This is a genomic window from Shewanella frigidimarina NCIMB 400 (assembly GCF_000014705.1).
Lineage (GTDB): Bacteria > Pseudomonadota > Gammaproteobacteria > Enterobacterales > Shewanellaceae > Shewanella > Shewanella frigidimarina.
Map to the genome: position 1 here is coordinate 3,690,682 of NC_008345.1, position 57,671 is coordinate 3,748,352.

Here is a 57,671-nt window from a genome sequence, read left to right on the forward strand (position 1 = left end):
CGTCAATCGGCTCTATTTTAGATGTGATCCGCGGGATTGCAGATCAAACTAACTTACTTGCCCTAAACGCTGCTATTGAAGCAGCTAGAGCTGGCGAACAAGGACGAGGCTTTGCCGTTGTTGCTGATGAAGTACGTAACTTAGCGTCACGCACCCAACACTCAACCAGTGAAATTCAGCAGATGATTGAAGTATTGCAACTTGGTACGCAAGAAGCCGTTGCGGTTATGGAATTAGGTCGTACTCAAGCAGAGAGCTGTGTTGAAAAGAACGAACAATCAAATCTAGCCTTAGAGACCATTAGTAAGTCAGTTCACCGAGCCTTTGATTCTGGTAACCATATTGCTCAAGCTGCTCAAGAGCAAAATATCGTTAGCCAGCAAGTTTCAGAGAAGCTCGAACATATTGCCTCTATTTCAGAAGAAACCTCGATAGGTGCAGATCAAACCGCACAATCAAGTCAGCAAGTCGCTATGCTTGCTGAAGAACTGCAAGCCTCGGTACGCGAGTTCAAGGTTTAATCTATACAATATAAGATAGTATTCACAAAAGGCCCTTCGGGGCCTTTTTATTGCCTGTATTATTTGATTACGAGTAACTTACACTCAGATGGTAAATGAAATAATCGATTTATACAGAGCAGAATATGATGCCTGAAGCAGAAGCAGAGCAGCCAACTGAGTGTGCTTTTAACTTCTGTTCGAAACGCGTATGTAAACCTTTACTGCAATAGATAGCTCAACCCAAAATGAAAAGTTTACTTCTAGATCAATAGAAAATGAATTTTAGACCGAAATAGATAAGCAGATGACAGATTACGAGTAAGCAAACTAAAAATTGAAACAAAAGAATAAATAGACATGTATAGGACTGATATTATAGTCATTGCTAATCAACATAATGAGTGAATTATCGACATAAAAAATGCCGATAATTACTTATCGGCATTTTTTATTTACATTGACTGACTCATACGATTACACATCGCCAGAATTAGCCACCAACGCGCTCTTTAATCGCGGTAGTAATCGGGCTACCATCATGACCATTGGCAGCAGCCCAGTCTAGAATGGTTTTACCATCAGCCTCTGGAGTTGCTAAGTCACTTGAAGGTAGACGTTTTGCGATAAATTCACCGACATCATTGGCATTTGAATTGTAGGCAGTACGCAATAAACTGCTGCCATCACAAGAAATACCTGAATAAACATTACGTAATTTAACACGACTTTCTTTCATCTTTTTACGTAAACGGCTTTTGTCGTCTGATTTTACATAATCACAAATATTTGCAACCAATTGATCTGTATCGGCAATAGCAGGGGCTGACACAAAAGATGCTGCAATCAGGGCTGCAATAGCTACAGGCAATAGACGCATCTGACACTCCTTTATATTTTATAGTTATATAGCTATGTATAGAGATCATGCTTTAGATCACGTCTACATATTAATTTCAGGGTTAAACCCGACTAATTTAACATTTTTTAACTAAAGTGTTAAAGCTATATTGCAATCCTTTGTCGTTTGTTGCAGTTACTGAGTTCTGTAAATCCCAAGAACCATCATCCCAAGCAGGAAATACTGTATCACCATCGACATCGACATCAATTAACGTTAGATATAATACGTCAGCTTGAGGCAATAGCTGTTGGTAAAGTTGACCGCCACCAATCACCACTATTTCTTCACAATCACCTGCTACGGTGATAGCTTCATCGAAACTTTTTACGCAGGTCACACCTTCAATACTCAACTGACTATTACGGCTAATCACTATATTGTGGCGCCCCGGTAATGGTCGACCAATTGACTCATAGGTTTTACGCCCCATAACAACAGGTTTTGACAAGGTCATCGCTTTAAAGTGGCGTAAATCTTCAGGTAAATGCCAAGGCATTTTATTGTCTTTACCTATAACTCTATTGTTGGCCATTGCGGCAATCATTGCGATACGCATTGAAGCTAAATCCTTATGGTTAAATAATCGGTCTGGTGCGGTAGTAAAGCAAACTTGGTAACGCTAACCCTACGGCCAGCGCGCCTAGAATAAATACTGTTTTTAAACCGTTGACGATGACCTGAGCTGTGAGTTCGGGACTAACCTGACTTTGTGCCGTGAGTTGAATTAATGCTATGACAGTATTGAATGCATACGTTCCTGGCACCATGGGAATAATGGCAGCTACAGCGTACATTAATGGTGGGGCAAGGTGACGTTTAGCAAACTGAATAGTAATCAAGCCAACAATAGCTGCTGCGATAAATGTCGCCCATTCAATTGGCATTGAAAAATGTAATAAAAATGTTCTTGAACTGTGGCCGATAGCACCTGCAATGGCACAATAAATTAAATAGCGTTTAGGGACATTAAACACCATCGCAAAACCAACCGCAGGTATCGCCGAAAAAAATGCATCATGCAGCAACAAACTTAGAAAGGATAACATTAAAAAATCCCTCCCATTTGCATCGCGATCGTAATGCCAATAACCGATGCTAAGGTTAATAGGGTTGCATGACCCCAACGGGAAATACCCACATTCATGTGGCCCTTAACCATATCAGAAATGGCATTAATAAGCGGAAACCCTGGTACTAGCATCAACACGCTTGCCGCCATTGCGGCTTGAGGTGTTTCAGAGAGAGAGCCAAGATAGCCGATTTGAGCAATAGCCGTGATCACAAATGCAGTCAGTGAGAAGTTAACCAATAAATTAAAATGTCGAGATGCCAGAAAAAGACGTACTATCATTCCAACCGATGAGGCAAAAAATGTGATTAAGCATGCCATCATGTCGCCATCAAATAAATGACAGAAACTTGCGCATGACAAACCTATCATAGGAACTACAGCAATTGCGGGATATGTTTTAGGAGAAATATGAGCGAGACGTCTTCGAACTTCATTGGCACCATAAATGCCCTTTTCGGCTAGTATACAGATTCGCTGAAGCTCACAAATCACCATCATATTAATGCCATGAGCACGAATACGACGGGTTGTGGTAATGCATCGACCGTGTACCAAGCTAGTTAATACTAATGCATTGGATGATATTGATAATTCAATGCTAGCAATACCGAGCGCTTTACCAAGGCGCTGACTAATCTCTTCAACAAGATCAGACTCAGCACCATATGCCAGTAATAGCTGCGCACAGCGCACTACAAGGCGGGTAATTTCATTTTGGCTATCTTCGTACACGATGTCCTCAAATGAGTTCTTTAACGCTGATATATAACTTCTACATCATAGTCATCATCATCAAAATCTTCGTCAAAGTCATCATCATAATTTTCATTAGCGTTTTCATCTTCAGCGCTATGATAATTATCCCATTTGAATTCAACATCAGCATCTGCGGTAATTTCTTCCACAATAGCTGGTAAACTTCTAATGTAGTCAAGCATCTTGATGCTTAACTCTTCAGTACCAGTTCGATTGTAAGCTGACATAGTATAAACATCACCTTGCCAATCTAACTCTTTGACAATACGATCAATTTTAGCTTGTATCTCTTCATCTAGCAGTAAATCGGTTTTATTAAATACTAACCAACGCGGTTTTGCCGCTAGCTTTGGAGAGTATTTCTCAAGTTCACCGACAATTGCACGAGCAGAATAAACTGGGTCTACGCCATCAATAGGTTCGATATCGATAATGTGTAACAACATACGGCAGCGTTCAAGATGCTTTAAGAAACGAATACCTAAGCCAGCACCTTCAGCAGCACCTTCAATTAGACCTGGAATATCGGCAATAACAAAGCTTTGGCCTGGACGCGGATTAACCACACCAAGGTTTGGCACCAAAGTCGTAAACGGATAATCAGCAACTTTAGGCGTAGCACGTGATACTGAACGGATAAAGGTTGATTTACCTGCGTTTGGCATCCCTAATAAACCCACATCAGCAAGTAACAATAACTCAAGTTTAATTGAGCGTACTTCACCTGGGGTACCTAATGTTTTTTGGCGCGGAGCACGGTTAGTACTACTTTTAAAACGGGTGTTACCTAAACCGTGGAAACCACCTTTAGCAACAAGAAGCTTTTGTCCATTTACAGTAAGATCGCCAAGTGACTCTTCTGTTTCTTGATCGATAGCACGAGTACCTACTGGTACTTGCAGAACCAAATCACTACCGCCATGCCCGGTACAATCACGACCACGGCCATTGGTGCCACGTTCAGCCATATGGAAACGAGTAAAACGATAATCAATCAGCGTGTTCAAGTTTTCGTTAGCTTGCAGGTATACACTGCCGCCATCTCCGCCGTCACCACCGTCTGGACCACCATCTGGTACATATTTTTCGCGTCTAAAACTAACGCAACCGCTTCCGCCGTCACCTGCTTCTACGCGAATATTCGCTTCATCAACAAACTTCATACTGACTCCTGACGCCACTTAATCTGTAATTATAATCCCAAATCACTGGAATTTGCAGGAAAGCGCTGAAGATAGCATTCATCACGATATCGCCTACTGCATATAAACAAAATCATCAAACTATCAACAACAGTTTAATGATATAAAAAACACAAAAGCCCCACCATAGGCAGGGCTTTCGAGATCTAGCTTAGAAAGAATTAAGCTTCGATGCTAATAAACTTACGGTTATTAGGACCTTTAACTTGAAACTTTACTTTACCGTCTGTTAATGCAAACAAAGTATGGTCACGACCAATACCTACGTTTACACCAGCGTGGAACTTAGTACCACGTTGACGAACGATAATGTTACCAGCTAGAACTGATTCACCACCAAAACGCTTAACACCAAGACGTTTACTTTCCGAATCGCGGCCGTTACGAGTACTACCGCCAGCTTTTTTATGTGCCATGAGTTAGACTCCTAAATTATGCGCTAATCGCAGTGATTTTAACTTCGGTGAACCACTGACGGTGGCCCATCTTCTTATCGTGATGCTTACGACGACGGAACTTGATAATAGTTACCTTTTCGCCGCGACCGTGGCCAACTACTTCAGCTACGACTTTACCGCCAGCAACTAAAGGAGCTCCAACGTGTACTGTTTCACCATCAGCGATCAATAAAACTTGATCGAATTCTACGGTTTCACCAGTAGCAACTTCTAATTTTTCTAAACGAACTGTATGACCTTCAGCAACACGGTGTTGCTTTCCGCCACTTTGAAAAACAGCATACATGGCTATTTTACTCCAAATGACTAACACACTAACTCATATTATTGACGAGACTAGGTGCTAAAAAACTTTTAATGACAATGGGCGCGGATTCTACGCGAAGAATTATCATCAGGCAAGTCTTAATTCACTATCAAATAAAAAAGACCTTATTACTGCACACTATTCATTAATAGCTAATGTGCCTTCTTTAAAATTTAGTTAACATGGCCATGTTCATTTATACCTAAGTTTTATAATTAAATTGGTCAGAATCCTACTAACTATCGTAAAATCAGGATTCTGTATGTTCAATTGTGGAAATACATACTTTGAAAAATAGCACTGATATCCTGTAAGATATGCGCTCTAATTCGATATGACTAATTAAGGGTGCAAGCCTGTCGCCCAACAACCAGAGACTATTATGGATTTAAACGCCATTCGTCAACTGGCTGACACTGATATGCAAGCAGTCAATCAGCTGATATACAAACAACTTGAATCTGATGTAGCCCTAATTAATCAATTAGGCTTTTACATTATCAATGGCGGTGGTAAGCGTTTACGTCCGTTATTATCAGTATTAGCCGCACGAACCGTTGACTATCAAGGCGAGCATCACCTTAAACTCGCGGCGATCATCGAGTTTATCCATACTGCGTCTTTGTTACATGATGATGTTGTTGATGAGTCGACATTGCGTCGCGGCCGTGAGACCGCCAATGCCTTATTTGGTAATAGCGCTAGCGTGCTCGTAGGTGACTTTTTATATACTCGTTCATTTCAAATGATGACCGAGCTCGAAAACATGAAAGTGCTGCAAGTCCTTGCTCATACCACTAACGTACTTGCAGAAGGTGAAGTGTTACAGCTAATGAACTGTAATGACCCTGATACCACTGAAGCTAACTACATGCGGGTTATCTACTGTAAAACTGCAAAATTGTTTGAAGCGGCAACTCAGTTAGCCGGCGTATTAGCCAATGTGAGCCCAGAGCAAGAGCAAGCATTAGCTGATTACGGTAAATATCTCGGCACAGCTTTTCAATTAACTGATGATTTACTGGATTACACAGCTAACGCTGACGAACTAGGCAAAAACATTGGTGATGACCTTGCTGAAGGCAAGCCAACATTACCGCTAATTTATGCCATGGAAAACGGTTCTGACACAGCTAAAAAACTGATTCGAGATGCTATTGAGCAAAGTGATGGCACCAAAGCGATTGATGAAATTCTAGTAGCATTAGAGGAGTCTGGTGCATTAGTTTATACTCAGGAGAAAGCTCAAGCAGAAGCACAGAAGGCCATCGATGCACTCACTGTTTTTCCTGACAGCGACTACAAGCAAGCACTCATTTCGTTAGCTCATCTGTCGGTTAATCGCAGCAGTTAATAGTAATGAGTAACAATCAGTTATTAACTGCATAATCCATCATGAATTCATTTTTTGATGTTGATGCATAAAAAGGTGTGAATACTAAATTCACACCTTTTTTTATGATCAAACTTGCCAATTTATGGCTAGGTTGCCTTGTTCAATTAATAATTGATTAATACTTGAAAAGTGACCGCAACCAAAAAAACCTCGGTAAGCAGATAATGGCGATGGATGCGGGCCGTTCAATACATGATGATGCGATGCCGTAATCAAACGACCTTTCTTGATAGCATGATTTCCCCAACACACAAATATAATCGGCGAAGGTTGTTGGTCTAATCGCAGCAATACATTATCAGTGAATGTCTCCCAGCCAGATTTAGCATGTGAATGAGCTAACCCCTGCTCTACCGTCAGTACCGTATTTAATAGTAAAACACCTTGCTCAGCCCAAGAGGTTAAATTGCCATGTTCGGGAGTCACAAAGCCTTCAATATCATTCGTTAATTCTTTATAGATATTCGCTAATGATGGAGGCGGTTTAATGCCTTTTTTAACCGAAAAAGAAAGCCCATGTGCTTGATTGGGCCCATGGTAAGGGTCTTGCCCCAGTATCACGACTTTAACCTCCGAAAGCGGCGTTAAATCAAAAGCAGTAAACACTTCATCATCAGGCGGATAAACGGTTTTATTATCGGCCCTTTGAGAGGCTATAAAGTGTTGCAAATGTTGATAATATTCCTGAGATTGTTGTTGCTCAAACAACTCTTGCCAATGAGAGGTCATTCAATGAATTCCTTAAAAGTAAGCGATAAATTAGTGAACGGCTCAGTCTTTAGTTACTATTAACAGATTAATCACCATTATGAATAATATGATGCCATTACGTAATAATAAAAGCACCGCTAAAAGTGGTTTTACCCTTATTGAACTCGTCGTTGTTATTATCATACTTGGGATCATCGCTGTTATCGCTTTACCGAAGTTCATCGATTTAGGCCAAGATGCTAAAATCGCCAATGTAAAAGCAACTGGCGGAGCATTTTCTTCAGCAATAACCTTGGCTCATTTGAAGTGGGCCGCGATGGGGTATTCTGGCCCAGCAGATAATTTAGCTATTTTCAGTCAAGCCGGAACCGATGGCGAACTGGATATGAACCAATGGGGCTATCCTGCACAGAATTATCCACCTTACGAAGCCTCTCCAAGACTGAATAACGTTAATGACTGCCTTTCCGTCTGGCCTACTCTGTTGCAGGATGGTCCAAGCGTTTCGAGTAGTGCAGATAAAGATTCATCTGATTACCAAGCGGAATATATCAATCCAGATCAATGCCGATATAACTACAACTCGCTATCACTTATGTCGATATATTATGACTCACGTAACGGCCAGGTCTTGGTAGATTCAGATCCCAATAGCTAATTTTTTACCTGATATTTTCCAATAAAAACGTTACACTCAATGGAAAATTAACTCACAAAAAGTGGATCTGATGTCTGAAGCCAAACCAGAATTAACAATGTATCAAATAGCTGACCAATTTATTGCCCTAGCCAATCAACTAAGCCAACAAGAAAATGATATTGGTAAAGTGGGAACAGCAATGAGATTTGCTTCAGCACGCTTTAATGCGTTCGAAGCCTCAATTAAATCAGCTGATCTTGCTGCTGAAAAAGATCATGCATTAGCTTGGTTCTCTGATGAATTTAAAGCCATGCTAAAAGAAAACTTAGAAGATCATATTGCTAATCCTCCTGTAGCGGCACCGCAACAAGAGCAAAAAAGCGATGATAGCGTGCAAATGTTTAAAGGTGCCTAGCATTCGCTAACAACGTCACTGATAATTAGCCGTTAATCAATAATCCCTACCAGAGATCTGGTGGGGATTACTTTTTTAAAATCAGCCACATTTAACACTCCCCATCACCACTTACTATTTTCTCTGTTCGCTTTAACAACTAAACCTATGCATAACCAGCATAATTAATCACAGTAACCCGATTAGACATCGGTGTTATAACAGCGTGTAAATAACCCTAATAGAAAGTAAAATCAATACAATACCTGAGAGTCTATCAATCAACTTTGCCTTTTCACGTAACTTAGGTAGTACAGCAGAATGTGATAACACAAATGCGATAACGGTATACCACAAGCCATCAATAATTAACGGGGTGAACACTATTAATCCTTGGCCTGTGGTCGTTTGTGCAGCCAAGACGAATTGACTAAATAAGGCTAGAAAAAACAATAATATCTTAGGATTAAACAGTGAAATAGCCAGCCCGTCACGAGCAGCAACCCATAAACTAGTGGCTTCCCCAGCAGCTAACTTTTGCTGCATCCCGCCTTTGGAACCCAGCGCTTGAATACCCATCCAAGCTAAGTAAATTGCTCCGATTATCGCTATGGCATTAAAAATTAATGGAGATGCTTTTAATATTGCAGCTAAGCCCAATAAAGTCACCAGCGCATACACGCCAATACCAATTGAATGCGCCCAAGCACACACTACACCGTGTAATCTTCCACCACTAAGTGTATGCCTCACTACCATGGCTAAACTAGGGCCTGGAGACATAGCACCCAAACAGCATATCGCTAACAATCCCAGCCAAGTACTTAACGTCATAACACCTCTTTAATTTACAGTTAGCCTATCAATCATCTTTGTACAAAAATAATTTTAACAACCAGTTAAGTATGCGCTGTTAATGTCGCGTCACTTATAAGTGATGAATATGATAACGTATTTACCGAGGAAACCTATGACCACATTAATGCTGATATTACTCTTGGTTATTTTTAGCGCTGTAGTGATATTGATTTGGGCTAAGATAAAAGGCAAATCGATTCCGACCTTAGTGATAGCCATGCTCATTTTCATGGGGATCTGTTTTGCGGGGATCATAGCATTTGTTAATAAAGGTGAAGACTATCAAGCATATCAAACATTGAATTGGCAGCCACTTGAACCTGAAAAAATTGCTACCTATGTTGAACAAGGCAATATTGTGTTTGTTGATATTACAGCCGACTGGTGTGTCCCCTGCCAAACCAATAAAGCCAACGTGCTTCATCGCGAACAAGTCGTAAATCAATTAAACCAACAACACATTATCCTCATGCAAGGTAATTGGACTCAAGCCGATACCGTTATTGAACAGTATATGGGACAGCAAGCGGCTGCTGGCACGCCGTTTAATAAAATCTACGGCTCATCCTACCCTGAGGGTATTGAGTTGCCTAAAGCGCTGATTATCGACGATGTGTATCGAGCATTGGCTTTGGTCGTCAAATAAAATACTTAATCTTCAAAAATATTTAGTCTTCAAGAAAAATTCTTAAAAAATGCTCTCAATAAAAAAGACTGCCGAAGCAGTCTTTTTAGTTTTTGATTGGTTTTTTGAATGTCGCTAACGCTTAGAACCGGTAATTAACACGGCCGTAGTAGAAACCACCGTTGTAATCAAATGGACCACTCTCGTAGTACACTGCACCTAATTCACCCAAAGTGCCATCTTTTAGCTTCTGCGCTTCTTGATCGAAGATATTGTTTGCGCCCACTGATACCGTTAGGTTATCAAGTACCGCATAGCTCACTTCAAGATCGATAGTCACTGCAGCGTCTGCCACTTCAGAACCCCAATCAGAGGTATCATCAGCGTGTGTAGCGTAATATTCACCATACATATTACCACGAACTGACATGCTTAAATCATCCCAGCTTTGGCCCCAAGTAAGGGTTGCACGGTGTGCAGGAATACCATCTTCTAAACGACGAACTTTACCTGCATCTGTTGTTTCAGGGTCATATTTATCAACACTGGTATCAGTCCAACCATAAGCTAAACTGAACTTAGCATCACCTGATAGCATTTCTGTAGTATAAGACGCTACAACATCAACACCTTGAGTCGTTGTATCAAAGTCATTAGTGTAGAAGGTTACCGCAGAGATCAACTCAGGGAATTCAACACCAGCAGCACGTAATGCATCATAGTCACTTGCTTCAACCGAGATTTGACTAGATTGTGCAATACGACCAGTAACTTCAATGTTGTAGTAATCAACAGTTAAGAACAAGTTATCATATTGGTAGACGAAACCTGCTGCAAAGCTAACAGACTCTTCAGGATTAAGAACTTCACCACCATAGAAAGCCGCTAATGGGTTTGTTGGTGGAGCAATGAAGGTTTGAATCAAGTCACCGTTAACAATCGATGTTTGAGTGTTAACTACGTTTTCTTGACCAACAGTTGGCGCACGGAAACCAGTACTGTGTGATGCACGGAATGATAATTCATCGGTTGCAACATACTGCGCGGTTAACTTGTAGTTTAGTGTGTCACCAAAAGTAGAGAAATCTTCATAACGAAGTGCAATACCTAATAAGAAATCTTCGGTTAAATACGCTTCAACGTCAGTATAAATACCAATGTTATTACGGTCGTTTTTACCGGCTGATTCAGGGCCAAAGCCTTTAAAGCCGTGTGAGCCAATATTGAATCCCTGATCGGCATAAGGGCCTGCAGTCCAAGAGGCGTCATCACCTTGACCAATTTCGAATGATTCTTCACGCCATTCAAAACCAGTAGCAAAACTAATATCTTCTAAGCTACCAATAGTAACGAAACGGCTAAAGTCGATATTAACAGTTGTTTCTACTTGCTCGTAAGAACCGGTATCAAAGTCAGTTGGCGTGTCTAAACCCAATGATGGGTTAAGAGAATTTTTTAAACCAAAGCTGGCTTTGTTGCTACCGGTACCCGCACTGGCATCATACATCCACTCGCCTAGCTCACCTTTAACACCAGCGAAGAAAGACATATCTTCAATTTTACCGGTAAATTGTGGTGTATACCCGCCTGGACGAATTTGGTTCATTGAGAAACAGTTAGGATCGGCAACCATTGCTTGATACTCAGGAGTATCAAGCACGTTTGGAACATTTGCTGGTACGACACCACAGGTTGATTGGTCGCCATTAACAGCGCCCACTAATAATGTTTCACCACCATCTACTGAATAAACGTTACCGCGGTTATGTGGATTACGATAATAGAAACCACCTGTTGCTTCACGTGATGACACGTTACCAAATGCATACAAGTGAGTGTTATCATTGATATCAAAACCAGAGTTTACGAATACAGTAAAATCATCATTGATCTCTGGATTACCCCAAGTTTGCGCAGGATTAAGAATTGAGGTATTACCAGCATCAGCAATGGCTGCTGCATCTGGACGCTGGACACTACGGCTAGTCGCATCTGCGGTTTTATATTGTGCACTGATATTAACAAAGCCATCATCAGTCAAAGGTAAACCAATGTTACCGTCAATTGTTGTTGCTGCGCCGTCACCTTCGTAGTATTCACCTTGGCTGACAGTGATAGAGCCACCTTCAGAGGCATCTTTTAATACAAAGTTCATCACACCAGCAATCGCATCCGAACCATACTGAGCTGCTGCACCGTCACGTAATACTTCAACTTGCTTTAATGCCACACCAGGAATAACCGAAATATCTGGCCCTTGTGCACCATCGTTAATGCCACCACCTTGGAAAGCAATAACTGACGCACGATGACGGCGTTTGCCGTTAACCAAAATAAGTGTACTGTCAGATGGTAAACCACGTAAGTTAACCGGACGAACTAACGTTGCTGCATCACTAATCGGTTGTGCACGAGAGTTAAAAGAAGGCACTGATGTCACTAACATGTCGATCATGTCAGTCGAACCGTTTTTCTTTAGGTCATCACTGCTAATGATATCAATTGGAACCGGTGAATCACCAATTGAACGAGGTGCTGCACGTGAACCGACTACTGCGATTTTTTCAACGTTTTCTTTCTTTGCGACTTCTTCATCGGCTGCGAATGCTTGAGCACTTGCAACAGATCCGGCAAGTGCAAATGAAATGGCTAAGCTCAAAGAGCTAATACCAAATTTAGATTTTTTTGATTGCATCATTATTATGTTCTCAACTGCTTATTATTGTTGTTTGTCGACGATATTTTTCACAAAATGAATGAAAAACATGTCTCTCCCTATCGAAACACTCCCTATCTCGACTACATTTTTATAACAATTGAAAAACAATTGCTAACACTTTTTGGGATAAATAAGTAAGCGCTAAATAGCAATTAACAAAAGAATACTCTAAGTAATTGATTTTTGGTGACATAGATCACATATAGAATTATTTTTGAGAAGTAAACTTTTTTAACGAAATCAACCCAAAACACAAGTGTAACTATTGGTTTACACTCTAAATCGTGCTTTGATGACGATCTATTAAATGAGTTATCTAATGTTGATTCAATTTCAGTGAATCTTTGCCAATTGATATTGACCCGTGTAAGTTAGTAAAAATAATCTAAACGGACGTTTGATTTATAATAATAACCAAAAATATCTAAGGTGGTATGCATGGCTTATGATGCAGATTCAGTACTTGATTTACACCAATACACATCCATAGTTGATTTGATCGAAAAAGCCTGTGACAAGTATGCTGATAATGTTGCATATGCATGTCTTGGGAAAAGCACTACCTTTCGCGAAATAGAACAAGGCTCGCGCGATTTTGCCAGTTATTTGCAACATAGCACTTCATTGCAACCAGGCGACAGAGTAGCGATACAATTGCCTAATATTACTCAGTTTGTGATTGCGGCTTATGGGGTAATTCGAGCAGGTATGGTGCTAGTCAATACCAATCCGATGTACACGGAACGTGAACTTATTCATCAATTTAACGACTCAGGTGCAAAAGCCTTAGTCGTATTGTCGGATTTACTACCTACATTAACTAACGTGATCGACAAAACAACAGTAGAGCTGGTGATTTCGACCCACGCAATGGATCTTATCCAACCGCAACCTCAGCCTGAAACCCCTTTTAATAAAGTGGCATTTACCTCTGTGCTCACTGAAGGTGCTAAGCATCCTTATCAAGCGATAAAACCTAACCATGATGATTTAATTGCTCTGCAATACACCGGCGGCACAACCGGTTTATCGAAAGGCGCTATGCTCAATCATGGCAACCTTTTGGCTAATTCTGGTCAAGTAAAATCACGAATTGCTAGCACCATGACCGAAGGGCATGATGTGTTTGTCGCGCCATTACCGATTTACCATATCTATGCATTTATGGTTAATTTGGTGCTGTATTTTGAATCAGGTAGCTGTTCAGTATTAATTCCCAATCCTCGTGATATTGCAGGGCTAATCAATACCATGAAAGCCTATCCATTTACTGGCTTTGCGGGTTTAAACACTCTATTTGTTGGCTTATGTCATCAGCCAGAATTTAAAGCCTTAGATTTCAGTAAAATGAAAATAACCATTTCGGGTGGTACTGCATTAACGAGTGCAGCAGCTAACTTATGGCAACAAACCACCCAATGTATGATTTCAGAAGGTTATGGTTTGTCTGAAACATCTCCTGTTGTCAGCCTTAATGCACCAGGGCATCAACGCCTCGGTACTATTGGCAAACCTGTATTGGGCACTGAAGTTCATGTACTCGATATGGATGATAATGAAGTGGCTATCGGTCAAGCTGGCGAACTCGCAGTGCGCGGTCCGCAAGTTATGCAAGGGTATTGGAATAAACCACAAGAAACCGCTAACGTCATGACAAAAGACGGATTCTTTAAAACTGGCGATATTGGCATTGCTAGCGAAGATGGTTATCACACCATTGTTGATCGTAAAAAAGACATGATTATTGTTTCTGGTTTTAACGTCTATCCTAATGAAGTTGAAGACGTACTTTCAACTAATGAGTTAGTTTTAGAGTGTGCTGTCGTCGGGGTTGAAGATGAACGATCTGGCGAAGCAGTAAAAGCCGTGATTGTATTAAAACAGCCGCCAGCGGATATCGAGGCAGTCAAACAGGCGATTAATGATTACTGCCGCAGCCAACTGACTGCGTATAAAGTGCCACGCATTATTGAGTTTACTGAACAGTTACCGAAAAGTGCTGTAGGGAAAATTTTGCGTCGAGAACTACGTAAATAAAAGCTAGGTAAATAAGTGCTAGGTAAGTAAGTACTACGCAAGCAAGAGATGAGCCAAGCAGGTAAATCTTAATGTGCTTAAACGCTATGTAAGTTACCTCAACCCAGAGCAATAACTGATTATCAAACTGCGATTAATGTCATTTGAAAAAGTTAATTGATTCGAAAATAAAAAAGATGCTTCGGCATCTTTTTTTATTTCTCAACGACACACTCACTGCACAAAGCAGTAACCATTATGACGGCTCGTTATCCATCAATAACTGTAAACTGGCAAATTCGCGATATAGCTCATTGCTGGCCATTAATTCGTTGTGAGTACCACTGGCAATTAGTTGTCCTTTATCTATCACGAAAATCCGGTCTGCATTGATAACGGTAGCTAAACGATGAGCAATAATCACTGTTGTACGTTTGGCCATTAATGAATCCAGAGCCTGTTTTACTTTGATTTCGCTTATCGCATCTAACGCACTCGTCGCTTCATCAAGCAGTAATATTGGTCTGTCGGCAAGAATCGCTCTTGCGATAGCAATACGTTGCTTTTGCCCACCAGACAAACGCACGCCACGTTCACCTAAATAAGTCGAATAACCATCAGTAAATTCTCGAATAAACTCATCCGCTTTAGCCGCAATGCAAGCCTGTTTTACCTCTTCATCGCTGGCGTCTAAGCGGCCATAGCGCACATTATCGAGTACGTTCATGGCAAAAATCACCGACTCTTGCGGTACAAGTGCATACTGTTGGCGTAAATCTGCCAATGCCAAAGTAGAAATATCAATACCATCTAATAATATCCGTCCTTGTTTAGGCTGGTAAAAACGCATCATCAATTCAAATAAGGTGCTTTTGCCTGCTCCACTAGGCCCCACTAAAGCGACTCTTTCACCAGGAGTAATCGACATCGACAACTGGCGGATCACGTCTTGCTCAAGATCTGACGGATAAGCAAAGCATACGTTATCAAAACTAAGTAAACCTTTAACAGGTAGCACTACTTGGTTGGGGGTCACTTGCTCGGGTATATCAATCGGTGTTTTGACTAACTCAATTAAACGCTCTGCTGCACCAGAAGCTCGTTGAATTTCGCTAAACACTTCACTGATAGTGGCTACAGCACCTGCAACCATTACGGCATAAAACATAAACGCAGACAGCTCGCCACCGGTGATACTGCCAGACATCACATCTTGCGCCCCAATCCATGTAACAAAAGCAATTGCAGCAATGCTTAAAAACATCACCGTTGAAATAAGCAGCGCACGATACATAATACGGCCTTTAGCCACATCCATAACCGCCTCGACTCTGTCAGCAAATAGCTGGCGGTCTTTAGACTCATGGGTATACGCTTGAACAGTATGAATTTCATGCAATGTTTCATCAATATAAGCGCCAAGATCGCCTACCCTATCTTGACTTTTACGCGACAAGGTTCTGACTTTTCGGCCAAAAAAGATCACCGGGCCTAATACCAAAGGAACGGCTAGCAGCACTAATGCCGTCAACTTAACACTGGTAAATGCCATCATAACAATGCCACCAATCACGGTCACACTTGAACGCAACGCCATAGATAAGCTTGACCCGACAACGCTTTGTAACAAAGTACTGTCTGCCGTAAAACGTGAAATAACCTCACCGGTACGCTGAGTCGCAAAAAAAGCTGGCGATAACGACAATAAATGATTGTAAACCTGTAACCGAATATCAGCACTAACCCGCTCACCAAGCCAAGTCATCAGATAAAAACGACAGAAAACCGCAGTTCCACTGATTGCTGTAATAGCAATAATAAACAACATGATCTCATTCAATCGCCCTGCATTATCGGCAATAAATCCTTCATCGACCATTAACCGCACCCCTTGCCCAAGCGATAGCCATGCAAGCGATCCAATAAATAGAAATACAATCGCCGCCACTACCTTCGTACGATAAGGAGACAGAAATTGTAAAATCCAAGGTAGAACAGAATGTTTTAAAGGAGGTTTAGCAGAAGATATAGACTCTGTTGAAGTCGTCGTTGGATTCGTCACAGTATTAACCAGCATATATAACTAAGATGTCCTGATAGTACCAACAAAACACCACATTGTAGATGCCTTAACAATAAGACGTCGACACAGCAGGTTTACGACCGCCGAACAAATGATGCTAGTATCAAATAAAAAATAAGATGAAAAACAGCATGAGTAATAAAATGAAAAATAGCATGACAAATAATATAAGACCATCGCACGGCTTTACATTAATAGAGTTGGTTGTTGTGATTATTATTTTGGCCTTATTGGCCGTTGTCGCGAGCAGTAAATTCATTAGCTTACGCAAAGATGCAATTGTATCTACCATGGGAGGGATGGAAACAGCAATGCAATCAGCTGCGACCTTAACCTATTCAAAAGCCGCTATTGCTGGAGTAGAAAGACTTGCTACTACGACGCTTAATATTGATGGGGTCAATGTTAACTTAGCTTATGGCTATCCCGACGGAACAGCCGCAGGTATTGCAATGCTAATGAATATTCCCGAAGGTGATTGGCAACAACGCAAAAGTACTTTGCCTATAACTGCATGGGTATATTGGCATGGAGTCATTAAAGAGGATGCGGGCGTTGCTGCATGTTATTTACGTTACAGGCAAGTAACATCAGCCACCGCACGCCCTGTTATAGATGTTCAAACAAGCGGATGTTAAGCACCAATAGGTTTAAATAAACATAACATTAAGACTCAGGGTAACGTTTTTCAATCGCTTTCAGCGATCGTAAAAACAACCCTATACCCCCCACACAAAGTACCAATATAACGATTAAATCAAATGCACTCATGTAAGAAAATCGAAAATTAATCGAGCTTATCACGCCAAAAATCAGTGCCACTAACGAGCCAAATGTCAGTAACCATCCAAGTATGTTTCTGCCATTATAAAACATCAGTCCCACACCAAACATAAAGGGTATCATCACCATTCCACTGGTAAGCCCAAAGCCGCCCAGCTGATATAAATGGCTGCTAAAGCCAAATGAGCTTGTCACTTTAATGGCATTAAATAGCATATAAAAGCCACCGCACATCATCACTAGCCCAATAAAGAACTGACCTATTCCACCTGACGTTCCACCAGCACCTTTCATCAATATCCCTTGAAAACCATTATTTTAAGTCAATATATTGATGTTACTGAAGCGTGCAATTAATAGCAATCATCTCTGCAGCACGGCCATTTTCATGACGTTAGGTTTTAGTTTCAAAGTTAAAAAATCAATATCACCTTGTTCTGTATCCTAAATTCAACATGTCGCTTAACACGAGTTAAACAAGGAAGCTTTGATAATCAGTTAACTAGCGACACTCCACAAAATTATCCCTATCAACTTGTTTAAGCCTAAGCCTCGCGCTAGTAAGTGTTATCTGAGATAATATCGGGCTATTTTATCGATATTCTTTTTATTAGGTAACACCGTCATGACAACCCAATTTGCTTGTTCAGGTATAGAGCTTGAGCTTTTTCGTTATCCAAGCCAACAAGCATCAAACTTACAAGCATGGGATGCCGCTGATGAACACCTAGTAAAGTACTTAATCGACACCGAAATAACAGCAACCACTACCGCTATTCTAAATGACAACTTTGGGGCTCTCACATGTGCATTAACCATGCAATATCCACACAGTGAATTGCTTGTCGAAACGGATGCTAAAACCAGCTTGTTAGGTTATCAGCAAAATTTATTACACAATAAACTCGCATCAACCAACATACATTGGCTAAACAGCCGCGAAACGCTGCCACAAAATATTCAATTAGTGCTGATGAAGTTGCCGAAAAACCTACACTATTTTGGCCAGCAACTTGCGCGTTTATCAACGGTGCTTCCAGCAGGAACCCAAATTCTGATTGGTGCTAAAGCCAAGTCAATCAATCCAGCATTATTGGCCAGTATTGAAAAAAATCTAGGTCCCGCATCCGCCAGTTTAGCGTGGAAAAAAACACGGGTAATTAGCTGTATTAGCGATGGTAAAAAACGCTCATTAGCGAAAGCGGTGAGTTGGAATGTCGATGAGCTCAAACTCACTATCAGTAACCTTGCTAATGTATTTGCGGCCAATAAGCTCGATATTGGCGCAAGGATTATGCTCGACAACATGCCCAAAGGTGAATTCAAGCACATTATAGACTTAGGCTGTGGTAACGGTATTTTAGGATTGCACGCAAAGCAATGTTATCCCAATGCGCAAATCCACTTTGTGGATGATTCTGATATGGCTATCGCCTCAGCAAAGCATAATTGGCAAGCGAACGAGTTAGACACTCCATCTCAAGATCTTCAATCCCAAGATCCTCAAACTGAACAAATGCCACAAGCTTTTTTCCATTGGGACGATTGCCTGAGTAATTTACCAGCGGATGTTGAACCAGATTTAGTGATATGTAACCCTCCGTTTCATCAAGGTGAAGCCATTACTGACCATATCGCTTGGCAAATGTTTGTTGATGCACATAAGCGCCTAAAAAAAGGCGGTTTATTACATATCGTTGGTAATCGACATTTAGCCTACCACGTTAAAATAAATCGCATTTTTAAAAACTGCACCACGGTTGCCTCTAATGGTAAGTTTGTCATTTTACAAGCAATAAAATAATGTCCTGAATGAGGTACTAAGTTCATGTTCCCCTACATGGCCTTGCATATAAAACCAAACCAATATTGATAGTAACGAGCAAGGGCCGACACAATTTATGTGCAGCCTTTCACTCGTATGTAATTCAACTCACTACACCTTGTTTATCTAGTACACCCACATTAACTAGCATAAATAACCATTGAACATTCATTAGTGTGAACGGCGATACAAATCTCTTTTTGTTGTAACTAAAAGTAAATAGCTTTGTGATGTTCATATCCCTTGAATAAATAACTATATGTCCGATTGTGTTGATCACTCGTTCGCAATAACAAGGCATCAATAGCCGCAATGATAAGTGAACAGAATGATTAATAAGCACTGAGCTTATGACCAATACCTTCCCTCGCTTAATAACTCACTATCGGTATTACCAAGTCGGTATAATTGGTTAGCGCACAAATAAACTAAATCCTATAATGACATTACCAAAATGAGTATGGGTAGTGGTAACAACACAATTCAATCATATTTATCTAGATAGAACAGCCGCTACACTAACTAATGAGGATAAACTCCTGTAATAATATTGAAGCTAATTATGATATTTCTTATATTTTTAAAGACCAATTTAACAGCTTATTTTCTGAGTAAGTTGACCATAAAGAACATCAACTGACTAACCAAGTTGCTTAATTGGTCGCTATTTATGTGGAATATTACAACTTCAATAGCGCAAAAAAATCATGTAACAAATAGCTAAAGTGGCCGCTGAAAATGCGACACATCGCATTGGGGATAGGATTATTGATGGCGTTAACTAAATTGCTTGTTATCTCAAGCTGGCAGTTGAAATCATGAAGTCATCTTTACCGATATTATGGTCAACATCACTCATAGCATCCCTCATAATATCTCTCATAAAAAACGCGCTAACACTTAAGCGTGAGCGCGTTAATTTTATCGAATGAGCTAATCCGCTTTAAAAGCAATTAACCTTTTGTTTTTACTAAACTCTCAATTGAATACAAGTCTCGATTAGCACTATTTTTCCGACGAACTTCTTCTAATGCCTGCTGTTCTAATTTATCAAACAACACATTGATTAAGCGATTAAAATGCTTATGCATTGCTAAACGAGCCTCGGCGGCATCGTGCAGTGATAATGCCTGATAAATTGCGGTATGTTCTGCTAAGGTTTTATTATTGTCTGTGCTACAAACAATATTATAATCTTCAATGATTTCATTACTTGATGAACGCAGTGCCCACATGTTTTCAAACAAATTTATCAACGCGCCGTTACGAGTAGAATATGCGATGATCTGATGAAACAGCTCGTCTGCTTCTTCGACATTTTGCATATCTTTCATCATTACTAATGTTTCATGGAGTTTTTCAAGCTCTTCTGCAGTAATGGTTTTTGCTGCTAAAGCAGCTATTTCACCTTCAACTAAAGCACGTGCTTGGGTTAATTCAAATGCGTTAACATTATTAACCGCTACCGGTTTTTGCTGATGATCAACCACGTACACGCCAGAACCCGTTTTCACTTCCACTTTTTCACGCACTTCTAGTGCAATAATAGCTTCACGAATAGTTGGCCTGCTTACTTCAAACTTTTCAGCAAGCTCACGCTCTGGGGGTAAACGACTGCCTACCGGATACTCGCCACTGGCGATAGCGGCTTCAATCGTATCGACTATTCGCCAAAATAAACGACGGTTTTTCATATACCTTCCTTCGAAAAGTAAAACCAATTTACTGGTTAATGCTGACATATTATCGGTTAATACCTTAGCAGCAAACAACTAAATTACATGTTATGTTAATCTCAATATAGAAAGAATAGCACATTGTCATACCTTTAAAAATATTGGTAATAGACTAAAAATGTAAAATCTTAGTAATTGGTAAAACAATTTATTGACATAATCTTAATGATTGGTTAGTTTCTATTCAAGCACAAATGATCATTTAACAGAATAATTTAAATTTTGTGTGTTCGTAAAGAAAAGGAAATCAACTAATCTGGGGAGGTTAACGTGAAATTTACCAAGACAAGCAATACTTTGAGATTAACAGGATTAAAGTCGCAATCAAGATCAGTAATTTACGACGCGGCACTAATATCTCTATTCACCAATCATGAACGTGCAATAGTGACAAACGAGTCAATACAAAAACAGCACGTCACAGTCTCTTAAATGCGAGGTAATTGGACTAGGTTACGCTTACTTACGGTTACGCTTAATTAATAATACCGTGAGAGTTAGACCCAGCCAAACAGCCTACCATTTCCAGACAGCTCTAATCACTATGCGCATGACAATGGACGACCTCAATTTGTTGGCTAACGTTACAGTGACAGATTACTTGTCACGTTGTTTCAAAGCCCTGAACAGGTTGGGTGAACCCCAAATAATTCCCCGTGGAAATAACACCACAGTTGCTGATTATTCATGCTATGGCGCTAACGAAATTCTAAGGTGAAAAAGTAATTTTTTGAGCCTTCCCCCTTGATAACTACTTAATGTAGCCAGGGGGATATCATTTAAACAGTATTAAACGAGAGACTAGATGAATCATTCAAATAACAATACGTCATCGCCAAGGCATTGGTTATTCACGCAGTTGTTAGTCTTATTAATGCTTTGCACCCCATCAATCTACGTGCAGGCAAAAGATCGCTTCGTGACTACCCAAACTGAGTACAAACAAGCACTAAAGCTCGTTGAACCTGGCGATAAAATCATTTTGAAAAATGGCACATGGCAAGATTTTGAAGTGTTGTTTATGGCGACAGGCACCGCCAATGCCCCTATTGAATTAACAGCCGAAACTAAAGGTAAAGTAATCCTGTCTGGCCAATCGAACCTTAAACTGGCTGGTGAATATTTACAGGTATCGGGGCTAGTATTTAAAAATGGCTCTACGCCAAGTAATGAAGTTATTGCTTTTCGTAAAAGTAAAACTCAGTTAGCCAATCACTCACGAGTAACCGAAGTGGTTATCGATAACTACAGCAATCTAGATCGCCAAGAGTCTGATTATTGGGTCAGCTTATATGGACAAAATAACCGACTTGATCACAACCACTTTGTTGGTAAACGCAATGTTGGCGTAACTGTTGCCGTGCGTTTAGACAGTGAGAACAGCCAGCAAAACCATCACCGAATTGATCATAACTATTTTGGTCCTCGCCCAATCTTAGGCTCTAATGGTGGCGAAACCCTCAGAATTGGCACCAGCCATTACTCACTAACTGATTCCTTTACCGTGGTTGAAAATAATTATTTTGATCGCTGCGATGGTGAAGTTGAAATTATTTCGGTCAAGTCGGGTAAAAACCGTATTCAAAATAACGTCTTTTATGAATCAAGAGGTACATTAACCTTAAGGCACGGTAACGGTAATATTATTGATAGCAATGTGTTTTTGGGTAATGGCGTTGAACATACCGGCGGGATCCGCGTGATTAACCGCGATCAAACTATCACCAACAACTACCTAGAAGGCTTAACCGGTAATCGATTTGGCAGTGGTTTTACTATTATGAATGGTGTGCCGAACTCATCAATTAATCGCTACCATCAAGTGGTCAACGCCAATATTAACCACAATAGCTTTATTAATCTTGAACATATTGAGCTGGCCGCGGGCAGTGACAGCGAACGTTCAGCGGTACCACTAGACAGTAAGTTAAACCACAACCTATTTATTAGCCCAACCGCACCATTTACTTTACATGATGATATTAGCGGACTTAGCTTTAACGATAACCTCAGTAATTTTGCGACAAAAACGTTAAGCCCATTCATGGCTAAAGGTATTCGTTCACAAGATATCACCATGAAACGTGCTGCAAATGGCTTGTTATATCCCAGTGATGCAAATTTTACAGCATACGGTGCCAGTAAAAAACTAACCCCAACATTAAAGCAAGATACCGGCACACTTTGGTATCCAAAAGCAGAGCCTACAGTCGCATTCCAATCTGGCAACACCATCAACGTTAGCGCCAATGACGATGAATTAGCAAGCGCTGTTGAACGAGCTAAACCAGGCGATATTTTATTACTCAGTGATGGCAAATATAACATCAGCAGAATACTGGCTATCAACAAAACGTTAACCTTTAAAGCCGCTAATGCTCACCAAGCGATGATCAGCTTTGAACGCCCTAGCCTATTTGAAATTCAAGACAACGGTAGTCTGCAACTCGATGGTCTATTCATTACTGGCTTAAACAGCCCTGATGCTGCCGGTAATAGCGTGGTAAGAACCCGCAAATGGGGCATGTTAACTAATTATCGTTTTGAAATGACAAACAGCATTGTTGAGCAACTTAATGTGAATCACTCATTTCACTTTTTCGATTCGGGCAGTCGCGCCTTTGCAGATAGTATTAATGTCAGCAATAGCCAGTTCCGCCATATTAGCGGGGATTTATTTCGCCTCGACAAAGAAACCGACGACCTAGGGATTTATAACACCGAATACCTCATATTGGACAATAACCAGTTTGACGATATTGAGGGTGCTATTGCCTCGGTATACCGCGGTGGTTCGGATGAGAGCACCTTTGGTCCCCATGTATCGGTAACCAACAATGAGTTCACTAAAGTCGGTCAAGGTAAGCGCAATAAAACAGGTGCGTCACTGAAGTTGCATGGGGTTCAAATGAGCCAAATAGAGCACAATAAATTTAACAACAGTGCCGCTATTATTGTTGAACACACCGTCGGTGAACCACAAACCCGCATTACGCATAATCAGTTTACTGATACACCTAGCCCACAAGTAACGGAGTTAGTTGTAATAGGTAAACACACTGCTGATATCAACAATAATAAAGTGCAAAAACTATGAAAAACTTCAATCTAGCGGCCGGCGTAAGCCCGATGACACGTATCATTAAGCAGGCAGGAAAAATAGCACTATTGGCGTCAATAACGTGCGCTATTTCATTACCCGTTATGGCTGCGCAACATCCAAACTTAGTCATAAACCAGCAAGATGTGGCAGCCATGAAACAGGCCATCACTCAACCTGGGTCATTTCAAAATGCATTCAATACCACGCAGAGCAATGTGGACAAAGGACTGGATCAGCCAATTGAAGTGCCAGTACCCAAAGATGCAGGTGGTGGTTATACCCACGAAAAACATAAAAGTAATTACCAACAAATGTATGACACTGGCATTATTTATCAGCTGACTGGCGATAAAAAATATGCCGAATACGTTAAAGACATGCTGTTGCAATATGCCACACTTTACCCAACACTACCTTTGCACCCTATGCGTAAAAGCAACAATGAAGGTAAACTTTTCTGGCAAGGACTCAATGAAGCAGTTTGGTTAGTACATACCATTCAGGCGTACGACTTTATCTATGATGCGTTAACACCTGCAGAACGTAATACCATCGAAACGGGTGCAATAATACCCGCTGCACTCTTTTTGTCAGAACAATCTCCGCACACCTTTAATAAGGTGCATAACCACGGCACTTGGGCCACTGCTGCTGTTGGTATGAGTGGATATGTACTCGATAAGCCACTTTGGGTTGAACGTGCATTGTACGACTTAAATCTCGCCAAAAAAGGCGGTTTTATGCGTCAGTTGGACGAATTGTTTTCACCAGACGGTTATTACAATGAAGGGCCATATTATCAACGTTATGCATTAATGCCATTTGTAACTTTTGCTAAAGCCATTGAGCAAAATGAACCGCAGCGTAAGATTTTTCAATACCGTGACGGTATATTACTTAAAGCTATTACGAGTACGGTTGAACTCAGTTATAACAAACTGTTTTTCCCGCTTAACGATGCGATTAAAAGCAAAGGCATCGACACTATTGAACTCGTCAACGGCGTCGCCATTGCTTATGGTCTCAACGGCGATCCACGTTTATTAGATATTGCTCAGCAACAACACAATATTTTATTAACGGGTGATGGGCTCAAAGTTGCACAAGGGTTAGACAACAAACTACAACAGCCCTTTCCATTCGTTTCGACATTATTCCGTGATGGCCAACAAGGTGATGACGGTGCATTAGTGGTTATGCGTCAAGGTAAAGCAACTGACCAAGCCATTGTATTTAAAGCAACCGCTCAAGGTTTAGGTCATGGCCATTTTGATAAGTTAACGTGGCAGTTTTACGATGCAGGTAATGAAATCGTATCCGATTATGGCGCTGCACGTTTTCTAAATGTAGAGGCAAAATTTGGTGGCCGTTATTTACCTGAAAATGAATCGTGGGCTAAACAAACCATTGCCCATAACACTTTAATTGTTGACGAGAAAAGTCATTTTAATGGCAAGCTTAAAGCGGCTAACAAAAATAACCCGACATTACACTTCTACTCAGCAAAGCAAGACCTCACCATCGCGTCGGCTTCTATCGACACCGCTTATGATGATGTCGCGTTTAAGCGCACTCTCGCCTTAGTCAACATCAAACAACGTGATGCGGTAATTGGTATCGATATAATGCGTGTTACGGCTAACAAGCCACATCAATACGACTTACCAGTGCATTATCAAGGGCAATTAATCGATACCAACTTTGACAGACAGGCGTCACTGACTCAATTGTCTGCTTTGGGTACCGAAAATGGTTACCAACATCTATGGTTGTTAGCAACTGCTAACCTAGCCAAAGACAAAGCCGCTAATAAACTGGCTAAAGTCACTTGGTTAAATGATAACGGCCATTTTTATACCCATAGCACGTTAGTCAATACTAACTTCAACAATGCCACTAACGAGCAAATGTTATTCACCCAATTGGGTGCCAACGATCCGGATATGAACTTACGCCAACAGCAGTCGTTCATTCACCGAGTGAATGCCACTAATCATACTTATGTCAGCGTGATGGAGCCACACGGCGAGTACAACCCATCAAAAGAATACACTCTAGAAGCCACCAGCAATATTGCAGGGCTGATTCATCATCAACAAGCTGAACTAGAAGCGGTGCAAATACGCTTTACCGATGGACAACAATATCTATTAGCAATCAACCACGCTGATAACGCTGTGACTCAAGAAACACAAAGTGTCATTAGCGTCAACGGGGTGCAATACCCGTTTAGCGGACGCGCCGAATTATTAGACATTAAAGAATCCAAGTAACACAAAATTAAAATAAAAAGGAATAAACACCATGCAGCAAAGTGAGCATTTTTCATTTGGGGAACAAACCGAAATCGAGGATATTGGCGGAGGGTTAAAGCGCCAAATGCTTGGATTTAATCATGAACTCATGGCAGTAAAGATTTGGTTTGATAAGGGAGCAGAAGGCTATGTCCATGCTCACCGCCATTCACAAGTATCTTATGTGGTAGAAGGTGAGTTTCATGTCAATGTCGATGGCGTGATTAAGGTGTTAACGGCTGGAGACAGCTTCTTTGTGCCACCTCATGTAGACCATGGTGCAGTTTGCCCAACTGGTGGTATTTTAATTGATACCTTTAGCCCGGCTAGAGAAGACTTTGTTGAGGGTTTATCATGAAAAAAGTCCCCCTTAAATTGAAGCACCTACGTTGGCTTGTTGTCAGCTTAGTGGCACTCGCTACCGTCATTAACTACATCGACCGATCTGCCCTTGCCATTATGTGGCCAGGCATTGCAGAAGATTTAGGTTTAGATAAAAGTGATTATGCCAACATTATTACCGTGTTCATGATCTCATACGCAATTGGTCAGTCTCTATTTGGTAAGATATTTGATGCTATTGGCACGCGCTTAGGTTTTTTATTATCCATTGTAGTGTGGTCGGTCTCAATCGCCCTGCATGCTGTTGCAGCAAGCGTTACCTCATTTGCTATTTTTAGAGCTATGCTTGGGCTAGGTGAAGCGGGTAACTGGCCTGGTGCAACCAAAGCGAATGCTGAATGGTTTCCGATTAAAGAACGCGCCCTAGCACAAGGTATCTTCAATGCTGGTGCGTCTTTAGGCTCGATTATCGCCCCACCATTGATTGCTTTTTTGTATGCCTTTTTAGGATGGCAGGCAACCTTTATCGTCATTGGTAGTTTGGGTATTCTTTGGATTTTACCTTGGTTGATTGTTTATAAATCATCACCAGACTCACACCCATGGATCACTGAAGAAGAACGCCAACATATCTTAACCGGACAGCAATGCACTTCAGAAAAACAACAGGACAAAGAATACGTGCCCACTATGGGACAGTTATTACGCCACCGTCAAACTTGGGGAGTGATAGCAGCACGTTTCTTTATCGACCCAATCTGGTGGTTATTTGTTGCTTGGCTACCATTGTATTTAAATGAAAAATTTGGCTTTGATGTTAAACAAATTGGCGCGTTTGCTTGGTTACCTTATGTAGGTGCTGCCATTGGTGCATTATTTGGTGGTTGGTTTAGCGGCCACTTGATGAGCAGAGGCTGGTCGGTGAATAAAGCCCGTCGTAGTGCAATTGTCTTAGGTTGTATGGTTATGCTGCCAGCACTGTTACTGACATCTCTTGCTGCAACGCCTTGGATGGCAATGGGCCTTATAGCGCTTATCTTATTTGGTTTCCAAACGGCTATTGGCAACGTTCAAACGTTACCAAGTGATTACTTCTCCGGTAAAACAGTCGGTACCTTAGCTGGTATTAGTGGTACATCGGCAGTACTAAGTGTGATTATCACCATCCAATTAGTGCCAATGATGACCAAAGGCGGTGACTATACGCCATTCTTTATTTTAGGTGCTGCGTTAGTTCCACTAGCATTAATTTCGTTGTGGTTAGGCGGAAAAATTGAACCGGTAAAAAGGAAGGCATAACCGTGAAGAGTCTGTATTTATTTGGTGAGTGTATGGTCGAATTGCAACGTGTAACGGCCAGCAGCTTGCAGCAATCTTTTGCTGGTGATGTGTATAACACAGGGGTTTATCTTAAGCGCACCTTTAGTGATATTAACACCCACCTAGTCACAGCCATTGGCCAAGATAGTTTTAGCCAGGCCATGTTGCAACGCTTTGAAGATGAAAAAATTAATACTGATATGGTCTTTCAAAGCACCGACAAAATTGCCGGTCTGTATGCAATACAAACTGACAGTAAAGGCGAGCGCAGCTTTACATACTGGCGCAACGATTCAGCCGCCAAGCAAATCATGCAATTTATTGGCGATGCAGCCATCAGTAAAATATCTCAGGCAGATATGGTGTTTTTTTCGGGCATTTCTTTAGCAGTAATTAATGAAGAAGATCGCGACGCATTTTGGTTACTGATTAAACAATGCAAGCAAGCAGGTGTCAGTATTGTATTTGACCCTAACTACCGCGCAAGAATGTGGCACAGTCCAGACCAGGCAAAGGCACAGTTTGATATTGCGTTTAGTGTGGCCGATGTCGTACTGCCAGGTGTTGATGACTTTAATCAACTTTACGGTATTAGCTCCGTTGAAGACATTATTGCGTTCTGCCAGCCTTACGACATTAACGAGCTGGTGATAAAAAATGGTGAAAACGGCATTAATTATGTAATTAATGGTCAGCAACAGCATTTCTCAATCACACCAGTAACGAATGTTGTCGACACCACATCAGCGGGGGACTCGTTTAACGGGGTGTATTTAGGCGCACGCTTAACTGGCGCAGATATCAGCACAGCGATAAAATTAGCCTCCCAAGCAGCAGGATTTGTGATCCAACATAAAGGTGCCATAGCACCTAAAATTGAGTTTCATCAATTTATTGAACGTCAAAAATTAATCATGCAATAACAGCTAAAGAGTCATCTTCTGTCGCTTTTAAAAGGCTTGATAACACTGAGTTATCAAGCCTTTTTATTTGTTAAGCAAAAGTAACACATCGCCTATTGAGCCATTCGTGTTTTAGCTTTAAACCAAGTAACATTACTGAATCATTTCGATAATTTACCCTATTAAAGCAATAAGAAGACATTGAACATGGACTATTTAGCCATCAATAAACACGCATGGAACGAGCGAACTCAAATCCACCTCGACTCAACATTTTATGACTTAGAGGCATTTATCCAAGGTAAGTCATCATTAAACCCCATTGAACTTGAACAAGTCGGCGATGTGCACCACAAAAGCCTGTTGCACCTACAGTGTCACTTTGGACAAGACAGCTTATCGTGGGCAAGGCTTGGCGCCAATGTCACTGGCGTAGATTTATCAAGCGAATCGATTGCAACTGCAAAAAAGCTGGCTGTTCAATTACACTTACCAGCAACATTCATCAACAATGACATCTATCAATTTGGTTATCACAATACAGAGCAATATGACATCGTATTCACCTCTTATGGGGTGTTAGCTTGGTTACCCGATTTAACTCGCTGGGCGCAAACCATTGCAGGAGCATTACGTCCAGGCGGTGAATTTCATTTGGTTGAGTTCCACCCTTTTAATGATGTGCTGTGTGGTTATGGCTACTTTCCACAGACACAACCGGATATCGAAGATGAAGTCACCTACACCGAAAACCACAACGACCAAATTGAAACGGTAGTCACTTGGCCGCACCCGATAAGTGAAGTCATTAGCGCACTTATTAGTGCAGGACTCAGTATCGAAGCGTTTAACGAACACCCTTACAGTCCCTACAACTGCGTTGAAGGTTTGGAGTTTGTGGTAGGCAAAGGTTACCAGCTAAAACATCAAGACCACCTTATCCCACTTATTTACTCTATTAAAGCAAGCAAAGTGGGATAAGTACTAGCCTGAAGCCTGTTTACAGCGGGCTCAAATATCGGTTTTAGTGGATGACTGTTGATGTGTTGAAGGCGGTGCAAATAATATCCGTAAACGTTGTTTTAGTGATAATTGCGCTTGGGTAACATCACCCCACATGTCGCGCCATTCACTAAACGTTACCACTAACGGGTTAAAACTGTTTACCGGCTTAGTGATGCCGTATTGCACAGTTTCAACCTCAGGCTCAAAAGTACCAAACATTTTGTCCCAAATTATCAGCACTCCCGCATAATTTTTGTCGATATATTGTGGGTTACGTCCATGATGCACGCGGTGATGGGACGGCGTATTAAAAATCAATTCTAGCGGCCCTAACGACTTAATCGCTTGGGTATGAACAAAAAACTGCAATCCCAGATTAAGCAATACTGCAAACACCACCCAGTTAGGATCAAAGCCAATCACCACTAAAGGCAACCAAAACAGCCACATTCCTGCCAATGGGTACATTAAGCTTTGTCTAAATGCGGTGCTGAAATTCATGTTTTCTGAACTGTGATGCACCACATGCGCAGCCCACATCCAGCGAATACGATGGCTAGCACGATGGAACCAGTAATAACAAAAGTCTTGAGCAATGAGCAATAAACCAAAAGTGAATAATGTCATTTCAATATCAAATAAGCGCCAGCCGAAAAAGTGTAAATATATCTTCGCAATAAACAAGCCAGCGATGATATCCGCCACTTGGTGCATACCTGCCAAGACAAAATTACACAATACTTCGGCAGGGCGATATTGAGCATTACTCGGTAATCGCTGGGCGCGAACACCAAACCACCATTCCAGTAAAATGCAGCCGAAAAAAATCGGGGCTAACACCAGTAATAACCACTCTGGGTGAGCTATCAGTAAATCCATGTCCATATGTTATCCATTTCTATTTATTATTATTGAGTCAATGTTTGTACTAGTGGTTCACTATTTCTGGTTCCTAATCAAAGTGCTCTTTTGGCGAAACCCATTTGAGTAAACCGCTTTTAATAGGTCATTCTAATAATCTGTCGTTAATAATCAGTTGTTAATAGTCCGTTTTTAGTAATTCGTTTTTAATAGACCATAGGCTGAAAATTACTCACCTATAAGGCACGGTTGGTATTCATCACCATTTGGCCAAATGATCTTCAGTTAAGCCTAACTGATTGGTTAATTTATATTGATTACCATTGTTGTCGCAAATCACACCGCTAAAATAGCCAATATATTGTCTAAAATTATTTTTTAACCAAATTAAATTAAGCTTTTCGCTACGTTGATTCAATGGTCTAAAATGCAAATCAACATTGCCATCATTAGTGGTGATATGCCACACATCTTGTTGTGAGTGTCGATTAAAATCAAACTGTGCACCACCGAGTAGATGACGCTCGCCATTTATCCACATCACATTTTCTGTTTGACCGGTTTCATTAACGCCTGCAGCTAAATTCAGCCCAATAACTCCATCGTCAGTTTGGGCATTAATTGAAGCCCAACGCCAACTGGTTTCTCGGCGCATAAATCCGGCAGAAAAGTCATAACCCGCCAACGCATATTGTAAAGGTTGCGGTTCATGATGAATGGTTAATTGCCCTGTTACGGCTAAGCCATTGTGCTTTTGTGTATAGGTCCAACCGTTATAACCCGTTGGGGTACACAAACTGATGGGTAAACTCAGTGGCGTCGGTTGAATACGTAAATTGGCTTGTATTTCTGCAAGATTAATCTCAACTTGCCATTGTCCGTCGACAATATCGATAACAATACCTTTGTGTTTACGGCCAATTTCGGCGCGCCCATGCTTAGGAGAGTCACTTAGCTGGCAGCCAAATCCGAATGGTGTTAGCCATTGCGTTTGGGTCAACTTGTTGGTTTTAATGTCATAAAGGTAGCAAAAACCATTGGCGACATAACGAATATCGGCAATCGCTAGGGCGATAATATAATGAGGAGTGATAATGCTAACGAATTGGAACTGCTTAAAATCAAAATGCTTAGCCATTGCCGACGCAGGTTTGTCCATTACCGTCGAATAAGCAAACTGATTAACATTGAGTGAATCAACAATCCCATCAAAAATACCAAATACTGGCTGGCCATTGGCATTAATCAATTTGTCAGGAGCCAATTGCGGCTGTTTATGTTGCATTACATTACCTACATCATGTTGTTTATCAAACTTAAGTTGCATAACACTAACCTGAATTGATCAGCCATTAATGTCAACAACCAAGTAATATTGTTGCCATTAACCGGAGTTGAAATGGCGTTAAAAACAGATATTGATGAGTGACAACACCTGCACACAGAGTGATGCATATCACTCTCGTTATCTTTATAGCAACATAACCTTAGCGATACTGGAAACCCAGACAAATTCTGGTATCATTTATCTACCTTTTGCTGGTTATTGTTGTCTCATGAAGTTATTGATCCCTATTTTACTGTCTACATTATTGTTATCGGCTTGCGCAAGTTATGAGCCGACTCATGTTGGTCTTAATCCCACACTGGGCCCGATTCAGTTACAAACTGAAGTCGATTTCCCTGTACTGGTCGACACCATCGATACTCGCGAAGCAAGCTTTGTGGTGCGTTTTAATGAAGAAGGCAAATCACCAAGATTAGTCAGCGCCAGTGAGCCTATCCGCCAACAGTTAGATACACTGTTCCGTAATGGTATGAACAAAGCGGGTTATGTTATTGACCCTGCCGCACGCAATTCAGTGCAGTTTCAGCTAAATTACTTGTTAGCTGACGTCACGGACACCACGTTCAGTTACGAATCAAAAACACGTCTAGTTATCAATGTACTGGCTAAAAACTCACAACAAGAGTTCACCAAATCCTATAACGCTAACGGCTATTTAAAAGGCCCGTTAAGCCCAGATTTTGCCACGCTTGAATTAGATATCACCAAACTCGTTGATAAGCTCACCACTGAAATTCTTAACGATGAAGAGTTACACCAATTTATTCAACGTTAATTTCCCCGCTTTATCAGGTATTGGCATCGAGAGATGCCAATAAAAAAGGACGTCACATTATGATGAAATGGTTATCCACTTGCCTACTGTTATTGACCAGTTTAAGTTCCAGCGCTGCGGTCGACATTCAAAAAGACACTTTATATCCACAAGTAGAGTTGGACACCTCTATGGGGAAAATAGTGCTTGAGTTAGATCGCACTCGTGCACCACTTACCGTAGATAACTTTTTAACCTATGTGGTTAAAGGCGAATATGACAATACTATTTTTCATCGTGTGATTGCCGAATTTGTGGTTCAAGGTGGTGGGTTAACCACGAAATTAGAAGAACGCCCTTCGCTAGAGCCTGTTGTAAATGAGTCCGGTAATGGTTTATCAAACTCCCTTGGCACAATTGCCATGGCTCGAGATAACGATCCTCATTCAGCAACACGTCAGTTTTACTTCAACCTAGGTAACAATAAAAAATTAGACCCTTCTAAACGTCGTTGGGGCTATACCGTTTTTGGTGAAGTGACTCAGGGGATGGATGTATTAGAAGCCATTTCATTGGTACCAACTGAACATAACACCACCCTAAACTGGCCCGATTTTCCGGTTAATACTGTCATGTTGAAAAAAGCGACTCTACTGCCTCGCTAATCTCCCGCTAATCGCCTATACCTACCGACGGTCATGTTAATGCATGCCATCGGCATTTATGTTGTCTCCTTCAATGTAATATTGGCCAATCTTATCTCGATTAATAAGTCCAAACTCACTCAATATGATGACGTCTTACATTGTTATCCTATACATATTTACTAGCTGCAAAATCAACTAAGTAGCACTATCGATTGACTAAATCGACACTTTTTTACGTTTTTGACTATCGACAGCCAAATTAACGTCTATACTCTATTTGACTCATTCACCTAGTTAGCTGCGCAATTGTTCGCAACCGCATTTCGAATACTCAAGGACGCAATTATGATGACGGCTAATGATTTTATTGAAACCAAAGCTCCACAACTAGCCTATTTCGGTAAAGCTTTTTTAAACAATCAATTAGATTACAAAGAAATACAGCTCTATATGTGGGATGTGCTGGAAGAGTGGCAATTTATATCAAATAATCCCATCCAATTAGCCGAACAACCTAGCGATACCGAGAAAGTGTTTTGGCACTTATTGTATTGCTTCGATCATTGGTCTGGTTGGGCAATTAAAGGCAATCAATACTTACGCCAGCAAGTTCATGAATGTTGTGACTACATTGATATTGGCGGCAATGTGCCACAAAGTTGTATTGGTATCAGACCTTAAGGCGATTATCTTAAATCTGCTCTGAATGCTAATTTAACCTCAAACTGACTGAATAATCTTTTAGAATGGCTTGAACCTAAACCCCTTGCAACATAAGCTAGAGCCATTCTCCTTTATCCAGTTGTCTTATGTCGGTTTTCTTGTCTCGTACCCGTGAAGCGTTATCGGTTTACTACCACAAACGAGTATTTATTTTACTCTTGCTGGGGTTTTCTGCCGGCTTACCATTAATGTTAGTCTTTTCGACCTTAAGCTTTTGGTTACGTGAAGCAGGCATCGACCGAGCGGCGATTGGTTATTTTAGCTGGATAGCACTAACGTATGCATTTAAATGGGCATGGTCACCATTAGTCGATCGTATGTCATTGCCCTTTTTTACCCGCTTTTTAGGAAGACGACGCGGATGGATGCTGTTCGCACAACTGTGCTTAGTCGGCGCCATACTCGGTATGTCTGTTAGCGATCCAGTGGTTAATCTTGAACGTTTGGCCTTATGCGCCCTACTTTTGGCATTTGCCTCCGCCACCCAAGATATTGTTATCGATGCTTTTCGGATTGAATCCGCCCCAGAAAAAATGCAAGCAGCGCTTGCTGCTGCGTACCAAGTCGGTTATCGCAGTGCGATGATCATCGCCACAGCAGGCGCATTAACCATTGCAGCTTGGGTGTCTCCTGGCGATGATGCTTACAACTTAGAAGCTTGGCAGACCGCCTACTTTGCCATGGCGATGTTAATGGGTGTTGGTATTATTACCACGCTATGCAGTAAAGAACCGCAAGTCGATACCAAACAGGCTGACGATAAAGAACGCCTATTAAGAGCCGAGTTTGCTGCCAAATACCCTGCTAAAGTCGCAGGAGCATTAGCCTGGTTATACAGCGCAAGTGTATTGCCTTTTATTGACTTTTTTAAGCGTTATGGCAAAAGCGCTATTCTCATTTTGTTGTTAATCTCGTGCTATCGCATTTCCGACATTGTCATGGGTATTATGGCAAATGTGTTTTATGTTGATATCGGGTTTAGCAAAGAAGAAATCGCTTTTATCAGTAAAGTCTATGGTTTGATCATGACCTTAGTCGGCGCCGCTTTTGGTGGTGTGTTGCTGATGCGTTATGGCACCATGAAGATTCTATTCTTGGGTGCCTTGTTAGTCGCGGTCACTAACCTGCTGTTTGCTTGGCAAGCGTATATTGGCTACAACGTGCCATTTTTAACCTTAGCCATATCGGTAGATAATTTTAGTGCTGGTATCGCAACCGCAGCGTTTATCGCTTATTTGTCCAGCTTAACCAGTAGTGGATATAGTGCGACACAATACGCGTTATTGTCTTCGATTATGTTGTTGTTCCCTAAGTTTATCGCAGGATTTTCGGGCTTGTATGTTGATGCTTTTGGTTACATCAATTTCTTTATTGCAGCGAGTTTGATTGGCTTTCCGGTGTTGCTATTAGTGGTGTTGGTGAATCGATCGCAAAACCAAGTGTTGATTGCCAATGCGGCATCAACAGAGGGATCTATCGATGTGTCGACAGATGTTGGTAAACCACCACTGTAAGCGATTAATATCCGAACTGTATTGGGTTTAAGTGCAAAAGAGTTGGCCTACCGCAGCACTTTACGTTCACGTTTCAATGGCTATAAAAGTAGTAATATTGACAATATCAAAGACACATTCCCTCTTAAAAGTGGGCTGATGTAAATCCGTAGCCTAGCTATAATTTATAGCCATAATTTATAGCTATAAACCATGCGGTAAATCAAAGCGGTAAACGGCTGCGAAATTAACCTTCAAAGGTTAGTAGCTTATATATTTATTTTGTCGCGATCGATGACGTTTTAGCGTTAGCATTTTAACGCTATAATGCCACTCGAAATAATCACCTGCTATCAATATTAATCGCTTCCCGGCGCATTTAGCGCCCTTTCTGTTGAAAGCTAATGTTTAAATATGTTGAATAAAATTAAGTAGAAATACCTCATGAGTCCAGAACGTTTTGCCCGAATAAATCAAATGCTTGATAACCGCCAAGTCGACTTAACGGTTTGCCTTGATAAAGTGCATATGACCAATAATATTGCTGCGGTTCTTCGCTCTGCTGACTGTGTGGGCATACATCAAATTCATGCAGTGTGGCCAGATGATGATATGCGGGTATCGGGTAATACCGCTTCTGGCAGCCAGCAATGGGTTGATACCGTTAAACATTACACGTTTGAAGAAGCTCACCAAGCTTTTAAAAAACAGAAAATGCAGGTATTAACCACTACATTTTCTGACTCTGCAGTCGATTTTCGTGAGATTGATTATACTCAACCCACTGCCATCGTAATGGGTAATGAACGAGACGGCGTCAGCGCAGAAGCAATTGCCGCAGCAGACCAACATATTATTATTCCCATGCGTGGCATGGTGCAATCGCTTAACGTGTCGGTTGCGGCAGCACTAGTGATGTATGAAGCTCAGCGCCAGCGCGAAGTGGCTAATATGTACGGCAAACGAAGACTTGATAACAGCTACTGCCAGACGATGTTGTTTGAACAAGGTCATCCGGTTTATGCTAAAGCGTGTCGCCGCAAACAGATCCCCTACCCAGCCATTGATGATCAAGGCCAAATTGTTGCCGACAAAGAGTGGTGGGATAGAATGCGCGCGCCAGATCCACAAGCGTTAGTGGGTTGATGCATCACCTTAGTAAATCTACTAATAATTGAGGCTATTACTTGGCCTCAATTATTCTGCTCCATGACTTGATAAGGATATTGATCAACTTGATAGATTATTAACCCATTTAAAATGGAGCGACGGGTTAGCGTGAATAACTTAATTTATCGTAGATCCAAGCAAACTCAACACCTTGCGGCCGATTAATTGGACACTTACAGCTTACTGTCGGCATATTTCATCAAGTTGATATATGAATCAACATAATAAGCATCCCGGTTACTGGCTAAGAACGTTAATAGCTCAGAGTGCGCTTCAGATGACACCGATAAATAATCTCCTCCAACCCCATGAAATATTATGTTTACCAGTAAAGTGTCTGCAGGAATATTACGAATATAATTGATAAGCTCCTTGCCACTTTGGCCTTCGGGATACAATATCAGTGAAAATCGAGCATCATCTCCCTCTCCTTTCACCGCAGTAAATAACTCATTGAGTTGGCTCAGGTATTGTTGACGACTCGACACATCAGCGCCAATCACCATATCGCCACAAGGCAGCGTATAAGTGCGTTCCGATTGACCATCAATGGCCTTTAAGAAAGTATTGGCTACTTCAAGTTCTTCAATCATCTGTGCCACGCTGTAATGATCAAGATTATGATGTGCCTTAACCCAATCTTTGTTCGGTAATGACGCTCGACAAGGATGATAAACACTGTGATTGCCAAGCTCATGGCCATTGTTAGCTGCTGCACGCCATTCATCTAACCTCGCATTCATAACCGGAGAGTTTACTACCACATAAAATGACGCCTTGAAATTATGTTTATCAAGCGCAGGAATCACATTATCTAACTGACTATTAAGCGCATCATCATAAGACAAGCTAACCGCTAACGAGCCTCCGCCAGGCCAGGTAAAAGTATCAGCTTGTGTGTTAACAGTGCTTGGAATTTCGGCATAACTTGATGGTAAAACCAGTAATGCAGCAATCAAAGTGAAATATTTAATCATAGTAATTTATTTTCCCTAAAGTCACTTGGACTAATTCCTTGTCATTAATTCACATGCGCTTAATCCACATATGTACGGTTAAATTTTATCTACTCAAAAGCTCAATCGCTTGTTGGGCTTGAGCGATATCATACATATTAGTCATTAATGTTTATCCTATAGGCAATTGCTGTTATACGGTAGCCGTTCTTTACACAGTATTGAAAGCTATCGTTTATTCAACGCCTCAGGCAACTTCGGCTCAATTGGTGCAGATTCAATGATTGTATAATGCTGATAAACTATTTAGGATCAGCACATCTGATCGCAAACAAGAATTAACGTAATGACCACTGAGCTTTATTTTATCTACGACTCACATTGCCCTTGGAGCTATGCCACCACACCGTTGGTGAATGCATTGCAGCAAGCCTATCCTGAAATGAATGTACATTTACTGCATAGCGCACATTACATTGGCAAAGACAGTGCTGGCGAAGAGCAAATGGAAGCGGCTGCAAGAATGAGTGGACTAAAATTTGGCCGCGATCATATTCGTTACGTAAACAGTCCTAAAAGCTCAATCAAAACCGCAAACTTTATGGCCTGGTTGCAGGGCAAACAAGCTGACAAGCAATTAGATGTGCTCAATGCGCTACAAAGAGCTCATTTCATTGAAGGCAACCCACTTAGCAATAAGCACGACTTTAATGACATCGTAGAAAAATTTAAGCTGTCACCATCAAATAAAGTGTTTAAAGATGAGCTCAGTATGGACGCAGAATACGTACTGGAAGGCATAGAAGAGATCCAACAAGTCATTGGTACTACCGGCTTCCCCGTTTTAGTCATGACCGTTAATGATAACGCCATTTTTATCGATCATTCACAATATCTGAGTAGCCCTCATGCTGTGGTTGCTGCGGTTGAAAAAGAAATAGCTGCGATTAAACTCGCGAAAACGGAATCGTAGCGATAAATCGCAACCCGCCAAATACATCATTGATGTGAATGTGCCAGCAGTAAGATCAAAAAACCACGGCTAATGACCGTGGTTTTTATTTACTAGCGACTTTTAATCGTAAAGGTTAAGCAATACTTTGAACTTGCGATGCCAATAACCAAATCGCTAATGCAAAAAATATTACGCCCATAAACTTGTTTTGATAGGTACGAAACTTTTCATTATTAAGTAGAGGTTTACCCAAACTGCCCACTAATGCCACCAACAGCAAATTGAACGTCAATCCCATGACATTCAGCAGCAAACCTAGCGCCAGCATTTGTTCACCTGAGCTAGCACTCAATTGAGTAGACACAAACTGAGGCAAAAATAACACAAAAAATATCAGTGCTTTAGGATTAAGTAAATTGCTCATTACCGCACGGCGATAGAGTAATTTGGCTAAGTTATTCTGTTGTGCAATCTCAGGTGCATCGCTGCCACTGCTGCGCATGCAATCCCAGCCCATTTTCAATAAATACGCCCCGCCCAATACTCGTAATAGCTCTAACGCCATCGGGTTCATCGCCACTAATGCGGACACGCCCATTGCAGCAAGTAAAGTCAAAATAAGTCCCGAGGTCGCATTACCAAAACTGGCATACACGCCCACTTTACGGCCATAGCTCAGACTCGAACTGGCAATCAGCAACATATCAGGTCCAGGAATTAATAATAACGCGACAACAGTAGTTAAATATAACGGAAGCAAAGCCAGATCAATCATCATAAACACACAAACAACAACTATTAAGACGGAAAATAAGGCGCGGATTCTACAGTTATTCAACATGAATTAAAATCATGTTGGGCTTCATGTTGTGTTTCGGCTGGATGACGACTGGCAGAGTTTGTTTACGGATGGGGTAGATAAGTGTTCATAAACCTAAGGAATATAAAACAAGGTAAAATCATAGAATAAAATTTACTCTATTGCTCATTTGTCACGGTAAATAACAAAGGCCAGCCCATTGGGCTAGCCTTTCGTTTTTTGACGCTAAGAGTCAGCTTACTCAGTTCTACTTGTAGAACGCTTCAACCTTGCCTTTTACTGTCATCGTAAGCGGTTGGCCACGACGATCTAATGCTTTATGCGAGGCGACTTTTACCCAACCTTCACTGATGCAATATTCTTCAACATCTGCACGCTCTTTGCCATTAAACAAAATGCCAATCTCGTGTTCGAAAATTGCAGCCACATGATGTGGGCTACGTGGATTAACGCTAAGGCGATCAGGTAAAGCGGGTTTAGCAGTAGTGTCGTTCATTGTCGTGTGCTGTAGTTAATAAAACGTGCGCTATTGTAGGCAATACCAGCCTGATGCTCAATAGCGGCTGTCATAAATGTGAGTCGCACCGAAAGATATGGCGAGTTTAGAGTTAACCAGGCAGGACAATTGTTACTCAGTAACATGATAGACAAAGATTTTAAGCGGATTTAAGTAAACAAATTTCGTTAATACCTTACTCACAATCGCTAAAGTAAGCTGTTCGATTGTGAGCGGTATAAGGCTTATAAATGACTAATCAACCAAAGGGTCCGTTAGTTCATTATTCATAGTATTCACAATAACGTGTTAACTGAACCACGACTTCGTTAAAGCATTGTTCTAAGTCACTCACGTGCTCAGCGGTAACGCTGCCATTGGTAGCCAGTGTTTCAACTTGCTGACAAATGTCGGCTAACAATAATGCCGAAACCGATTTTGATGACGACTTTAAACCATGGGCTTGAAATGATAAATCGGCGTAGTTCTCACTAGTCGCATACGCACTGATTAACTTAACTTGTTCACCAGCCGTTTGTAAAAAGGCATTAAACACCATGCAATGCACCGTGGGATCATCACCTAGCATCGCATTTAATAATGCTAGATCTAACTGATCAAATGAATCAGACGCAACCTCTGACGGTTTTTTAGCTTCAATATGAGCATTAACCATGGTTGCTGAGTGCTCCATTAAAAGCGATTTAAGCTTAGCCAACTCAACGGGTTTGGTTAAAAAACCATTCATACCGGCATCGTAACAAGCATCAATATTCTCTTTAATAATGTTCGCTGTAATCGCAATGATGGCTAAATCTTTAAATCGTTCATCTGCTCGTATCTTTTTAGCCAGGCCTAAACCATCTAAAATTGGCATTTGAATATCGGTTAACAATATATTAAAACGTTTATCTTGCAGTGTTTGCCAAGCTTGCTCGCCATTACTCACAAACGTTGAATGTACCCCAAGCAAGGTTAATTGTTGCTTTAACACTAGCTGATTAGTCACCTGATCTTCAGCCACCAGCACTTCTAATATAGGTAAGGTCTCTGCTGAAACGTGTTGTTCGGTGATGTCTGTTCTATCTGATTGAATTGTAGAGTCTGTTTTAGCCAGTAAGTTAGTTTTAATGGGTACATCGGCTTGCTTAAAACCATTAAAAATTAAACTAAAACACGAGCCCTTATTTAGTTCACTTTGTACCCTTATCTCGCCTTGCATTCGCTCAACTAATTCTCGGGTAATAACCAATCCAATACCCGTGCCATTAATATTACTGGTTTCGGCACCTAAGCGATCGAAGGGCTTAAATAACCGAGAAACGTCATCAGCAGCAAAGCCGTAACCGGTATCTGCTACGTTAATTGTGCATTGGTTATTGCTTGATACGCTGCAGCTAATAAAAATATCGCCGTGGGGTTTATTATATTTAATGGCATTGGAGAGCAAATTTAACATTACCTGCTTAAAACGACGCTCATCGATATAAAAACAAAGTCCTTCAAGCTCATTAAAGCCTTCTGTATGAATCGTCATCGACTGTGCCTTTACCAATTCACTCACCAGCGCAACAGACTCTTCAACAACACGTTTAATTGATGCATAGTCAAAACTAAACTGCATATTACCCGACTCAATCGCTGTTAAATCAAGCACATCATTAATTAGTAACAATAAATGCTCACCAGCCCGATAGATACTTTTAGCATTGTCTTTTTGGACTTTATTAGCAAGAACATCATATTCATATAACTGTGCTAACCCTAAAATAGCATTTAACGGTGTACGCAATTCGTGGCTCATGCTGGCCATAAAATCTGACTTTGCTTTACTTGCCGACTCAGCCTGTATTCGCAGGGTATTTAATTTTTGATGATTACTCGCGACCTCGGTTGCCATGTGATTAAACGCACTAATCACACTGCCCACTTCGTTATTTTGGTGCTTATCGACATGACAATCAAAATCACCTTTTGCCAGCTGTGCAAATGCAAATTCTAATGAGCGTAATGGTTTAGTAATTCTATAATCGACCAACCAAGCTAGCGCCATAAAAAATAAAACCAGAATCATAAATTGAATGTATATGAGCGTGTAATGCAGCTTTGATGATTCATTAATTTCATTGGTAAAGTTAACCACTAGCGTAATGCTTGCTAATGATTTTTCTAAAAACATAATTTGTTGGCTGAGTAGCATGTCACCGCTTTGGGTTGCCCCGTTCCACACATCAAGCGGATACAATTGATTACCAGTTGCCGTATCAACTATTTTAATGGCCTTCCAATTAGGTTGAATGTCTAATTGGTTATCTATTTGCTCGTAAAGCTCAGCGTATTGGCGGGTAAGCAAAGGCGTTTTAACAGAGGTAGAGAGTTGTTGTAATGATCGCTGCGCCGTTTTCGAGAGATCATCATTCACCCAGCGGGCTTGCTCTGGCAGCGCATAAAAAATAAATAAACAGGCAAGTAAAAAACCAAACGCCATTACGGCAATAAAACTCTGTGCCCGTAAACTGTGCCACCAATTAATTTTCAACATAAAATAAGCGTAACCCCCACTGAGTTAACTGCTGATATTCAGCTAAAGTTGCAATGCTGGGTTTAATAATTGGAATACCTGCAAGCAAGTGTTTGTGCTCTTCACTTTGGCCTATATCTAAAATAGCTTGTTGTACTTTTTGCTGAATGGCAGGATCCACTCTTGGGTGAGCCACAATAGGATGACGACTTATTTTGCGGGTTTTATAAATAATTTTAAGCTTGTCTTGTAGGTTTTGCGGTTGCTGTTTTAGCGTACCTAGCACGCCACCGCCAGCCTTAGTCGAGTTTAATGCCACATTTAAATAAACCGAAGAGTGGGTTTGTACATAAACCGGCTTTATTGTTAGCCCATACAACTGCGCTAAATCAGCACGCATTAATAATGACGCCCCCAATGCATTAGGCGCCGGAAAAGCAATTTCGGCACCTTCTAACTGGCTAACATCGTCTATGCCGCTATTTTTATTCACCACTAACACACCTTGCAGTTGGCGCCCTGCATCTTTTATTAACGGCAAATAACCTTGTTTTTCGTTAGCGATGACACTGTGCCAAGGGTTCATGTAAGCAAAATCATACTCGCCATTGGCAAAAGCTTGTTCAAATACAGGTATAGACTCAACAGTGATTAACTTAATCGTCACCCCCGTCTGTTCACTCACCTGGTCAAGTAAAGGTTGCCAAATTGCATTCAACTTTTGCGGCTCATATTGCGGCACCACCCCAAACGTATACTCTTGAGCCAACAACCACGAGCTTTGAATCAAACATAATATCGCTACTACATACTTCATTGGTGCTCCAAATAATCGTTTGCCGTCATTGATTAGCTTAGTAAAATACTGACCAAGTCACCATAACATTATTATCTGAATTCAGGTCCATTCAATAAGAAATGCTTTTGCTTGCTACTATTTACCGATAAATATTGCGATATAAGTCAGCGAATAATCAGTGTGTCCCCCACTTACTTATTATCTTCCCTCTTCTTTTTATTATTCATTAGCATCACTTTTTCAGATTAGAACAATCGTTTTTATTCGCACCTACCATTTAGATACTTTCCTATACTCTGGTTTCGCCTAGTAATTTAAGCCCTGATTTTAATCCTCGAGTACATCAAATGGATAGTTAATAGCTTGAGTGGTTAATTAGGTTTTGTGTTTTAGCGTAACCATACATCTTCACATGAAGCGAAGATGCGTTAACTTTAAGGAAGCTAACTATGAAACATCCATTATTTAATCAAAAAGTACTCGCGGGTTTTGTCAGCATGCTGCTTATATCCGGCTCTGCTTTCGCCAGCAATAACGAAAAGTCAGAAATGACCAAGCCCAAAGGAGCTGTTGGAACTGGTGTAGCATTAGAAAACCAAGCAAGAACGAATCAATTTTGGTGGCCTGATCAACTTAATCTATCTGCGCTGCGTGACCACGATAAGCGCTCTAATCCTTATGGCGAAAACTTTGACTACGCCAAGGCATTTAACAGCCTAGATCTTGATAAAGTCAAACTAGACATTAATGCGTTACTGACCACATCTCAAGATTGGTGGCCGTCAGATTATAGCAACTATGGCCCCTTTTTTATCCGTATGACATGGCACAGTGCAGGTACCTATCGCACCCTTGATGGCCGAGGGGGCGCTGGTGGTGGCCAACAACGTTTTGAACCACTCAACAGCTGGCCTGATAATGCGAGTTTAGACAAAGCGCGACGTTTGCTCTGGCCAATCAAAATGAAGTATGGAGAAGCCATTTCTTGGTCTGATTTGATTGTGTTAGCGGGTAATGTATCGCTTGAAAATATGGGCTTTAAAACCTACGGTTTTGCCGGTGGACGTCATGATGATTGGGAACCAGACATGGTGTACTGGGGACCAGAAATTGAAATGCTTGCTAGCGACAGAGAAGATAACGGCGGCAAGTTACAACGTCCGCTTGGTGCCACTCACATGGGCTTAATATACGTAAACCCAGAGGGGCCAAAAGGCGTACCAGACCCATTGGGCTCAGCCAAAAATATTCGTGTAGCCTTTGAACGTATGGCGATGAACGATGAAGAAACACTAGCCCTAATTGCGGGTGGACACACATTTGGTAAAATGCACGGTGCGCACAAGCCTAAAGATTGTCTAGGCGCTGAACCTGCTGCAGCGGGTATCGAAGAGCAAGGCCTTGGCTGGAAAAACAAATGCGGTAAAGGACACTCTGAAGACACTATCACCAGTGGTTTAGAAGGTGCTTGGACTCAAGCACCAACAAAATGGACCTCTTTATATCTAAGTAATTTACTTACCTTCGAGTGGAAACAAACTCGAAGCCCTGCTGGCGCTATCCAATGGATTCCTACAGACGAGTCGTTGCATAAAGCGGTTCCTGATGCGCATGTTAAAGGCAAGTTTCACGCTCCTGTCATGACAACAGCAGACTTAGCATTAAAGTATGATCCTGAGTATCGAAAAATTGCTGAACGCTTTTTAGCTGATCCAGAAGAATACCGCTTAGCTTTCGCTAAAGCTTGGTACAAACTGACCCATAGAGATATGGGCCCATCACGTAATTTCTTAGGCAAAGAAGTCCCTAAAGAAAGTCTAATTTGGCAAGATCCTATAGATGATAAAACACAATCAAATATAGATGCTGATGGCGTGCAAGAACTTAAAGCACAAATTCTAAAGTCTAACCTAACCGTGTCAGAGTTAGTGCGTGTGGCTTGGGCATCTGCGGCAAGTTACCGTCATTCAGACATGCGCGGTGGTGCAAACGGTGCACGTATTGCATTATCACCTCAAAAAGACTGGTCGGTAAATAATCCGGCTGAAACCGCTAAAGTGATTAAAACACTAAAAGCGATTCAAGAGGACTACAACGACAGCTTGTTTAGTAAAAGCAAAGTATCACTGGCCGACTTAATCGTTCTAGGGGGCACTGCTGCAATAGAAAAGGCCGCTAAAGATGCAGGTTTTACTGTATCAGTGCCATTTAATGCTGGTCGTGGTGATGCCACACAAGCAATGACCGATATCAATGCCTTTAGTTTACTTGAGCTAACATCTGATGGTTTTAGAAATTACTTTGACGCACAGCAAAGCTACAAGTCGCCTGTGGACATGTTAGTTGATAAAGCAGACCAACTTAACCTATCGGTGCCAGAAATGACCGTTTTAGTGGGTGGATTACGCGCACTTGACGCTAACTACAAAGGGCTAAAACACGGAGTACTCACAAGCACTCCAGGCACCTTAAACAATGACTTTTTCGTCAATTTACTCGACATGTCTACGGTTTGGAAAAAATCGTCTACCGATGGTATTTATGAGGGATTTGATCGTCAGTCAGGTCACAAAAAATGGACAGCCACCTCAGTCGATTTAGTCTTTGGTTCAAACTCAGAGCTTCGTGCAGTATCTGAGGTGTATGCGTTTGATACATCGAAGCAAAAATTTGTCGAAGACTTTGCAGCAGCCTGGACTAAAGTAATGAACCTAGACCGTTAATGTTAAGCCTAGCGACTAAGTGCGGCAAAACGTAATAGTGGCAGCGTAACAGAGCTTGAATTTACAACATTCAGAAGCGAATCAATCGATTCGCTTTTTTTTATCTATAACACTCAAATAACCTTCGCTAAGCACACGACTATCAGATAATAACGTCTTATTCCAAGTGCGTAAGTAGAAGCTTTAGCCACCAAGTTGGCTAATGAAAACGGCTAATGTCGAGCTGTACGAAAGTGCATGCTGTCATTTACACCGTGACGTTTCACAAAATATTTATGACTGAATTATTTTGCCACTATTACAGACAAAATATGGATACACAAAATAAAAAAGGAGCCTGGTTATGGCTCCTTTTTTGGGATAAATGATCGATATCAATAAGCTTTTATAAATAAGCTATTCTTGATAGCTTTTTAGCTTAGAAACGGCCAACAACACCCACACCAACAAATAAACCGTCTACGTCAGAATCGAGTACTTTTGCTAGCTCAAATGTAGCAGAGAAAGCGTCAGACATGCGTAACCAGTAAGCTGTTTTAGCAGTAAAGTTATCGTCTGAACCGTTATCGTCATAACCCAAACCAACAGACCATTCTTTGGTTACATACCAGTCAGCATTTACGTTGAAGATATCGTCAGCATCGGTATGAGTCCACTTAGCGCCTAAATCAATACCAGTAGTGCTTTTAAGATCGATAAAGCTGCGAACTTCAAGACCGTAGATTGAATCAATATCGCTACCATCAACATAGAATGCAGCTACTTTTGAACTGTCGTTGAAGTAGTAACCAAGATCTAGTTGATAAGTGTCAGTATCAAAACTGCCAGCATCATAACGTTCGATTTTAGCGCCAACAAACCACTTTGAATCGAAAACATACGTGCCATCAACAGAAAAAATATCAAGGTCAATGTCATCTTGCATTGAGTAGCTAGCACCAACATTAGTAGATTGTGCTAAAAAGCCATTTAAAGCATAAGGGCCTTTTTCTTGTGATACAGAGTCAAGATAAAAACGGTAGTCAAGGTCCCATAGACCATCACCGAATTCTTCAGTATTAGCAGAATATTTTAGACCAGCTTCGTGGTGAAATGGTGCATCTTGTGCAGCCATAGCGGGTAAAGCCACAAAACCTAATACTAGTGCTAATGCAGTAACGTTTTTCATCAATCATTCCTTTATTTGATTATTTTACGCGAGGAGATTCAAGCAGATATAAAGAATGGATAAATCATAAAAAGTGGGGTTATCCATTAATTAAAATGTAGCCTAACCTTACCGTCAGGCTAACGTGCTTTCCTAGCGGCGCATACTCTAAAGTAATGAAATGCTAAAATAAACCAAAAATGTAAAATTAATGATATTTTTCAATACAATACATTAGATGTAATGTGTAACGCATCACTATCACCTACTTTAGCAATAGATAAACCTGTAAACACTTAGTTACACAAATGTTAATTAAAACAACTGATATAACAGATTAGTCAATGGCAGCAAGGTGAGTAACAGTAAACATAAACATAACAGCGGTGTTAGCATTCACAAAAATGAACACATATAAGCAGTAAATCTAACGGCGATGTTTGAATAAAAGCAGCTTTATCGCATAGGGATATTGTGAGTATTTCAACACAAGGTGCATAACGTTCAACCGGCAATAACAAGCAGGTTAACAATTTGATTTATATTGATGATGGCTATAGGTTATTGGCATTACATCAATTTTATCTACCTGGAAACGTCAATGTCGACTTTGTTTAAGTTCATCAAAGCTGCCTTACTAAGCATCTTTATTATTGTCATCGTTCTTGTCGCGTTTAATTGGCAAAGCGTTAATCGCTTATACAGCGTAGTCACCTTATTTGATGAATCTCTCGTGGTGAATAATTTCTCCAATATGAAGGATGTCTTTTTTAATAAAAAAATCGATAAACAAGGCGAGCCTTATATGTTCGACGTCGCCTTAACGCCTTTGCCTGACTCGTTTAACTATCGAAACAGCTCAACCAATACCGAAGCGTTTCTCACACGCAGAGCCACAACCGCATTACTGGTACTTAAAGACGACAAAATAACCTACGAGCAATATTTTCTAGGCACTAAAAGTGATGACAAACGTATCTCATGGTCAATGGCCAAATCATTTGTATCGATATTGTTCGGCATGCAGGTGGATGCTGGCAACATTGATATTGAAAAAACCGTCGGCTTTTATCTGCCCGAGCTTGCCAAGTCTGGTTATGGCGACGTCAAAGTAAAACACGTATTGCAAATGTCGTCTGGGGTTAAGTGGAACGAAGACTATCTAGATTTTTATTCTGACATTAACAAAATGGGCCGTGTACTGGCTATTGGCGGCTCGTTAGATCAAATGACCAGTGAACTGGTTAATGAGTCAGCCCCAGGCAAAGCATTTCATTATGTCAGCATGGACACCCACGTGATTGGTATGATACTCAGGCGAGTTAGCGGGAAATCATTAATCGAACTTTTACAGCAAAATATCTGGAACACCATAGGCATGGAAAGCGATGCCTATTGGCTGACTGATTCCCAAGGTAGCGCATTTGCGTTAGGCGGCTTAAATGTTACCACCCGTGACTACGCCCGCTTTGGTCGCTTATTACTCAATAATGGCGCATTTAATGGCAAACAAATTGTCTCAGCTGCTTGGATAAAAGCCGCCACCACCCCACAAGCGGAATACCTACAACCGCAAGTCGGAAAATTAGGTTATGGCTATCAAATTTGGTTACCGCCAGAAGCACAGCAAGGTGAATTTTTCTGTGTCGGTGTATACGGACAATATATTTATGTAAACCAAAAACACAATGTGGTGATAGTTAAAAACAGTGCCGATTTAGGCTTTCTTGATGAGCTGAATTCAAAACAAGAAACCATCGAATTTTTCCGTGAGATTGTGGCGTCATTGGAGTAGATGGAGACTCGTTAGACTCTGCCCCACTTTTCGATTGCTCACTTATCTGAAGCTCACTTATCTGAAGCTCACTTATCTGAAGCTCACTTATCGATTGCGCATTTATCGGCAGATCACTTTTCGATTGCTCGCTTTTCGATTACTGAGCATCAACCAGATACTATGCGAAGCAAGATGAAAAGTTAGTTTTTTTAGTCTGATAAGTTTAATAGCTAACGTCACATATTTCGTTTTTGGAGCAGCCTCTGCCGATTTAGCTCATCGAGCTGTTCGCTAAGTTTGAGGATCTGTTGTTGCAGCGCTCGATATTGAGTCTGGCTGGACTCATTAACTGGCTTGTCGTCCAACTCTTTCGTTGCCCACATTTTGGTAAGCTGAATGATCAGATGTTCGGCTTGGCTCAGGTTGTCATGCTCAATCTGTTTGATCATCAGTAACCGAAAGCAGTCGAACAGTATGGTGAGCATAAACTCATGGCTGAGCTGCTGCTCTTGCTCCTGAGTCTCAGCCCCTTGAAAGCCGATGGCTGCGATTAAATTAGAGACTGTGGTAACTGTGGTTGCCCCAATAAAAAGCGACAGGATCTCAGGCTCCAACATCAGAACCCGCTCAAGCTGTTGCGACAACTTACCTTTATTCCACTGAGCGCCCAGCGCTTTAATGAACGTCATATCAATCCACCCGTTATAAAACCTTGTCTATTAACGATACTGTCTATTAACGATACTGCCTATTAACGATATAGGCGCGCGGTCATAGGGACCAGATTTAGCCTTTGGATCAGTCGATCTAAATAGGCTTGAGTCAGCATTGCTATGCCGCGATAAAAATCAGTTCTAGCATGTTCATTCATCAGTTCGAGGCAGCGCCCAGACCAAGGAAGAAGGTGCTGCTGCAGCAAAATCATGCAGCTTCGTTCTAGTGGTTCATTATCTTCAGTTTGATCCCATTGGGTAAACATTTGATCCAATACCGCGAAAAACAGACCGATATGATCGACTGGTTGATTACTATCCAGCTCGAAGCTGATCCCTTGTTCATGATAAAAGGCTTTTAGTGCCATAGTCGACTTGTCATTGAGGAGTTGCCTCTCGCTCAAGTAAACCGATCCCCAAGGCACAGCATTGGGCTCGCCCGGTCCATAGAAAAGTTGTGCATAGTCCAGTTTTAAGGTTTGTTGTTTATCTTCAGTCCATTGGCCAAGATAATTGGCCAGCAACTCACGACCACTCGACTCTTTGGCCGATGCGGTAAACGGTGGCCAGCTTTGAGCAACATCATGCTCAATAAATCCTTGGATCAACTCTGGGGTCGGATCATTAAAGAGTACATTGTGAAGAATGCGCGCAATGCCTTGATATTCTAGGAGTTCATTTTCGTTAAGAGATACCATGCTAACCTCGTTTGTTGAACTAAATGTATCGCCATAAACAGCAAATAGAGGTGCCACTCCACATGAGTGGCACCAATCGGGGGATTAAACTTCTGCGTAGTTCAACACTTCTCCATCAGTGTCACCACTTGGGCGAGAATGACGGTTAGGTGTGATAAGTAAGTTAGGTGTAGTAATACTGCTTTGTGGCAACGGAGCAACCGCGGGCGAGATGGCGCCCGGGTACTTAGCCATCAGCTCTTCCATCGGTCCGAAATCGATAGCTCGCATAGGGCAAGACTCCACACATGAAGGTTGTTTACCTTCGGCCAAACGCTCAAAACAACCATCACACTTAGTCATCACCTTACGATCTTTATCTATCTGCGGCGCATCGTATGGGCAAGCTCTTGCACAACTTTCACAGCCGATACACAAATCTGCCGCCACATGGACTAAACCATCTTCGCGGCGTTTGTGCATTGCGCCAGTTGGACAAGCCTTAACACAAACAGGCTCCGAGCAGTGGTTACAAGCGATAGACATGTAATAGGCAAATACGTTTTGGCTTACAGTACCATCACCATGTTCTGTCCATTGTCCCCCACCGTATTCATAAACCCGGCGCCAGTTGATGCCAACGGGGAGATCTTTACGATCCTTACACGATATCTGACAGGTTTTACAGCCAGTACATTTACTTGCGTCGACATGAAAGCCGTATTGGATATTATTACTCATTGTTAACTCCTATCAGACCTTACGGATTTCAACCAGGTTAGTGTGCTGAGGATTACCTTTCGTTATCGGTGTAGTGCGTTGTGTGGTAAGCACGTTCAAACAACCGCCTTTATCCACATTGCCACCAGGTAGGAACCAAGCGCCCTGCCCCAGTGCTGTTACGCCGACCATAATACGAGGTGTTACCTTAACTTCGACTTCGATGGTGCCGCGATCATTGAAAATGTGGACCTTATCACCAGTGCTAAGTCCGCGCTGATTAGCATCGATTGGGTTCATCCACACAGCATCCTGCACCGCTTCACGCAGCCAAGGGACGTTGTGAAAACTAGAGTGGGCACGGCCCTTAGTGTGATAACCAGTAAGTTGTAATGGGTACTTCTTCTTGGTCTCAGTATCTTCATAACCTTCCCAGGTCGGCACGTATTTAGGTAGCGCAGATATTACGTCACCCTCTTTGAGCTTCCAGGTACGCGCTTTTTCCGCTAAGCGTGATGAGTAGATTTCAATCTTTCCAGAGGGTGTGCCGAGTGGATTGGCATCGGGATCGGTACGGAAATCTTCCAGTACGATATAACCCCCGTTCGGCAAATATTTGCGATAGATACCCTGTGTGAGCATCACCTCTTTTGCTGGTAATTCTGGGGTTGCCTCTTTAGATTCGGCATAGAATTGATCCAACCAATCTTTGCGACTCTTACCTTCGGTAAACTCGGCTTCAACCCCCATGCGTCTTGCTAAGTCGACACAGACCTCATAGATAGGACGGCTCTCGAACATAGGGTCGACACTGCTGCTCATCTGTACCAAGGAGGCGGTATCACCTGCGGCGTAACTTTGGTTAACTAAGTCTTCTGATTCAAGCCATGACACGTCTGGCAATAAAACATCGGCAAACTTGGCACTGGGTGTCATCCAATTATCGACCACTAGGATAAATTCACATTTAGTTTCATCCTGGAGGAGCTTCTCTGTTTTACGCACGTCAGAGTGTTGGTTAATTAGGGCATTACCACCGTAGTTGATAATCGCCTTAATATCAGTATCCAACTTACCGTCACCCGCTTCATCAAGGTCGACACCTTGTACTCCATCGGACAGAACGGTCATGTTTTTGCCGTCTTCGATGGCCTGAGTGAAGGTAAAGAATGATATCGCTTTCTTCACTGGGTTTGAGCCAGTAGGCATTGATGGCGCGTGTAAAGAAGAGCCCTTACACAAACCACCACAGTTAGTGCCCGGCAGACCCAATTGACCTAACAGGATGGGTAGCATGTAACCCGCACGGGTGTTGTTTTCACCAGCAGCCTGACGGTTTAGCGAGGCGGCAATTTGAATGAAAGGTGCACGAGCCGCAGCCAGTTCGCGGGCCAACTCGACAATGAGATGAGCTTCGATACCGGTAATAGCAGCAGCCCACTCTGGCGTTTTAGCATTAACACCCGGAGTTAAGTCGCCAACTTTCGCGTTATCGAGAATATACGCCTTGTAGCTCTCTTCATATCCAACGCCTTCAGGCATGGTTTTCTCGTCATAACCGACACAGTATTTATCCAGGAAGGCCTGATTAACGGTGTTAGTGGTGATCCATTCATAGGCTAAGGCTTCAAATAGCGCCGCGTCGGTACCCGGACGAATTGCCAGCCACTGATCTTCTTTACCTACGGCAGAGTCGGTGTAACGTGGATCAATCAAGATAGTTTTAAAGTTATGCTTTTGTTTCTGCACCAAGAAGTCATAGGCTTCGCCCGAACCACTCATGCGGATTTCGGATGGGTTGTAACCAACCATCAGCACTAAGTCTGAGTTTTGCATTTCAGACACACTGCTTCCTTGCCAACCAGGGCCTGCAGAGCCATATGTTTGTCCGGCTGCTTCATAAATTTGTGACCAGCTATAATCGCCATAAGCGTTAAGATAACCGCCCTTAAGGTTCATTAAGCGATACAGACATTGCTTACCGGAGAAGTGATAACGTGCACCCGAGTTATAGGTGAAGTGAATCGATTCATTACCGTACTGATCTATAGTGCCTTGCAGTTTTTCAGCGACAAGATCAAGGGCTTCATCCCAGCTAATCCGCTCAAATTGTCCGCTACCACGAGGACCAACACGCTTCATTGGGTATTTCAGACGATCAGGTGCATAAACACGTTTACGCAAAGAGCGTCCCCGTGGGCAAGCGCGCACATCATGATCGCCGTACTTATCTGTGGTGGTAAATTGAGACTCTACCCGGGTAATTACCCCATCGGTAGAAAAAACCTGTACCGGACAGTTAGATCCACAGTTAACCAAACAAGCCGACCAGTTGAGGTTTTCACCGGCAACAGGTGGCGTAGGCGGCACTACTTCAACATCTTTAGAGCTTGAGTTACAGCCTGAAACCGTTGCTACGCAACTTAGTGCGGCACTCATTTTTAAGAAACTTCTGCGTTCCATTATTTTTTCCTCATTGCAGTTATGATTAGCACTGTTTGCATTAGCGCAGCTGGTAGCTAAACGACAACATCACTTGGTGCGCGTTATAGTTATGGTTCAGGCTACCTAAGGTGGTCAGTCCTGGAACTGTATTGACATCAATTTGCGCATAATCGGTGTCGTAATAGCGCTCATACTGGTAAGCCAGCTTTAACGCCATCTCTTCGCTTAATGCGTAGTTAGCATGCAGTTTGAGACTATGGTTGAAAGAGGTGTAATCCCCCTGTGGCGTGGTAACGTCATAGGTGACCAGCGTGTTGCTGGTAGAGTTAGCAAATAAGTAGTCGCCGCCTAGGCTGAGCCTGTCTTCAAGCAGCCCGCTATAGTTGAAACCAGCCCCCAGATTAATAAACTCATCTTCGACATCGTCGAACCAGTCAGGGCTTGAGAACCCCTGACTGCCAGCTTGTGCAGCGTCGATCCACTGCTGACCAGCAAAGGCATAGCCAGATAGGTGTGCATTCAGCTGCAGCCCAAGATTGATGTCATAACCGTAGTCTTCAGATTCGGTCAGACCCAGTTGAGTCTCGTTATAATCATCTTTGGCATAGCGGGCGGTCATATCCACACTAAGCCGCGACGTTGGGGTGTGATTAAACTTGGCTTCGAAGGCAGTGCGCTTTCTATCAGCCAGGTAATATTTGCGTAGCAAAGGATTCGTTTCTGATGACGTCAATTCGCTAGTTTGATATTCGCTGCCGCCACGGTTATCGAGGCTGGCCTTAAATTTAAGCTTGATGTCATCCATTGCACGGACATTGAGCTTGGCCCATAGGCCGTCATCATTAGTCTGTTCACGGTCACCATAACTGCGCTCCATTTCTTTGCGGTCATAGCCAGCCTGTAAGCGATAGTCACTGCTTAGGCGGTAACTGGCATTAAGCTTGAAGCCGCGGCGTTCGGTGTCTAAAGGGATATTCTGTTTAAATGCCCCCGATATACCGTTCACTTCATATTGAGCGAATTCCCATACCGATCCCTTATTATCACGCTTGCTGTAATCGACACTGCCGCCGAGTCTGAGCTTGTTGCTTAGCAGCGAAGTGACAGACAGCTTGCCGTCTAAGGTATCGACTTCTCCGTCCCAGTTTTGCAGTGGATTACCCGACATTTGAATCAAATTATCATCTTGGGTCATCTTGCCCGATGCCAAGCGACCACTCATAACGGTGCGGTTTAATTGATATTGGCCAGACAAACTAATTTGATGAGCCTGATTGTCTGGAGCAGGTGCAAAAACGTCATACAAATAAGGAAGACTTAATGCGTCAACATCGTTTTTATACTGGCTCACGAAATAATTCAGGTTGGTAGTCCAACTATCGCCAGACAATGACAGCCCCGCGGTGAGGTTATCAGTGTTGGCATCGACTGGCAGGCCAAAATTAACTGGACGCGGAGTGACAATACTACTGCTCTGGTAACCGGTTTTATTCTCGTGCTCATAACGCACATAAGCCTGATAAAAGTCTTGGCCATAGCTCAAACCCAAGCCAGCTTTGTTCCTCTGCAGCGAGAGCTCCTGAATTTGAGTATGCTCACTCGGTGTCAGTACGCCGTCTTTGTACCATAACTGACTGCGTGCATCGCCAGACCGATAGCGGGTTAGCTGTTGATAATCGGCAACCAGTTTATAGTGGCCTGACTTTCCCGCTTCAAGATGAGCAAAGCCGTTATCCAAACCTAATTGGTGTGCCTGAAACTTGGCTTTATAGCCTGCGGTATTTCGATAATGTAAATCGGCATCCACACTGCCATCAGCCCCGTCATTGTCGGTACCAAACGCATTACCAGAGTGAATGTCATCACTGTCAATATACGCGGCATTGACCCCGATGGTGCCGGTATAACCAGCAACTTGAGGGCAGCGCTTACACTGAAATACTTGTTGGTTAACGGTACTAGTATTGGCCTTGTTCACGCCAAAGTCAGCCGCCATTGCAGAGCCCGTTATCGCGCCAGATATAGCGAGAAGTGATAACGTGATGAGGTTAAATTTGAATCTCATTTGAGTTACTCCTAATTAGCGCTGCAGCTTGCTGCCGGCTGGGTGATTGGAGCCATGGATCTGGCTATGACAATTGAGGCAACTCTTACCGCCGCCAAACGCATCACTTCCGCTTTGTTGTACAACACGGCTTGCATGACCATCATCCATATGACATTGCTGACACAGTTGTGGTGCTCTTTGGGTGAGCATGGCTTCGTTAACGCTGCCATGGGGGTTATGACAGTTGGCACAATTTTCTGTCACTGGCGCATGCTCCCATAAAACAGGGCCACGTTTTTCGCCATGACAGCTATAACAAGTGTCATTCACCGTGGCGTGATTCAGCGCACTTTCACTCATAGAACCGTGTGGATTATGACAATCGATACAGGTCATTTGATCCCACTTCATCGGGTGAGATGAGCGCTTATTCATGTCAGATTTTTGCTGCGTGTGGCAAGAGGTACAGGTGTCATTAACCGTAAGCTTGTCCATAACCGGATCGTTGTCGGTGTGGATATTATGACAATCGCTGCAGGCCACCTCGTCTAAATTGTGGCTGCTGCTATGCCATGCCATCTGCTTAGGATCGTTATGGCAACCTAGGCAGACACTGTTCTGACTTTGAGCGGAAAGCTTGCTCTCTTTGCCAAAGGCGATCATCGGCTCCTTACCGCCTTTGTTATGCGCACCTAACGGGCCATGACAGGCTTCGCATTGCAGACCCGCCATAGGCGAACCCTGTTGGCTCGGGCTACCGTGCACGCTATCGAATATCGCCATGACCTTGTCATTTTTCTTATGACACATCAGGCAAGAGTCGGCACCTTTGTTAGAGTAATTACCTTGAGCAAATTTCTCCGTCAGTTGCTGTTCTAGTTGTTCACCAGTGAGTTGATTCCAGGGGGCCGCCTGAACTGAGAGAGATAAGCACGCGAAAGCGAATATCCCACAAAGTAACGTAGTGATAATACATTTGTTCATCATCTTGGCCTTACAGTTAATTATTTTATGATTTGTTAACGTTTGTGTTAATTAGTTTGCATTTAAAGTGTAATTTGAATTAACAAAAATACGAACTATTACTTTGGAGGTATTATTAGATCTGTGATTTTTAATTTAAAAATGATTTATTCGGGATCAAGATCTTTATTTATCGCTATCTATTGTATGTATTTTATAATATTAAAAATCTCAAAAACAAAACTTCAACCATCTGATTTCAAAGAAGTTAATTTAAAAAACCCTACTGATGAACATGATTTTAAATTTGTTAACTATATAAATGAGAATGATTTAAACATAATATAACTTATGAACTTACATCGCCTTTATTCATAACTATTTTTATTAACCCCACAGCCATTAATAACTATTCACAACCTCGTTAATAACTTTAAATATCTTTTCATATTAATTCATAACTTAATTGGCAAACAAACTTACAATCATTATAAATAAATGATTTCACAACTAACGAATGCCTAATAAAAAGCAAAAAACGAAAAAATAACAGCAACAGATGATAAAACTAAACGGAGTAAACCGTCTCGAGCAAGTACAAATGGAGAAAAAAGCCTCAGATACTCGCAACATCATTTGTCAAACAAATGCTACAGCGAAAAAAATCGTTAAAATTTAAGTTGTGAGAATGCAGAGCTTCAGAGATGTTAAAACTGACCCTAAAATGGATGGCCGCGAAACGCCAACAGACTCAACTGTCTCTGTTTCATCGTAAAAAAAGTGCCGATTTAGGCTTTCTTGATGCGATAACTTCTAAGCAATAAACCATCGCGTTTTGCCGTGAAACTGTATCGTCATTACAATAAATATAGCCATTAACTTAACGACTGGAGACTTGTGTCGCTAACGCTAAACCTGCATTTTTTGTATTATATTGATTTAAATTTTATAGGCCGTCAGTGGGA

The 57,671-nt window shown here is 41.7% G+C and carries 49 protein-coding genes (1 of these 49 running past the window's edge); 22 read left to right on the forward strand and 27 right to left on the reverse strand.

Annotated elements, in window-relative coordinates:
- Nucleotides 1-521, forward strand: the final stretch of a protein-coding gene (locus tag SFRI_RS15915; protein ID WP_011638525.1) for a HAMP domain-containing methyl-accepting chemotaxis protein. It extends 1,501 nt beyond the left edge of the window; the window shows 521 of its 2,022 coding nt (coding positions 1,502-2,022); its start codon lies beyond the left edge, outside the window; its stop codon occupies nucleotides 519-521.
- A gap of 472 nt (nucleotides 522-993) precedes the next feature.
- On the opposite strand, the gene SFRI_RS15920 is transcribed toward SFRI_RS15915, so the two are convergent.
- The 7 genes from SFRI_RS15920 to rplU form a co-directional block, all read right to left on the reverse strand.
- The gene (locus tag SFRI_RS15920; RefSeq protein ID WP_011638526.1) at nucleotides 994-1,380 is read right to left on the reverse strand and encodes a DUF3718 domain-containing protein; all 387 of its coding nucleotides are present in this window, start codon (nucleotides 1,378-1,380) and stop codon (nucleotides 994-996) included.
- 97 nt (nucleotides 1,381-1,477) lie between these two features.
- On the reverse strand, nucleotides 1,478-1,960 hold the full coding sequence (gene folA, locus SFRI_RS15925) for a type 3 dihydrofolate reductase (protein WP_011638527.1): 483 nt from the start codon (nucleotides 1,958-1,960) through the stop codon (nucleotides 1,478-1,480).
- A 19-nt stretch (nucleotides 1,961-1,979) separates the two neighbouring features.
- A complete protein-coding gene (locus SFRI_RS15930) occupies nucleotides 1,980-2,450 on the reverse strand; it encodes a threonine/serine exporter family protein (protein WP_011638528.1) in 471 nt (156 codons plus the stop codon).
- Nucleotides 2,450-3,208 carry a threonine/serine exporter family protein gene (locus tag SFRI_RS15935; RefSeq protein ID WP_011638529.1) on the reverse strand — a complete coding sequence of 253 codons (759 nt, stop codon included), beginning with the start codon at nucleotides 3,206-3,208 and terminating at the stop codon, nucleotides 2,450-2,452. Before SFRI_RS15935 ends, SFRI_RS15930 begins: the two co-directional genes overlap by 1 nt.
- Before the next feature lie 20 nt (nucleotides 3,209-3,228).
- Entirely contained in the window at nucleotides 3,229-4,395 is a 1,167-nt protein-coding gene (gene cgtA, locus SFRI_RS15940) for an Obg family GTPase CgtA (protein WP_011638530.1), read from the reverse strand.
- A gap of 200 nt (nucleotides 4,396-4,595) precedes the next feature.
- Entirely contained in the window at nucleotides 4,596-4,850 is a 255-nt protein-coding gene (gene rpmA / locus SFRI_RS15945; protein WP_011638531.1) for a 50S ribosomal protein L27, read from the reverse strand.
- Between the two features lie 16 nt (nucleotides 4,851-4,866).
- Nucleotides 4,867-5,178: a 50S ribosomal protein L21 gene (gene rplU, locus SFRI_RS15950; RefSeq protein ID WP_011638532.1), complete on the reverse strand. Its 312-nt coding sequence runs from the start codon at nucleotides 5,176-5,178 to the stop codon at nucleotides 4,867-4,869.
- A 403-nt stretch (nucleotides 5,179-5,581) separates the two neighbouring features.
- On the opposite strand from rplU, the gene ispB reads away from it, so the two are divergent.
- Nucleotides 5,582-6,553 (forward strand): octaprenyl diphosphate synthase, encoded by a 972-nt coding sequence (gene ispB, locus SFRI_RS15955; RefSeq protein WP_011638533.1) that lies wholly within the window; start codon nucleotides 5,582-5,584, stop codon nucleotides 6,551-6,553.
- A gap of 108 nt (nucleotides 6,554-6,661) precedes the next feature.
- Here the strand turns inward: ispB and ung are convergent, their stop codons facing one another.
- Nucleotides 6,662-7,324 (reverse strand): uracil-DNA glycosylase, encoded by a 663-nt coding sequence (gene ung / locus SFRI_RS15960; RefSeq protein WP_011638534.1) that lies wholly within the window; start codon nucleotides 7,322-7,324, stop codon nucleotides 6,662-6,664.
- Between the two features lie 79 nt (nucleotides 7,325-7,403).
- On the opposite strand from ung, the gene SFRI_RS15965 reads away from it, so the two are divergent.
- Together SFRI_RS15965 and SFRI_RS15970 are read left to right on the forward strand one after the other, a co-directional pair.
- A complete protein-coding gene (locus SFRI_RS15965; protein ID WP_011638535.1) occupies nucleotides 7,404-7,964 on the forward strand; it encodes a prepilin-type N-terminal cleavage/methylation domain-containing protein in 561 nt (186 codons plus the stop codon).
- Between the two features lie 70 nt (nucleotides 7,965-8,034).
- Nucleotides 8,035-8,361, forward strand: a complete 327-nt coding sequence (locus tag SFRI_RS15970; RefSeq protein ID WP_011638536.1) for a DUF3144 domain-containing protein — start codon at nucleotides 8,035-8,037, stop codon at nucleotides 8,359-8,361.
- Between the two features lie 195 nt (nucleotides 8,362-8,556).
- Here SFRI_RS15970 and SFRI_RS15975 read toward each other — a convergent pair whose 3' ends face one another.
- A complete protein-coding gene (locus SFRI_RS15975; protein ID WP_011638537.1) occupies nucleotides 8,557-9,174 on the reverse strand; it encodes a LysE family translocator in 618 nt (205 codons plus the stop codon).
- 136 nt (nucleotides 9,175-9,310) lie between these two features.
- Between SFRI_RS15975 and SFRI_RS15980 the strand changes: the two genes are divergently transcribed.
- Nucleotides 9,311-9,844 (forward strand): thioredoxin family protein, encoded by a 534-nt coding sequence (locus SFRI_RS15980; RefSeq protein WP_011638538.1) that lies wholly within the window; start codon nucleotides 9,311-9,313, stop codon nucleotides 9,842-9,844.
- Nucleotides 9,845-9,965: 121 nt separating this feature from the next.
- Here the strand turns inward: SFRI_RS15980 and SFRI_RS15985 are convergent, their stop codons facing one another.
- Nucleotides 9,966-12,521, reverse strand: a complete 2,556-nt coding sequence (locus tag SFRI_RS15985; protein WP_011638539.1) for a TonB-dependent receptor plug domain-containing protein — start codon at nucleotides 12,519-12,521, stop codon at nucleotides 9,966-9,968.
- Nucleotides 12,522-12,980: 459 nt separating this feature from the next.
- On the opposite strand from SFRI_RS15985, the gene SFRI_RS15990 reads away from it, so the two are divergent.
- Nucleotides 12,981-14,579: an AMP-binding protein gene (locus tag SFRI_RS15990; protein WP_011638540.1), complete on the forward strand. Its 1,599-nt coding sequence runs from the start codon at nucleotides 12,981-12,983 to the stop codon at nucleotides 14,577-14,579.
- 235 nt (nucleotides 14,580-14,814) lie between these two features.
- On the opposite strand, the gene SFRI_RS15995 is transcribed toward SFRI_RS15990, so the two are convergent.
- Nucleotides 14,815-16,635, reverse strand: a complete 1,821-nt coding sequence (locus tag SFRI_RS15995; RefSeq protein WP_011638541.1) for an ABC transporter transmembrane domain-containing protein — start codon at nucleotides 16,633-16,635, stop codon at nucleotides 14,815-14,817.
- Between the two features lie 161 nt (nucleotides 16,636-16,796).
- On the opposite strand from SFRI_RS15995, the gene SFRI_RS21070 reads away from it, so the two are divergent.
- Nucleotides 16,797-17,279 (forward strand): pilus assembly FimT family protein, encoded by a 483-nt coding sequence (locus SFRI_RS21070; protein ID WP_167526098.1) that lies wholly within the window; start codon nucleotides 16,797-16,799, stop codon nucleotides 17,277-17,279.
- Between the two features lie 28 nt (nucleotides 17,280-17,307).
- Here the strand turns inward: SFRI_RS21070 and SFRI_RS16005 are convergent, their stop codons facing one another.
- Nucleotides 17,308-17,718 carry a hypothetical protein gene (locus SFRI_RS16005; RefSeq protein WP_011638543.1) on the reverse strand — a complete coding sequence of 137 codons (411 nt, stop codon included), beginning with the start codon at nucleotides 17,716-17,718 and terminating at the stop codon, nucleotides 17,308-17,310.
- 331 nt (nucleotides 17,719-18,049) lie between these two features.
- On the opposite strand from SFRI_RS16005, the gene SFRI_RS16010 reads away from it, so the two are divergent.
- Nucleotides 18,050-19,228 carry a methyltransferase gene (locus tag SFRI_RS16010; RefSeq protein WP_011638544.1) on the forward strand — a complete coding sequence of 393 codons (1,179 nt, stop codon included), beginning with the start codon at nucleotides 18,050-18,052 and terminating at the stop codon, nucleotides 19,226-19,228.
- A 974-nt stretch (nucleotides 19,229-20,202) separates the two neighbouring features.
- Here SFRI_RS16010 and SFRI_RS16015 read toward each other — a convergent pair.
- On the reverse strand, nucleotides 20,203-20,943 hold the full coding sequence (locus SFRI_RS16015) for a FadR/GntR family transcriptional regulator (RefSeq protein WP_011638545.1): 741 nt from the start codon (nucleotides 20,941-20,943) through the stop codon (nucleotides 20,203-20,205).
- A gap of 847 nt (nucleotides 20,944-21,790) precedes the next feature.
- Between SFRI_RS16015 and SFRI_RS16020 the strand changes: the two genes are divergently transcribed.
- The 6 genes from SFRI_RS16020 to SFRI_RS16045 all read left to right on the forward strand — a co-directional run bounded on the left by SFRI_RS16020 (nucleotide 21,791) and on the right by SFRI_RS16045 (nucleotide 29,927).
- Nucleotides 21,791-24,082, forward strand: a complete 2,292-nt coding sequence (locus SFRI_RS16020; RefSeq protein WP_011638546.1) for a chondroitinase-B domain-containing protein — start codon at nucleotides 21,791-21,793, stop codon at nucleotides 24,080-24,082.
- A 32-nt stretch (nucleotides 24,083-24,114) separates the two neighbouring features.
- Nucleotides 24,115-26,361: a heparinase II/III domain-containing protein gene (locus tag SFRI_RS16025; RefSeq protein WP_081430169.1), complete on the forward strand. Its 2,247-nt coding sequence runs from the start codon at nucleotides 24,115-24,117 to the stop codon at nucleotides 26,359-26,361.
- 31 nt (nucleotides 26,362-26,392) lie between these two features.
- Nucleotides 26,393-26,740, forward strand: coding sequence for a cupin domain-containing protein (locus SFRI_RS16030; RefSeq protein WP_011638548.1), 348 nt, complete (start codon nucleotides 26,393-26,395; stop codon nucleotides 26,738-26,740).
- Nucleotides 26,737-28,023 carry an MFS transporter gene (locus tag SFRI_RS16035; protein ID WP_011638549.1) on the forward strand — a complete coding sequence of 429 codons (1,287 nt, stop codon included), beginning with the start codon at nucleotides 26,737-26,739 and terminating at the stop codon, nucleotides 28,021-28,023. The genes SFRI_RS16030 and SFRI_RS16035 overlap by 4 nt, the downstream gene beginning before the upstream one ends.
- A 2-nt stretch (nucleotides 28,024-28,025) precedes the next feature.
- Nucleotides 28,026-28,967 (forward strand): sugar kinase, encoded by a 942-nt coding sequence (locus SFRI_RS16040; protein ID WP_011638550.1) that lies wholly within the window; start codon nucleotides 28,026-28,028, stop codon nucleotides 28,965-28,967.
- Between the two features lie 186 nt (nucleotides 28,968-29,153).
- Nucleotides 29,154-29,927 carry a class I SAM-dependent methyltransferase gene (locus SFRI_RS16045; RefSeq protein WP_011638551.1) on the forward strand — a complete coding sequence of 258 codons (774 nt, stop codon included), beginning with the start codon at nucleotides 29,154-29,156 and terminating at the stop codon, nucleotides 29,925-29,927.
- A gap of 30 nt (nucleotides 29,928-29,957) precedes the next feature.
- Here the strand turns inward: SFRI_RS16045 and SFRI_RS16050 are convergent, their stop codons facing one another.
- Both SFRI_RS16050 and SFRI_RS16055 read right to left on the reverse strand, forming a co-directional pair.
- Nucleotides 29,958-30,836, reverse strand: coding sequence for a sterol desaturase family protein (locus tag SFRI_RS16050; RefSeq protein ID WP_011638552.1), 879 nt, complete (start codon nucleotides 30,834-30,836; stop codon nucleotides 29,958-29,960).
- A 235-nt stretch (nucleotides 30,837-31,071) separates the two neighbouring features.
- On the reverse strand, nucleotides 31,072-32,139 hold the full coding sequence (locus tag SFRI_RS16055) for a DUF2804 domain-containing protein (protein WP_011638553.1): 1,068 nt from the start codon (nucleotides 32,137-32,139) through the stop codon (nucleotides 31,072-31,074).
- Between the two features lie 229 nt (nucleotides 32,140-32,368).
- Between SFRI_RS16055 and SFRI_RS16060 the strand changes: the two genes are divergently transcribed.
- The 5 genes from SFRI_RS16060 (at nucleotide 32,369) to trmH (ending at nucleotide 36,923) form a co-directional block, all read left to right on the forward strand.
- Complete coding sequence (locus SFRI_RS16060) at nucleotides 32,369-32,935, forward strand: YajG family lipoprotein (protein ID WP_011638554.1); 567 nt, start codon at nucleotides 32,369-32,371, stop codon at nucleotides 32,933-32,935.
- Between the two features lie 59 nt (nucleotides 32,936-32,994).
- Entirely contained in the window at nucleotides 32,995-33,579 is a 585-nt protein-coding gene (locus SFRI_RS16065) for a peptidylprolyl isomerase (protein ID WP_011638555.1), read from the forward strand.
- A gap of 330 nt (nucleotides 33,580-33,909) precedes the next feature.
- Nucleotides 33,910-34,242: a hypothetical protein gene (locus SFRI_RS16070; protein WP_041413690.1), complete on the forward strand. Its 333-nt coding sequence runs from the start codon at nucleotides 33,910-33,912 to the stop codon at nucleotides 34,240-34,242.
- A gap of 128 nt (nucleotides 34,243-34,370) precedes the next feature.
- Nucleotides 34,371-35,798, forward strand: a complete 1,428-nt coding sequence (locus SFRI_RS16075) for an AmpG family muropeptide MFS transporter (RefSeq protein ID WP_011638557.1) — start codon at nucleotides 34,371-34,373, stop codon at nucleotides 35,796-35,798.
- Nucleotides 35,799-36,221: 423 nt separating this feature from the next.
- Nucleotides 36,222-36,923 (forward strand): tRNA (guanosine(18)-2'-O)-methyltransferase TrmH, encoded by a 702-nt coding sequence (gene trmH / locus SFRI_RS16080; protein ID WP_011638558.1) that lies wholly within the window; start codon nucleotides 36,222-36,224, stop codon nucleotides 36,921-36,923.
- A 197-nt stretch (nucleotides 36,924-37,120) separates the two neighbouring features.
- On the opposite strand, the gene SFRI_RS16085 is transcribed toward trmH, so the two are convergent.
- Nucleotides 37,121-37,924 (reverse strand): polysaccharide deacetylase family protein, encoded by an 804-nt coding sequence (locus SFRI_RS16085; RefSeq protein ID WP_011638559.1) that lies wholly within the window; start codon nucleotides 37,922-37,924, stop codon nucleotides 37,121-37,123.
- A gap of 325 nt (nucleotides 37,925-38,249) precedes the next feature.
- On the opposite strand from SFRI_RS16085, the gene SFRI_RS16090 reads away from it, so the two are divergent.
- Nucleotides 38,250-38,876 carry a protein disulfide-isomerase gene (locus tag SFRI_RS16090; protein ID WP_011638560.1) on the forward strand — a complete coding sequence of 209 codons (627 nt, stop codon included), beginning with the start codon at nucleotides 38,250-38,252 and terminating at the stop codon, nucleotides 38,874-38,876.
- 115 nt (nucleotides 38,877-38,991) lie between these two features.
- On the opposite strand, the gene SFRI_RS16095 is transcribed toward SFRI_RS16090, so the two are convergent.
- The 4 genes from SFRI_RS16095 to SFRI_RS16110 all read right to left on the reverse strand — a co-directional run bounded on the left by SFRI_RS16095 (nucleotide 38,992) and on the right by SFRI_RS16110 (nucleotide 43,512).
- Entirely contained in the window at nucleotides 38,992-39,633 is a 642-nt protein-coding gene (locus SFRI_RS16095) for a LysE family translocator (RefSeq protein ID WP_208855607.1), read from the reverse strand.
- Between the two features lie 292 nt (nucleotides 39,634-39,925).
- The gene (locus SFRI_RS16100) at nucleotides 39,926-40,174 is read right to left on the reverse strand and encodes a DUF3297 family protein (RefSeq protein WP_011638562.1); all 249 of its coding nucleotides are present in this window, start codon (nucleotides 40,172-40,174) and stop codon (nucleotides 39,926-39,928) included.
- Between the two features lie 283 nt (nucleotides 40,175-40,457).
- Complete coding sequence (locus SFRI_RS16105; RefSeq protein ID WP_011638563.1) at nucleotides 40,458-42,716, reverse strand: ATP-binding protein; 2,259 nt, start codon at nucleotides 42,714-42,716, stop codon at nucleotides 40,458-40,460.
- On the reverse strand, nucleotides 42,703-43,512 hold the full coding sequence (locus tag SFRI_RS16110) for a phosphate/phosphite/phosphonate ABC transporter substrate-binding protein (protein ID WP_011638564.1): 810 nt from the start codon (nucleotides 43,510-43,512) through the stop codon (nucleotides 42,703-42,705). Before SFRI_RS16110 ends, SFRI_RS16105 begins: the two co-directional genes overlap by 14 nt.
- Nucleotides 43,513-43,943: 431 nt before the next feature.
- Here SFRI_RS16110 and katG point away from each other — a divergent pair, with 431 nt between their 5' ends.
- Nucleotides 43,944-46,217 carry a catalase/peroxidase HPI gene (gene katG / locus SFRI_RS16115; RefSeq protein WP_011638565.1) on the forward strand — a complete coding sequence of 758 codons (2,274 nt, stop codon included), beginning with the start codon at nucleotides 43,944-43,946 and terminating at the stop codon, nucleotides 46,215-46,217.
- Nucleotides 46,218-46,635: 418 nt separating this feature from the next.
- Here katG and SFRI_RS16120 read toward each other — a convergent pair whose 3' ends face one another.
- Complete coding sequence (locus SFRI_RS16120) at nucleotides 46,636-47,385, reverse strand: putative porin (protein ID WP_011638566.1); 750 nt, start codon at nucleotides 47,383-47,385, stop codon at nucleotides 46,636-46,638.
- Nucleotides 47,386-47,965: 580 nt separating this feature from the next.
- On the opposite strand from SFRI_RS16120, the gene SFRI_RS16125 reads away from it, so the two are divergent.
- Nucleotides 47,966-49,159, forward strand: coding sequence for a serine hydrolase domain-containing protein (locus SFRI_RS16125; protein ID WP_041413188.1), 1,194 nt, complete (start codon nucleotides 47,966-47,968; stop codon nucleotides 49,157-49,159).
- A gap of 218 nt (nucleotides 49,160-49,377) precedes the next feature.
- Here SFRI_RS16125 and SFRI_RS16130 read toward each other — a convergent pair whose 3' ends face one another.
- From SFRI_RS16130 to SFRI_RS16155, 6 genes are all read right to left on the reverse strand, one after another.
- Nucleotides 49,378-49,830: a hypothetical protein gene (locus SFRI_RS16130; RefSeq protein WP_011638568.1), complete on the reverse strand. Its 453-nt coding sequence runs from the start codon at nucleotides 49,828-49,830 to the stop codon at nucleotides 49,378-49,380.
- A gap of 62 nt (nucleotides 49,831-49,892) precedes the next feature.
- Nucleotides 49,893-50,552 (reverse strand): TorD/DmsD family molecular chaperone, encoded by a 660-nt coding sequence (locus SFRI_RS16135; protein ID WP_011638569.1) that lies wholly within the window; start codon nucleotides 50,550-50,552, stop codon nucleotides 49,893-49,895.
- An 84-nt stretch (nucleotides 50,553-50,636) separates the two neighbouring features.
- A complete protein-coding gene (locus tag SFRI_RS16140; protein WP_011638570.1) occupies nucleotides 50,637-51,272 on the reverse strand; it encodes a DMSO/selenate family reductase complex B subunit in 636 nt (211 codons plus the stop codon).
- 12 nt (nucleotides 51,273-51,284) lie between these two features.
- Complete coding sequence (locus SFRI_RS16145; protein ID WP_011638571.1) at nucleotides 51,285-53,714, reverse strand: DMSO/selenate family reductase complex A subunit; 2,430 nt, start codon at nucleotides 53,712-53,714, stop codon at nucleotides 51,285-51,287.
- Nucleotides 53,715-53,754: 40 nt separating this feature from the next.
- On the reverse strand, nucleotides 53,755-55,761 hold the full coding sequence (locus SFRI_RS16150; RefSeq protein WP_011638572.1) for an MtrB/PioB family decaheme-associated outer membrane protein: 2,007 nt from the start codon (nucleotides 55,759-55,761) through the stop codon (nucleotides 53,755-53,757).
- Nucleotides 55,762-55,776: 15 nt separating this feature from the next.
- The gene (locus SFRI_RS16155) at nucleotides 55,777-56,730 is read right to left on the reverse strand and encodes a DmsE family decaheme c-type cytochrome (protein WP_011638573.1); all 954 of its coding nucleotides are present in this window, start codon (nucleotides 56,728-56,730) and stop codon (nucleotides 55,777-55,779) included.
- Nucleotides 56,731-57,671 lie beyond the last annotated feature (941 nt).

Coding starts and splice junctions, on each gene's coding strand:
- ung (WP_011638534.1), bottom strand. CDS start 7,324: ATGACCTCTCATTGGCAAGAGTTGTTTGAGCAACAACAATCTCAGGAA.
- trmH (WP_011638558.1), top strand. CDS start 36,222: ATGAGTCCAGAACGTTTTGCCCGAATAAATCAAATGCTTGATAACCGC.
- SFRI_RS16010 (WP_011638544.1), top strand. CDS start 18,050: ATGACAACCCAATTTGCTTGTTCAGGTATAGAGCTTGAGCTTTTTCGT.
- SFRI_RS16020 (WP_011638546.1), top strand. CDS start 21,791: ATGAATCATTCAAATAACAATACGTCATCGCCAAGGCATTGGTTATTC.
- SFRI_RS16055 (WP_011638553.1), bottom strand. CDS start 32,139: ATGCAACTTAAGTTTGATAAACAACATGATGTAGGTAATGTAATGCAA.
- SFRI_RS15995 (WP_011638541.1), bottom strand. CDS start 16,635: ATGCTGGTTAATACTGTGACGAATCCAACGACGACTTCAACAGAGTCT.
- SFRI_RS21070 (WP_167526098.1), top strand. CDS start 16,797: ATGACAAATAATATAAGACCATCGCACGGCTTTACATTAATAGAGTTG.
- SFRI_RS16150 (WP_011638572.1), bottom strand. CDS start 55,761: ATGAGATTCAAATTTAACCTCATCACGTTATCACTTCTCGCTATATCT.
- SFRI_RS15965 (WP_011638535.1), top strand. CDS start 7,404: ATGAATAATATGATGCCATTACGTAATAATAAAAGCACCGCTAAAAGT.
- SFRI_RS16085 (WP_011638559.1), bottom strand. CDS start 37,924: ATGATTAAATATTTCACTTTGATTGCTGCATTACTGGTTTTACCATCA.
- SFRI_RS16100 (WP_011638562.1), bottom strand. CDS start 40,174: ATGAACGACACTACTGCTAAACCCGCTTTACCTGATCGCCTTAGCGTT.
- folA (WP_011638527.1), bottom strand. CDS start 1,960: ATGCGTATCGCAATGATTGCCGCAATGGCCAACAATAGAGTTATAGGT.
- SFRI_RS16125 (WP_041413188.1), top strand. CDS start 47,966: ATGTCGACTTTGTTTAAGTTCATCAAAGCTGCCTTACTAAGCATCTTT.
- SFRI_RS15990 (WP_011638540.1), top strand. CDS start 12,981: ATGGCTTATGATGCAGATTCAGTACTTGATTTACACCAATACACATCC.
- SFRI_RS16075 (WP_011638557.1), top strand. CDS start 34,371: ATGTCGGTTTTCTTGTCTCGTACCCGTGAAGCGTTATCGGTTTACTAC.
- SFRI_RS16030 (WP_011638548.1), top strand. CDS start 26,393: ATGCAGCAAAGTGAGCATTTTTCATTTGGGGAACAAACCGAAATCGAG.
- SFRI_RS16140 (WP_011638570.1), bottom strand. CDS start 51,272: ATGAGTAATAATATCCAATACGGCTTTCATGTCGACGCAAGTAAATGT.
- rpmA (WP_011638531.1), bottom strand. CDS start 4,850: ATGGCACATAAAAAAGCTGGCGGTAGTACTCGTAACGGCCGCGATTCG.
- SFRI_RS16110 (WP_011638564.1), bottom strand. CDS start 43,512: ATGAAGTATGTAGTAGCGATATTATGTTTGATTCAAAGCTCGTGGTTG.
- SFRI_RS15975 (WP_011638537.1), bottom strand. CDS start 9,174: ATGACGTTAAGTACTTGGCTGGGATTGTTAGCGATATGCTGTTTGGGT.
- SFRI_RS16005 (WP_011638543.1), bottom strand. CDS start 17,718: ATGAAAGGTGCTGGTGGAACGTCAGGTGGAATAGGTCAGTTCTTTATT.
- SFRI_RS16045 (WP_011638551.1), top strand. CDS start 29,154: ATGGACTATTTAGCCATCAATAAACACGCATGGAACGAGCGAACTCAA.
- SFRI_RS16015 (WP_011638545.1), bottom strand. CDS start 20,943: ATGAAAAACCGTCGTTTATTTTGGCGAATAGTCGATACGATTGAAGCC.
- SFRI_RS16145 (WP_011638571.1), bottom strand. CDS start 53,714: ATGGAACGCAGAAGTTTCTTAAAAATGAGTGCCGCACTAAGTTGCGTA.
- SFRI_RS15985 (WP_011638539.1), bottom strand. CDS start 12,521: ATGATGCAATCAAAAAAATCTAAATTTGGTATTAGCTCTTTGAGCTTA.
- SFRI_RS16095 (WP_208855607.1), bottom strand. CDS start 39,633: ATGATTGATCTGGCTTTGCTTCCGTTATATTTAACTACTGTTGTCGCG.
- cgtA (WP_011638530.1), bottom strand. CDS start 4,395: ATGAAGTTTGTTGATGAAGCGAATATTCGCGTAGAAGCAGGTGACGGC.
- SFRI_RS15930 (WP_011638528.1), bottom strand. CDS start 2,450: ATGTTATCCTTTCTAAGTTTGTTGCTGCATGATGCATTTTTTTCGGCG.
- SFRI_RS16065 (WP_011638555.1), top strand. CDS start 32,995: ATGATGAAATGGTTATCCACTTGCCTACTGTTATTGACCAGTTTAAGT.
- SFRI_RS16155 (WP_011638573.1), bottom strand. CDS start 56,730: ATGATGAACAAATGTATTATCACTACGTTACTTTGTGGGATATTCGCT.
- SFRI_RS15920 (WP_011638526.1), bottom strand. CDS start 1,380: ATGCGTCTATTGCCTGTAGCTATTGCAGCCCTGATTGCAGCATCTTTT.
- SFRI_RS16120 (WP_011638566.1), bottom strand. CDS start 47,385: ATGAAAAACGTTACTGCATTAGCACTAGTATTAGGTTTTGTGGCTTTA.
- SFRI_RS16090 (WP_011638560.1), top strand. CDS start 38,250: ATGACCACTGAGCTTTATTTTATCTACGACTCACATTGCCCTTGGAGC.
- SFRI_RS16105 (WP_011638563.1), bottom strand. CDS start 42,716: ATGTTGAAAATTAATTGGTGGCACAGTTTACGGGCACAGAGTTTTATT.
- rplU (WP_011638532.1), bottom strand. CDS start 5,178: ATGTATGCTGTTTTTCAAAGTGGCGGAAAGCAACACCGTGTTGCTGAA.
- katG (WP_011638565.1), top strand. CDS start 43,944: ATGAAACATCCATTATTTAATCAAAAAGTACTCGCGGGTTTTGTCAGC.
- SFRI_RS16025 (WP_081430169.1), top strand. CDS start 24,115: ATGACACGTATCATTAAGCAGGCAGGAAAAATAGCACTATTGGCGTCA.
- SFRI_RS16035 (WP_011638549.1), top strand. CDS start 26,737: ATGAAAAAAGTCCCCCTTAAATTGAAGCACCTACGTTGGCTTGTTGTC.
- SFRI_RS16060 (WP_011638554.1), top strand. CDS start 32,369: ATGAAGTTATTGATCCCTATTTTACTGTCTACATTATTGTTATCGGCT.
- SFRI_RS16050 (WP_011638552.1), bottom strand. CDS start 30,836: ATGGACATGGATTTACTGATAGCTCACCCAGAGTGGTTATTACTGGTG.
- SFRI_RS15980 (WP_011638538.1), top strand. CDS start 9,311: ATGACCACATTAATGCTGATATTACTCTTGGTTATTTTTAGCGCTGTA.
- SFRI_RS15970 (WP_011638536.1), top strand. CDS start 8,035: ATGTCTGAAGCCAAACCAGAATTAACAATGTATCAAATAGCTGACCAA.
- SFRI_RS16130 (WP_011638568.1), bottom strand. CDS start 49,830: ATGACGTTCATTAAAGCGCTGGGCGCTCAGTGGAATAAAGGTAAGTTG.
- SFRI_RS16070 (WP_041413690.1), top strand. CDS start 33,910: ATGACGGCTAATGATTTTATTGAAACCAAAGCTCCACAACTAGCCTAT.
- SFRI_RS16135 (WP_011638569.1), bottom strand. CDS start 50,552: ATGGTATCTCTTAACGAAAATGAACTCCTAGAATATCAAGGCATTGCG.
- ispB (WP_011638533.1), top strand. CDS start 5,582: ATGGATTTAAACGCCATTCGTCAACTGGCTGACACTGATATGCAAGCA.